The organism is Streptomyces dysideae (genome assembly GCF_001514305.1).
GTDB classification, from domain to species: Bacteria; Actinomycetota; Actinomycetes; order Streptomycetales; family Streptomycetaceae; genus Streptomyces; species Streptomyces dysideae.
The window spans coordinates 56,725-114,395 of sequence record NZ_KQ949078.1 but is presented as its reverse complement, the minus strand read 5'-3'; the positions used below and the strand labels follow the sequence as shown (position 1 = coordinate 114,395).

The 57,671-nt window shown below is 68.5% G+C and carries 48 protein-coding genes and 3 pseudogenes (2 of these 51 only partly in view); 26 read left to right on the top strand and 25 right to left on the bottom strand.

The annotated features are described in order from the left end of the window. The 3 genes from gnd to dnaA all read right to left on the bottom strand — a co-directional run. Positions 1–302: the 5' end (the start) of a phosphogluconate dehydrogenase (NAD(+)-dependent, decarboxylating) gene (gene gnd / locus AQJ91_RS08925; protein ID WP_067018239.1), read on the bottom strand. The gene continues 574 nt to the left of window position 1, outside the view; the window shows 302 of its 876 coding nt (coding positions 1–302); its start codon is at positions 300–302; its stop codon lies beyond the left edge, outside the window. Between the two features lie 136 nt (positions 303–438). Then, positions 439–1,569: a DNA polymerase III subunit beta gene (dnaN, locus tag AQJ91_RS08920; RefSeq protein ID WP_067018237.1), complete on the bottom strand. Its 1,131-nt coding sequence runs from the start codon at positions 1,567–1,569 to the stop codon at positions 439–441. 859 nt (positions 1,570–2,428) lie between these two features. Further along, on the bottom strand, positions 2,429–4,303 hold the full coding sequence (dnaA, locus tag AQJ91_RS08915; protein WP_079084784.1) for a chromosomal replication initiator protein DnaA: 1,875 nt from the start codon (positions 4,301–4,303) through the stop codon (positions 2,429–2,431). A gap of 375 nt (positions 4,304–4,678) precedes the next feature. On the opposite strand from dnaA, the gene rpmH reads away from it, so the two are divergent. The 9 genes from rpmH (at position 4,679) to AQJ91_RS08870 (ending at position 11,551) form a co-directional block, all read left to right on the top strand. Beyond that, positions 4,679–4,816 carry a 50S ribosomal protein L34 gene (gene rpmH, locus AQJ91_RS08910; protein ID WP_005482975.1) on the top strand — a complete coding sequence of 46 codons (138 nt, stop codon included), beginning with the start codon at positions 4,679–4,681 and terminating at the stop codon, positions 4,814–4,816. Between the two features lie 21 nt (positions 4,817–4,837). Further along, the gene (rnpA, locus tag AQJ91_RS48960; protein ID WP_079084783.1) at positions 4,838–5,209 is read left to right on the top strand and encodes a ribonuclease P protein component; all 372 of its coding nucleotides are present in this window, start codon (positions 4,838–4,840) and stop codon (positions 5,207–5,209) included. Further along, positions 5,206–5,559, top strand: coding sequence for a membrane protein insertion efficiency factor YidD (gene yidD, locus AQJ91_RS08900; RefSeq protein WP_067018232.1), 354 nt, complete (start codon positions 5,206–5,208; stop codon positions 5,557–5,559). Before rnpA ends, yidD begins: the two co-directional genes overlap by 4 nt. Before the next feature lie 3 nt (positions 5,560–5,562). Next, positions 5,563–6,825: a membrane protein insertase YidC gene (yidC, locus tag AQJ91_RS08895; protein ID WP_067018231.1), complete on the top strand. Its 1,263-nt coding sequence runs from the start codon at positions 5,563–5,565 to the stop codon at positions 6,823–6,825. 15 nt (positions 6,826–6,840) lie between these two features. Continuing rightward, positions 6,841–7,353, top strand: coding sequence for a Jag family protein (locus AQJ91_RS08890; RefSeq protein ID WP_067018228.1), 513 nt, complete (start codon positions 6,841–6,843; stop codon positions 7,351–7,353). Positions 7,354–7,478: 125 nt separating this feature from the next. Next, the gene (rsmG, locus tag AQJ91_RS08885) at positions 7,479–8,195 is read left to right on the top strand and encodes a 16S rRNA (guanine(527)-N(7))-methyltransferase RsmG (RefSeq protein ID WP_067018226.1); all 717 of its coding nucleotides are present in this window, start codon (positions 7,479–7,481) and stop codon (positions 8,193–8,195) included. Between the two features lie 265 nt (positions 8,196–8,460). Further along, a complete protein-coding gene (locus AQJ91_RS08880; protein ID WP_079084814.1) occupies positions 8,461–9,534 on the top strand; it encodes a ParA family protein in 1,074 nt (357 codons plus the stop codon). Next, positions 9,531–10,628 (top strand): ParB/RepB/Spo0J family partition protein, encoded by a 1,098-nt coding sequence (locus tag AQJ91_RS08875; RefSeq protein WP_067018223.1) that lies wholly within the window; start codon positions 9,531–9,533, stop codon positions 10,626–10,628. The genes AQJ91_RS08880 and AQJ91_RS08875 overlap by 4 nt, the downstream gene beginning before the upstream one ends. A 305-nt stretch (positions 10,629–10,933) precedes the next feature. Then, positions 10,934–11,551: a GNAT family N-acetyltransferase gene (locus AQJ91_RS08870; protein WP_067018220.1), complete on the top strand. Its 618-nt coding sequence runs from the start codon at positions 10,934–10,936 to the stop codon at positions 11,549–11,551. A gap of 84 nt (positions 11,552–11,635) precedes the next feature. Here AQJ91_RS08870 and trxA read toward each other — a convergent pair whose 3' ends face one another. The 7 genes from trxA to AQJ91_RS08835 all read right to left on the bottom strand — a co-directional run bounded on the left by trxA (position 11,636) and on the right by AQJ91_RS08835 (position 21,278). After that, entirely contained in the window at positions 11,636–11,968 is a 333-nt protein-coding gene (gene trxA / locus AQJ91_RS08865) for a thioredoxin (RefSeq protein WP_007492540.1), read from the bottom strand. Between the two features lie 41 nt (positions 11,969–12,009). Continuing rightward, positions 12,010–12,978, bottom strand: a complete 969-nt coding sequence (gene trxB, locus AQJ91_RS08860) for a thioredoxin-disulfide reductase (protein WP_067018218.1) — start codon at positions 12,976–12,978, stop codon at positions 12,010–12,012. 195 nt (positions 12,979–13,173) lie between these two features. After that, positions 13,174–14,085, bottom strand: coding sequence for an anti-sigma factor (locus AQJ91_RS08855; RefSeq protein WP_067018216.1), 912 nt, complete (start codon positions 14,083–14,085; stop codon positions 13,174–13,176). Then, on the bottom strand, positions 14,082–14,807 hold the full coding sequence (gene sigM, locus AQJ91_RS08850; RefSeq protein ID WP_067018214.1) for an RNA polymerase sigma factor SigM: 726 nt from the start codon (positions 14,805–14,807) through the stop codon (positions 14,082–14,084). The genes AQJ91_RS08855 and sigM overlap by 4 nt, the downstream gene beginning before the upstream one ends. Positions 14,808–14,826: 19 nt before the next feature. Next, complete coding sequence (locus AQJ91_RS08845) at positions 14,827–16,515, bottom strand: protein kinase family protein (protein ID WP_067018212.1); 1,689 nt, start codon at positions 16,513–16,515, stop codon at positions 14,827–14,829. A 119-nt stretch (positions 16,516–16,634) separates the two neighbouring features. Then, the gene (gene murJ / locus AQJ91_RS08840) at positions 16,635–18,869 is read right to left on the bottom strand and encodes a murein biosynthesis integral membrane protein MurJ (protein ID WP_067018210.1); all 2,235 of its coding nucleotides are present in this window, start codon (positions 18,867–18,869) and stop codon (positions 16,635–16,637) included. 45 nt (positions 18,870–18,914) lie between these two features. Then, positions 18,915–21,278 carry a DUF6049 family protein gene (locus tag AQJ91_RS08835; RefSeq protein WP_067018208.1) on the bottom strand — a complete coding sequence of 788 codons (2,364 nt, stop codon included), beginning with the start codon at positions 21,276–21,278 and terminating at the stop codon, positions 18,915–18,917. 256 nt (positions 21,279–21,534) lie between these two features. On the opposite strand from AQJ91_RS08835, the gene AQJ91_RS08830 reads away from it, so the two are divergent. Then, on the top strand, positions 21,535–23,007 hold the full coding sequence (locus AQJ91_RS08830) for a CCA tRNA nucleotidyltransferase (protein WP_067018206.1): 1,473 nt from the start codon (positions 21,535–21,537) through the stop codon (positions 23,005–23,007). Between the two features lie 123 nt (positions 23,008–23,130). Here the strand turns inward: AQJ91_RS08830 and AQJ91_RS08825 are convergent, their stop codons facing one another. From AQJ91_RS08825 to AQJ91_RS08810, 4 genes are all read right to left on the bottom strand, one after another. Next, a complete protein-coding gene (locus tag AQJ91_RS08825; RefSeq protein WP_067018204.1) occupies positions 23,131–23,643 on the bottom strand; it encodes an LppU/SCO3897 family protein in 513 nt (170 codons plus the stop codon). A gap of 110 nt (positions 23,644–23,753) precedes the next feature. Further along, positions 23,754–25,031: an MFS transporter gene (locus AQJ91_RS08820; RefSeq protein WP_067018202.1), complete on the bottom strand. Its 1,278-nt coding sequence runs from the start codon at positions 25,029–25,031 to the stop codon at positions 23,754–23,756. A gap of 111 nt (positions 25,032–25,142) precedes the next feature. Further along, positions 25,143–26,225 carry an inositol-3-phosphate synthase gene (locus tag AQJ91_RS08815; protein WP_067018200.1) on the bottom strand — a complete coding sequence of 361 codons (1,083 nt, stop codon included), beginning with the start codon at positions 26,223–26,225 and terminating at the stop codon, positions 25,143–25,145. A gap of 43 nt (positions 26,226–26,268) precedes the next feature. Then, the gene (locus AQJ91_RS08810; RefSeq protein ID WP_067018198.1) at positions 26,269–26,952 is read right to left on the bottom strand and encodes a PadR family transcriptional regulator; all 684 of its coding nucleotides are present in this window, start codon (positions 26,950–26,952) and stop codon (positions 26,269–26,271) included. Between the two features lie 353 nt (positions 26,953–27,305). On the opposite strand from AQJ91_RS08810, the gene AQJ91_RS08805 reads away from it, so the two are divergent. Together AQJ91_RS08805 and AQJ91_RS58720 are read left to right on the top strand one after the other, a co-directional pair. Beyond that, the gene (locus AQJ91_RS08805) at positions 27,306–29,933 is read left to right on the top strand and encodes a transglycosylase domain-containing protein (protein ID WP_199847880.1); all 2,628 of its coding nucleotides are present in this window, start codon (positions 27,306–27,308) and stop codon (positions 29,931–29,933) included. 111 nt (positions 29,934–30,044) lie between these two features. After that, positions 30,045–30,966 (top strand): annotated as a pseudogene (locus AQJ91_RS58720) (IS630 family transposase); the annotation flags it as partial. A 27-nt stretch (positions 30,967–30,993) separates the two neighbouring features. Here the strand turns inward: AQJ91_RS58720 and AQJ91_RS08790 are convergent. Next, positions 30,994–33,165 (bottom strand): recombinase family protein, encoded by a 2,172-nt coding sequence (locus AQJ91_RS08790; protein WP_199847879.1) that lies wholly within the window; start codon positions 33,163–33,165, stop codon positions 30,994–30,996. A gap of 295 nt (positions 33,166–33,460) precedes the next feature. On the opposite strand from AQJ91_RS08790, the pseudogene AQJ91_RS58715 reads away from it, so the two are divergent. After that, positions 33,461–33,664: pseudogene (locus tag AQJ91_RS58715) on the top strand (IS630 family transposase); the annotation flags it as partial. A gap of 146 nt (positions 33,665–33,810) precedes the next feature. Here the strand turns inward: AQJ91_RS58715 and AQJ91_RS08785 are convergent. Next, positions 33,811–34,215: a type II toxin-antitoxin system PemK/MazF family toxin gene (locus AQJ91_RS08785; RefSeq protein WP_067018196.1), complete on the bottom strand. Its 405-nt coding sequence runs from the start codon at positions 34,213–34,215 to the stop codon at positions 33,811–33,813. 168 nt (positions 34,216–34,383) lie between these two features. On the opposite strand from AQJ91_RS08785, the gene AQJ91_RS08780 reads away from it, so the two are divergent. The 3 genes from AQJ91_RS08780 (at position 34,384) to AQJ91_RS08770 (ending at position 39,650) form a co-directional block, all read left to right on the top strand. Then, a complete protein-coding gene (locus tag AQJ91_RS08780; protein ID WP_079084782.1) occupies positions 34,384–35,616 on the top strand; it encodes an IS701 family transposase in 1,233 nt (410 codons plus the stop codon). A 1,296-nt stretch (positions 35,617–36,912) separates the two neighbouring features. Continuing rightward, entirely contained in the window at positions 36,913–38,436 is a 1,524-nt protein-coding gene (locus AQJ91_RS08775; protein ID WP_079084781.1) for a glycosyltransferase family 87 protein, read from the top strand. Between the two features lie 65 nt (positions 38,437–38,501). Then, entirely contained in the window at positions 38,502–39,650 is a 1,149-nt protein-coding gene (locus AQJ91_RS08770) for a restriction endonuclease (RefSeq protein ID WP_234381936.1), read from the top strand. Positions 39,651–39,839: 189 nt separating this feature from the next. Here the strand turns inward: AQJ91_RS08770 and AQJ91_RS08765 are convergent, their stop codons facing one another. From AQJ91_RS08765 to AQJ91_RS08755, 3 genes are all read right to left on the bottom strand, one after another. Beyond that, positions 39,840–40,871, bottom strand: a complete 1,032-nt coding sequence (locus AQJ91_RS08765; RefSeq protein WP_067018191.1) for an alanine racemase — start codon at positions 40,869–40,871, stop codon at positions 39,840–39,842. An 83-nt stretch (positions 40,872–40,954) separates the two neighbouring features. After that, positions 40,955–42,076, bottom strand: coding sequence for a peptidoglycan bridge formation glycyltransferase FemX (gene femX, locus AQJ91_RS08760; RefSeq protein WP_067018190.1), 1,122 nt, complete (start codon positions 42,074–42,076; stop codon positions 40,955–40,957). Positions 42,077–42,268: 192 nt separating this feature from the next. Further along, a complete protein-coding gene (locus tag AQJ91_RS08755; RefSeq protein ID WP_067018188.1) occupies positions 42,269–42,583 on the bottom strand; it encodes a hypothetical protein in 315 nt (104 codons plus the stop codon). A gap of 263 nt (positions 42,584–42,846) precedes the next feature. On the opposite strand from AQJ91_RS08755, the gene rpsF reads away from it, so the two are divergent. From rpsF to rplI, 4 genes are all read left to right on the top strand, one after another. Further along, positions 42,847–43,137 carry a 30S ribosomal protein S6 gene (gene rpsF, locus AQJ91_RS08750; protein WP_005482942.1) on the top strand — a complete coding sequence of 97 codons (291 nt, stop codon included), beginning with the start codon at positions 42,847–42,849 and terminating at the stop codon, positions 43,135–43,137. A gap of 78 nt (positions 43,138–43,215) precedes the next feature. Continuing rightward, positions 43,216–43,821, top strand: a complete 606-nt coding sequence (locus AQJ91_RS08745; RefSeq protein ID WP_067018186.1) for a single-stranded DNA-binding protein — start codon at positions 43,216–43,218, stop codon at positions 43,819–43,821. A gap of 56 nt (positions 43,822–43,877) precedes the next feature. Then, the gene (rpsR, locus tag AQJ91_RS08740; protein WP_003949403.1) at positions 43,878–44,114 is read left to right on the top strand and encodes a 30S ribosomal protein S18; all 237 of its coding nucleotides are present in this window, start codon (positions 43,878–43,880) and stop codon (positions 44,112–44,114) included. 18 nt (positions 44,115–44,132) lie between these two features. Beyond that, on the top strand, positions 44,133–44,579 hold the full coding sequence (rplI, locus tag AQJ91_RS08735; RefSeq protein ID WP_067018185.1) for a 50S ribosomal protein L9: 447 nt from the start codon (positions 44,133–44,135) through the stop codon (positions 44,577–44,579). Positions 44,580–44,691: 112 nt separating this feature from the next. On the opposite strand, the gene AQJ91_RS08730 is transcribed toward rplI, so the two are convergent. Then, positions 44,692–46,029: an MATE family efflux transporter gene (locus tag AQJ91_RS08730; protein ID WP_067018184.1), complete on the bottom strand. Its 1,338-nt coding sequence runs from the start codon at positions 46,027–46,029 to the stop codon at positions 44,692–44,694. Positions 46,030–46,488: 459 nt separating this feature from the next. On the opposite strand from AQJ91_RS08730, the gene dnaB reads away from it, so the two are divergent. Further along, positions 46,489–47,967 carry a replicative DNA helicase gene (gene dnaB, locus AQJ91_RS08725; RefSeq protein WP_067018183.1) on the top strand — a complete coding sequence of 493 codons (1,479 nt, stop codon included), beginning with the start codon at positions 46,489–46,491 and terminating at the stop codon, positions 47,965–47,967. Between the two features lie 61 nt (positions 47,968–48,028). After that, a complete protein-coding gene (locus AQJ91_RS08720; protein WP_067018182.1) occupies positions 48,029–49,414 on the top strand; it encodes a serine hydrolase domain-containing protein in 1,386 nt (461 codons plus the stop codon). An 84-nt stretch (positions 49,415–49,498) separates the two neighbouring features. Here the strand turns inward: AQJ91_RS08720 and AQJ91_RS08715 are convergent, their stop codons facing one another. After that, positions 49,499–49,951: a GNAT family N-acetyltransferase gene (locus tag AQJ91_RS08715; RefSeq protein ID WP_067018180.1), complete on the bottom strand. Its 453-nt coding sequence runs from the start codon at positions 49,949–49,951 to the stop codon at positions 49,499–49,501. A gap of 155 nt (positions 49,952–50,106) precedes the next feature. On the opposite strand from AQJ91_RS08715, the gene AQJ91_RS08710 reads away from it, so the two are divergent. Together AQJ91_RS08710 and AQJ91_RS08705 are read left to right on the top strand one after the other, a co-directional pair. Next, positions 50,107–51,318 (top strand): MFS transporter, encoded by a 1,212-nt coding sequence (locus AQJ91_RS08710; RefSeq protein WP_067018178.1) that lies wholly within the window; start codon positions 50,107–50,109, stop codon positions 51,316–51,318. After that, positions 51,293–51,904: pseudogene (locus AQJ91_RS08705) on the top strand (heme-binding protein). The gene AQJ91_RS08710 and the pseudogene AQJ91_RS08705 overlap by 26 nt, the downstream one beginning before the upstream one ends. A 3-nt stretch (positions 51,905–51,907) precedes the next feature. On the opposite strand, the gene AQJ91_RS08700 reads toward AQJ91_RS08705, so the two are convergent. Next, positions 51,908–52,774 (bottom strand): GNAT family N-acetyltransferase, encoded by an 867-nt coding sequence (locus tag AQJ91_RS08700; protein WP_067018176.1) that lies wholly within the window; start codon positions 52,772–52,774, stop codon positions 51,908–51,910. Positions 52,775–52,972: 198 nt separating this feature from the next. Between AQJ91_RS08700 and AQJ91_RS08695 the strand changes: the two genes are divergently transcribed. Continuing rightward, positions 52,973–53,605 (top strand): HAD family hydrolase, encoded by a 633-nt coding sequence (locus AQJ91_RS08695; RefSeq protein WP_067018174.1) that lies wholly within the window; start codon positions 52,973–52,975, stop codon positions 53,603–53,605. A gap of 414 nt (positions 53,606–54,019) precedes the next feature. Then, on the top strand, positions 54,020–55,771 hold the full coding sequence (locus AQJ91_RS08690; RefSeq protein WP_067018719.1) for a globin domain-containing protein: 1,752 nt from the start codon (positions 54,020–54,022) through the stop codon (positions 55,769–55,771). Between the two features lie 4 nt (positions 55,772–55,775). On the opposite strand, the gene AQJ91_RS08685 is transcribed toward AQJ91_RS08690, so the two are convergent. The 3 genes from AQJ91_RS08685 to AQJ91_RS08675 all read right to left on the bottom strand — a co-directional run. Beyond that, complete coding sequence (locus AQJ91_RS08685) at positions 55,776–56,258, bottom strand: NUDIX domain-containing protein (RefSeq protein ID WP_067018172.1); 483 nt, start codon at positions 56,256–56,258, stop codon at positions 55,776–55,778. A gap of 88 nt (positions 56,259–56,346) precedes the next feature. Next, positions 56,347–57,252, bottom strand: a complete 906-nt coding sequence (locus tag AQJ91_RS08680; RefSeq protein ID WP_067018170.1) for a LysR family transcriptional regulator — start codon at positions 57,250–57,252, stop codon at positions 56,347–56,349. 230 nt (positions 57,253–57,482) lie between these two features. Then, on the bottom strand, positions 57,483–57,671 hold the 3' portion of the coding sequence (locus AQJ91_RS08675; RefSeq protein ID WP_067018169.1) for a cystathionine gamma-lyase. Its footprint extends 966 nt past the window's final position; the window shows 189 of its 1,155 coding nt (coding positions 967–1,155); its start codon lies beyond the right edge, outside the window; it ends in the stop codon at positions 57,483–57,485.

Sequence of the window (57,671 nt, the reverse complement as noted above, 5' to 3'; positions counted from 1 at the left end):
GCGGCCAGCTCCTCGGCGTGCTTCTCGTCGTCCGTCCAACGGGAGTTCCCGCCGTCCACGACAACGTCACCGGGCTCCAGGAGCTCGGCGAGCTCGTCGACGGTCGACTGGGTGGCGGCACCGGCCGGCACCATCACCCACACGACGCGCGGACCCCTGAGCTTGCCCACAAGCTCTTCCAGGCTGTGGACATCCGCGAGGTCCGGGTTGCGGTCGTATCCGACGACGGTGTGGCCCGCGCGGCGGATCCGCTCGCGCATGTTGCCGCCCATCTTGCCGAGGCCGACGAGACCGAGCTCCATCAGTTGTTCCTTAGGTTGCTGTGGCGTGAGTGGCACCTTCGTACCCACGTCCGAGCCTAAACCCGGACGCTCACGCACACCTGTGGGCATACGCGCTCAAACGTACGCCCCGACCTGCAGGTTCTCTGGAGCGCGGTCAGCCGCTCAGACGCACAGGCATGATCAGGTACTTGTAGGCCTCGTCCGCCTCGGCGTCCACCGCGGGCTTGCCGCTGAGCAGCGCCGGCTTCGTGGACGTCGTGAAGGACAGCTGGGCCACCGGGGAGTCGATGGCGCTCAAGCCGTCCAGCAGGAACGTCGGGTTGAAGGCGATCGAGATGTCGTCGCCCTCCAGCTGGGCGTCCACCCTTTCCACAGCCTGTGCGTCGTCGCTGGAGCCGGCCTCCAGGATCAGCACGCCCTGCTCGAAGCTGAGCCGCACCGGGGTGTTCCGCTCGGCGACCAGGGCCACACGCTTGACGGCCTCCACGAAGGGGGCGGTCTCGATCACCGCGACGCTGTTGAACTCCGTCGGGAACAGGGTGCGGTACTTCGGCAGGTCGCCCTCGAGGAGACGCGTGGTCGTACGCCGGCCCGCGCCCTCGAAACCGATCAGGCCCTCGCCGGAGCCCGAGCCGGACAGCGCCAGCGTGACGCTGTCGCCGCTCGTGAGGGCCTTGGCGGTGTCCAGGAGCGTCTTGGCGGGGACCAGGGCGACCGCGGACGCCTCGGGGTTCTCCGGCTTCCACAGGAACTCACGGACCGCGAAGCGGTAACGGTCGGTGGACGCCAGCGTGACCGTGTCGCCCTCGATCTCGATGCGCACACCGGTGAGGACCGGCAGCGTGTCGTCACGGCCGGCCGCGATGGCCACCTGGGCGGCGGCGGAGGCGAAGACCTCGCCGGGGACCGTGCCCGTGGCGTTCGGCATCTGCGGCAGCGCCGGGTACTCCTCCACAGGCAGTGTGTGGAGGGTGAACCGCGAGGAGCCGCAGACCACCGTCGCACGTACACCGTCTGTGGAAATCTCCACCGGCCGGTTGGGGAGCGCGCGGCAGATGTCGGCGAGCAGACGGCCCGAGACGAGGACCGTGCCCTCCTCGTCGACCTCGGTCTCCACCGACACGCGTGCGGAGACCTCGTAGTCGAAGCTGGACAGGCTCAGCTGGCCTTCCTCGGCCTTCAGCAGGAGGCCGGCGAGGACCGGCGCCGGCGGGCGGGCCGGGAGGCTGCGCGCCGCCCAGGCCACGGCCTCCGCGAGTACGTCGCGTTCCACCCGGATCTTCACTGTTGCCGCCTCCTGCTGTTGCCGGCGCTTCTCGGCCTGCCTGGCTTCGTCGTCTGTCTCGGTGTCGTCGGTCCCTGTGAGGGGAAGGGCACCGGGGACCAGTCTGACGCACGGCACTGACAGTAGGTGCCTCTCGGGGTCAAGTCGTGACGAGGGGCAGCCGGGAGCCGGACGGCGAGTTGTGCACAGGACCCCCTTCGAAACGGATTCCCAGCTCTCTCTAGTCGGGAGTAGTAGTAGGGCCTGTGGAAACCGTGGATAACCCTGTTTTCCCAGCTCAGAGTGGAAATTTTGTCCACCGGCCCTGTGGGCGGAAGCAGTGGACAACTCAGGGTCTCTGTGGAGAACGGAAAGTTCTGCACACCCCATGCACAGCCTGAGGCGAGTTCTCCCCAGCGCCGTCCCCAGCTTTACCCGCCTTTCCCACAGCCCAACCCGGCACCTTCATGTGACGCCTTTCACTCGACTCGGTGAGGAGGCGCGTCGCGTTGCCGAACAGTGGACAGCGATGTGGAGAAGCTGGTGATCGCTGGGGACAACCGGCCTCAGCCTGTGGGTTGCCGGTGGACAACTTTCTGCACAGCCTGTGGATGATCTCGCTGTCCACAGGCTGTGGAGATCGTTCGTCCACCAATCCACAGCCACCTGACCTGGCCCGATGGTCTCCCGGCAGAGGGCTCTGTGGACACAGTCTGGACAACTTCCCAGTCCCCAGGGTGTGGACGGGAAAAAGTGACCAAATCTGTGGAGAGTGGCCGTAACACGGCCGCCAATCGAACAGCGGGCGCCCGCGGCATGACGAAGGGCGCCCTCCGGATCTCCTCCGGAGGGCGCCCTGGACGCCGTACGGCCGGCTTCGTCAGCCGTTCTTGATGCGGTTCGTGAGCTCGGTGACCTGGTTGTAGATGGAGCGCCGCTCGGCCATCAGATTGCGGATCTTGCGGTCGGCGTGCATCACCGTGGTGTGGTCGCGGCCGCCGAACAGCGCGCCGATCTTCGGCAGCGACAGGTCGGTCAGCTCGCGGCACAGGTACATGGCGATCTGCCGTGCGGTCACCAGCGCGCGCCCGCGGGAGGTGCCGCACAGGTCCTCGACGGTGAGCCCGAAGTAGTCCGCCGTCGCGCTCATGATGGCTGTCGAGGTGATCTCGGGGGCGGAGTCCTCGCCGCCGGGGATGAGGTCCTTGAGGACGATCTCCGTGAGGCCCAGGTCGACCGGCTGCCGGTTGAGCGACGCGAACGCCGTCACCCGGATCAGCGCGCCCTCCAGCTCGCGGATGTTGCGCGAGATCCGGGAGGCGATGAACTCCAGTACCTCCGGCGGGGCGTTGAGCTGTTCCTGGACCGCCTTCTTGCGGAGGATCGCGATGCGCGTCTCCAGTTCGGGCGGCTGGACGTCGGTGGTCAGACCCCACTCGAAACGGTTCCGCAGCCGGTCTTCCAGCGTGACCAGCTGCCTCGGCGGCCGGTCGGAGGAGAGCACGATCTGCTTGTTGGCGTTGTGGAGTGTGTTGAAGGTGTGGAAGAACTCCTCCTGCGTCGACTCCTTGTCCGCCAGGAACTGGATGTCGTCGACGAGCAGGATGTCCATCTCGCGGTAGCGCTTGCGGAAGCTGTCGCCCTTGCCGTCGCGGATGGAGTTGATGAACTCGTTGGTGAACTCCTCGGAGCTCACGTACCGCACGCGGGTGCCGGGGTAGAGGCTGCGCGCGTAGTGCCCGATCGCGTGCAGCAGGTGTGTCTTGCCGAGTCCCGACTCCCCGTAGATGAACAGCGGGTTGTACGCCTTGGCGGGTGCCTCGGCGACGGCGACCGCGGCCGCGTGCGCGAAGCGGTTGGAGGCGCCGATGACGAACGTGTCGAAGAGGTACTTCGGGTTGAGGCGGGCGGTCGGCTCCCCGGGGCCGGTGGCCGGCGCGGGCTGTGCGGCGAGCGGGCCGGGGGCGCCGGTGGTGGGCAGGACGGAGCCGACGGGGCCGCCGCGGTGCACATGTCCGGAGCCGGAGGACGCCTCGGGCAGATCGCGGCGGGCGTCGCGCTGGTCGTAGTCGGAGCGCGGCTTGTCGTAGTCGGGCCGCTGCTGGTCGTAGTCGCCGCGTTGGGAGTCGTAGGAGGGTCGCTCCATGGACTGCGGGCGGTAGTCCTGCGGGGGGCCGTAGGGGTCGCGGCTGTACGAGTCCTCGGACGGGGAGGCGTACGGGTCGCGCTCGGGGAAGCCGAGGCGCTGCTGCTGCCAGCTGTAGTCGTCCTGCTGGGGGCGCGGCCAGCCGCCGGGTTCGGGGCGCTGGTACTCGCTCGGGTAGGTGGGGCGGGCGGTGGGCAACTGGTCGCCGGGGCCATGCTGCTGGCGGTCGTCGGCGCGGTGGCGGCCGTAGCTCTCGTACGAGGGGAGCTCGGGCTCCTCGTAGCGCTGCTGGCGCTGCTGGGTGGGGGGTGCCGGTGGGGCGGGGGGTTCGCCGGCGGAGTCGTCGACTGTGATCGCGATGCGGATCGGGCGGCCGCATTCGCGGCTCAGGGTGTCGCTGACGATGGGGGCGAGGCGGCCTTCGAGTACGCCCTTCGCAAACTCGTTCGGTACGGCGAGCAGCGCGGTGTCGGCGACCAGCGCGAGGGGCTGACAGCGCCGGATCCAGTGTTCGTCCTTGCCCTCGACCCCCTGCCCGCGGCCTTCACCGAGGAGTTGCTCCAGTACTCGTGGCCACACTGCGGCAAGATCGGCAGGTACGTCAGCCACAGGGCACGCTCTCTCATGGGTCCCACGAACGTGTGGTTCGGGACGGGGTCGGGATTCAAATGGGGTGGGGCAGGTTCAAGGGAACGAATCGGAGTTCAGCCACGGTAGTCAGGGCGGCGGGTACGGTTCAAGTTGTTGTCCCCAGCCTGTGGACAGTGTCTCCTAGTGGCCCTTCGTTTGACCGGATGGCGTAGCCCCGCGTACCGTAACCAGGTCGAGTTGTCGATGGCTGCTGCCGCCTGCCTCCGATGGGCACAGATCGCGTCAGGTGATCGGGAAGCGGTGCACTCGGGCGTTAACGCGAGCTACTCGTGGGCGCACGGTGACAGCTAGGACGGCACCCCGCCACTACCGATTGATTTCTGGAGCCCCCGAGTGAGCAAGCGCACCTTCCAGCCGAACAACCGTCGTCGTGCGAAGACCCACGGCTTCCGCCTGCGGATGCGTACCCGCGCCGGCCGCGCGATTCTCGCGAACCGCCGCAGCAAGGGCCGCGCCAGCCTGTCCGCCTGATCCCGATCAGGTCATGACGTCGTGCTGCCTACCGAGCATCGGCTGAGGCGGCGCGAGGACTTCGCGACTGCGGTACGCCGAGGAAGCCGGGCTGGACGCCCGCTTCTCGTCGTCCATCTACGTAGCGGTGCAACGAACCCGCACGCGCCTGGGGAGAGCGCTCCCCCGACGCGTGCGGGTTTCGTCGTCAGCAAGGCCGTGGGTGGTGCTGTCATACGCAACAAGGTGAAGCGCAGGCTTCGCCATCTGATGCGTGACCGAGTCGACCAGCTGCCCCCCGGTAGCCTGGTAGTCGTACGAGCGCTGCCCGGTGCGGGCGACGCCGACCATGCACAGCTGGCCCGAGACCTGGATGCCGCTCTGCAGCGGCTGCTGGGAGGGGGCGCGCGATGAAGTACCCACTGCTGGCTCTGATCAAGCTGTATCAGTGGACGATCAGTCCGCTGCTCGGGCCGGTGTGCAAGTACTACCCGTCGTGCTCCCACTACGGCTTTACGGCCATTGACCGGCACGGTGCGATCAAGGGCACGGCGCTCACCGCCTGGCGCATCCTGCGGTGCAATCCGTGGTCGCTCGGCGGTGTGGACCATGTCCCGCCGCGCAAGCGCCCGCGGTGGCACGAGATGCTGCGCAACGCGTGGCGCGCACGCAAGGGCGGGCCCTCCGCCGCCGAAACGGCCATCGGGGAGAATTCTTCTTCGAGCCCGGCCGCAGAGACCCCGTCCCATGCCCAAGGAGCATGATTAGTGGACACGATTGCCAGCCTCTTCAGCTTCATCACGACACCCGTCTCCTGGGTCATTGTCCAGTTTCACACGGTGTACGGCGCCCTCTTCGGCGCTGACACCGGGTGGGCCTGGGGCCTGTCGATCGTGTCCCTGGTGATCCTGATCCGCATCTGCCTGATCCCGCTCTTCGTGAAGCAGATCAAGGCGACCCGGGCCATGCAGACGCTGCAGCCCGAGATGAAGAAGATCCAGGAGCGCTACAAGAACGACAAGCAGCGTCAGTCCGAAGAGATGATGAAGCTGTACAAGGAGACGGGCACCAACCCGCTCTCCTCGTGCCTTCCCATCCTCGCTCAGTCGCCGTTCTTCTTCGCGCTGTACCACGTCCTCAACAGCATCGCGTCGAACGACACCGTCGGCTTCATCAACACGAGCCTGCTGGAGAGCGCGCAGAAGGCGCATATCTTCGGTGCCCCGCTCGCGGCGAAGTTCACCGACAGCTCGGACAAGGTCGCGGCGCTCGACGCCTCGCTGACCAGCGTCCGGATCGTCACCGCGATCATGATCATCCTGATGTCGGCGTCGCAGTTCTACACGCAGCGTCAGCTGATGACGAAGAACGTCGACACCACGGTGAAGACGCCGTTCATGCAGCAGCAGAAGATGCTGATGTACGTCTTCCCCATCATGTTCGCCGTCTTCGGTATCAACTTCCCGGTCGGTGTCCTCGTCTACTGGCTGACCACCAACGTGTGGACCATGGGCCAGCAGATGTACGTCATCCACAACAACCCGACCCCGGGTTCCAAGGCCCAGGCCGCTTACCTGGAGCGCTTGTTCAAGCACGTCACGCACCACGGCAAGACGCGTGGCCGTGGTGAGAAGGCCGTCGTCAAGGCCATCGTGGCCAAGGGACGCGACCGCAACGAGTTCGAGCGCAAGTTCATCAACGGTCTGAACAAGTCGGGCCTCGTGGCCCAGGCCGACGGCACCGTGGCGAAGGGCGAGGCCCAGGCCGTCGAGGCCGAGGACGGTACGACGACGGCGACCGGCGCTCCCAAGCGTCAGCAGCCCAAGCGGCAGAGCAAGTCGCAGCGCCAGTCCGGCGGTCCCAAGGGGGCCGGCGACGCCTCGTCGTCGACGCCCACGTCGCTGACCAAGTCCGACGAGCCCGAGGACGCCAAGCCCGCCGCCAAGAAGCAGGGCCCCGGCACCCGCAGCAAGGCCCAGTCCGGACAGCGCAAGGGCCCGCAGCGGCCCAAGTCCCCGTCCAAGAAGTAAGAAGGAGTCCATCCCGTGACGGAAGGCACCACCTCCGCCGCTGCCGAGGGTGCAGACACCCTGACCCGCCTGGAGCAGGAGGGCGAGATCGCGGCGGACTACCTCGAGGGTCTGCTCGACATCGCCGATCTCGACGGCGACATCGACATGGACGTCGAGGCCGATCGCGCCGCTGTCTCGATCATCAGTGACGCGGGCGGCCGAGATCTGCAGAAGCTGGTCGGGCGGGACGGCGAGGTGCTCGAGGCGCTCCAGGAGCTCACGCGCCTGGCCGTGCACCGGGAGACCGGGGACCGCAGCCGGCTGATGCTGGACATCGCGGGCTACCGCGCCAAGAAGCGCGCCGAGCTCTCCGAGCTGGGGGCCAAGGCCGCTGCCGAGGTGAAGAGCAGCGGTGAGCCGGTGAAGCTGAAGCCGATGACGCCGTTCGAGCGCAAGGTCGTGCACGACGCGGTCAAGTCCGCGGGTCTGCGCAGCGAGTCCGAGGGCGAGGAGCCGCAGCGCTTCGTCGTTGTGCTTCCGGCCTGATCGGTCCGTACGTTCCTCCGGCCCCGTCTGTTGCGCAGACGGGGCCGAACTTTGTCAGCCTGATAGTTCTGGTGGTTCTCGTGACCGGCGCCGGGTCGCCGGCGCGGTACGGAAGGACGGTCCCCGTGACGGAGGCAGCGGAGCTTCCCCCTGCGCCCGAGCAGGCACGCGAGGTGTTCGGCGATCGCTTCGCGGATGCGGTCCGCTATGCGGAGCTGCTCGCCGAGACGGGCGTGCAGCGTGGCCTGATCGGCCCGCGTGAGGTGCCCCGACTGTGGGAGCGGCATCTGCTGAACTGCGCGGTGCTCTCGGAGGTCGTGCCCGAGGGTGTGACCGTGTGCGATGTGGGCTCGGGTGCCGGCCTGCCCGGGATTCCCCTGGCACTGGTCCGGGAGGACCTGAAGATCACTCTTCTTGAGCCGCTGCTGCGGCGTACGAACTTTCTGACCGAGGTTGTGGAGCTGCTGGGCCTGGACCATGTGACGGTCGTGCGCGGCCGGGCCGAGGAGGTCATGGGGAAGCTGCCGCCGGTGCACGTCGTGACCGCGCGCGCCGTCGCTCCACTGGACCGGCTGGCCACCTGGGGCATCCCGCTGCTGCGCCCGTACGGCGAGATGCTCGCGCTCAAGGGGGACACCGCGGAGGAGGAGCTGAAGAGCGCGGCGACCGCGCTGAGCAAGCTCGGTGCGGTGGAGACGTCCATCCTTCATGTCGGTGAGGGCGTCGTGGACCCGTTGTCGACGGTCGTCCGGGTCGAGGTCGGGGAGAGCCCGGGCGGTGTGCGCTTCGCGGCGAAGCGGGCGAAGGCGGCTCGGACGGGTCGGACGCGCAGGCGGCGCTGATCCGTCCTGGCGGCGAGACGTACTCCACACAAGCTGCCAAACCAATGCATGCCGGAGTGTCGCGACAGTTCGGCCGCAGTAGCTGTGCATCGTGTTTCACGTGAAACGTCGCTCACTGCTGCACGGCATCATCAGCCGGGGCCGGGCCGCGGCCGAACCCCGCGACCGAAAGCCTCTCGGGTCACTCGGAGAGGTAACGGAGTTGTCCACAGAGGTGGATTTCTCCACAGAACACCAGGCCTCACTGGTTCACGACCCCGAAGGCATGGGAGGCTCTGTTCATTGCGAGCCTGAAGTCGAGGAGAGTGAATCCTTGCGGTCCGACGCCAACATCGCGGGACCGATGACCGATCCGGTCCCCGGTCCCCGTACCGAGTCGATGGGGGAGGATGTTTCACGTGAAACACCGCCCCCGATGGACGACACTCCCATCGGTCGTGCTGCCCAACTGGCGGTGGAAGCTCTGGGGCGCGCCGGCGAGGGGCTGCCACGGCCCGAGCAGACGCGCGTCATGGTGGTCGCCAACCAGAAGGGCGGCGTGGGCAAGACCACGACGACGGTCAACCTCGCCGCTTCGCTGGCTCTGCACGGCGGCCGTGTCCTGGTGATCGACCTCGACCCGCAGGGCAATGCGTCCACTGCCCTGGGCATCGACCACCACGCCGAAGTCCCATCGATCTACGACGTACTGATCGACAGCAAGCCGCTGGCGGAAGTCGTCCAGCCGGTCCCGGATGTCGAAGGGCTCTTCTGTGCGCCCGCCACGATCGATCTCGCCGGTGCGGAGATCGAGCTGGTGTCCCTGGTGGCGCGTGAGAGCCGGTTGCAGCGGGCGATCCAGGCGTACGAGCACCCGCTGGACTACATCCTCATCGACTGCCCGCCCTCGCTCGGCCTGCTGACGGTCAACGCGCTGGTGGCCGGGCAGGAGGTCCTCATCCCGATCCAGTGCGAGTACTACGCGCTGGAGGGCTTGGGCCAGCTGCTGCGCAACGTCGACCTGGTGCGGGGGCACCTCAACCCCGCCCTGCATGTGTCGACGATCCTGCTCACCATGTACGACGGCCGGACGCGTCTTGCGTCCCAGGTCGCGGAAGAGGTGCGCACCCACTTCGGCGACGAGGTGTTGCGGACGAGCATTCCCCGCTCGGTTCGTATCTCCGAGGCGCCGAGCTATGGCCAGACGGTGCTGACCTACGATCCAGGATCGAGCGGTGCCCTGTCCTATCTTGAGGCGGCACGAGAAATTGCGCTGAAGGGGGTTGGCGTCAGCTACGACGCGACCCAGGCGCACATCGGCGCACAGAGTGACCCGAGCATGGTGGAGGGGATGCAGTGAGCGAGCGACGGAGGGGTTTGGGCCGTGGTCTCGGCGCACTGATCCCCGCAGCTTCGACCGAGAGGACTGTGGCTCCGGCCGCGGTGGGGGGCGCTGCTTCCGCGTCCTCGCCCGGCGTGCCGGTGCTGACCGAGCGCGGGGTGGCCGCGGCGAAGGTGGCCACGCTGCCGCCTGTTTCACATGAAACCGAGGAGCCATCGGTGAACGGCGCCGGGGAGACCCCTGCGTCTCCCGTCGGCGCCCACTTCGCCGAGCTTCCCCTCGACTCCATCAAGCCGAACCCTCGCCAGCCGCGTGAGGTCTTCGACGAGGACGCCCTGCAGGAGCTCGTCACCTCCATCAAGGAGGTCGGTCTGCTCCAGCCGGTCGTCGTTCGGCAGCTGGGCCCCGGGCACTACGAGCTCATCATGGGCGAGCGGCGCTGGCGGGCCTGCCGTGAGGCCGGGCTGGAGGCGATCCCGGCGATCGTGCGGGCGACGGACGACGAGAAGCTCCTCCTGGACGCCCTCCTGGAGAACCTCCACCGCGCTCAGCTGAACCCGCTGGAAGAGGCCGCCGCCTACGACCAGTTGCTGAAGGACTTCAACTGCACGCACGACCAGCTGGCGGACCGCATCGGCCGGTCCCGTCCGCAGGTCTCCAACACACTGCGGCTGCTGAAGCTCTCCCCGTCGGTGCAACGCCGGGTGGCCGCCGGAGTGCTCTCCGCCGGGCACGCCCGGGCATTGCTCTCCGTCGATGACTCGGAGGAGCAGGACCGGCTGGCCCACCGCATCGTGGCCGAGGGGCTCTCGGTGCGGGCCGTCGAGGAGATCGTGACCCTGATGGGCTCCCGCCCGCAGACGAGCCAGCGTGCCAAGGGACCGCGGGCCGGCACCCGGGTCTCCCCGGCGCTGACCGACCTCGCGACCCGTCTCTCGGACCGCTTCGAGACGCGGGTGAAGGTCGAGCTGGGCCAGAAGAAGGGCAAGATCACGGTCGAGTTCGCCTCCCCGGAGGACCTCGAGCGGATCCTCAACTCACTCGCCCCGGGCGAGAAGCTGGCCCTCCAGAAGAGCCTTCTGGACGACGACGCGGAGGAGACCGAGGCCTGAGCCTCCGGTCGGCCGGGCGGGGCGGGCCGTATCCCGTGTGTACCGGGACACGGCCCGCTCTTTGCTTTCTGGCGGTATCGAGGGAATCGCATCGTGGATACGATGCGTTCGGGTATGGCGCATCCACCTGGCAGAACCTCTTAAGGGGAGGCGGGGGTCATGCGAACGGTGAGCCGGACCGGACTGGTGAGCGCGGGCCTCGGCCTGGGCGCGGTCGGCGGGTTCGTCGGCAGCCTGCTCAGGGAACGGAGTGCCCTGACAGCCGCCCGCGACGCCGCGGGCGAAGGAAGCGAGGAACAGCCTTCATGGGGCGCCGGCTCGTACCGCTCACGCTGGACAACCTTCAGGACCTTCCCAAGCGCTGTCGCACATGTGTCTTCTGGGAGTTGGACCCAGTCAGTGGCGAAGCCGCGGTAAAGGCGGGCACGCCCGCGCTGGAGAAGGAGGCCTGGATCTCTGCCGTCCTGCTGGACTGGGGATCCTGCGGCCGGGTCGTCTACGTCGACGACGTGCCCGTGGGCTTCGTGCTGTACGCGCCTCCCGCCTATGTGCCGCGCTCCACGGCGTTCCCCACGAGCCCCGTTCCCCCGGACGCGGTACAGCTGATGACGAGCTTCATCATGCCGGGATACCAGGGCCAGGGGCTGGGCCGGGTGATGGTCCAGACGGTCGCCAAGGATCTGCTCCGGCGGGGCTTCAAGGCCATTGAGGCCTTCGGCGACGCCCGCTGGAAGGAGCCCGCCTGTGTACTGCCGGCCGACCATCTGCTGGCGGTCGGCTTCAAGACGGTGCGGCCTCACCCCAGGTACCCGCGACTGCGGCTGGAGCTGCGGACGACGCTCTCCTGGAAGGAAGACGTGGAGATGGCGCTCGACCGGCTGCTGGGGGCCGTACAGAAGGAACCGGCGCTGCGGCCGCTGTGACGGACATGCGAGTGGGCCGGCCTTTCGGGTCGGCCCACTCGTGTTTCACGTGAAACAAGTGCCGCCGGTTCGGCGGCGATGCCGTTACTCGGCGATGAAGTCCTCGAGGTCGCGGACGATCGCGGCCTTCGGCTTCGCACCAACGATGGTCTTGGCGACCTCGCCGTTCTGGTAGACGTTCAGCGTCGGGATGGACATGACGCCGTACTTGGCGGCCGTACCCGGGTTCTCGTCGATGTTCAGCTTGACGATCTCGATCTTGTCGCCGTACTCGGCGGCGATCGCCTCGAGGGACGGCGCGATCTGGCGGCACGGACCGCACCAGGCGGCCCAGAAGTCCACCAGGACGGGCTTGTCGCTCTTGAGGACGTCCTGCTCGAAGGAGTCGTCGGTCACATTCTTCAGGGTGCCGGCCACGGCGGGCTCCTTAACTCTTGGTGCGTGGGGCGGATGGGGGGTCAGACAGAGGTCTTCTCGGGCTCGGCCTTCTCCTCGTCCGCGAGGGCGGCGAGGAAACGCTCTGCGTCGAGAGCGGCGGAGCAGCCGGTGCCGGCCGCGGTGATCGCCTGCCGGTAGGTGTGGTCGACCACGTCACCGGCACCGAAGACACCGGTCAGGTTGGTGCGGGTGGAGGGGGCGTCGACCTTGAGGTAGCCCTCCTCGTCCAGCTCCAGCTGGCCCTTGAACAGCTCGGTGCGCGGGTCGTGGCCAATCGCGATGAACAGGCCGGTGACCGCCAGGTCGGCGAGCTCGCCGGTCTTGACGTTGCGCAGCTTCAGGCCCGAGAGCTTCTGGTCGCCCTGCACCTCGGCGACCTCGCTGTCCCAGACGAACTTGATCTTCGGGTCGGCGAACGCGCGGTCCTGCATCGCCTTGGAGGCGCGCAGGGTGTCACGGCGGTGGACGATCGTCACGGACTTGGCGAAGCGGGAGAGGAAGGTGGCCTCCTCCATCGCGGTGTCGCCGCCACCGATGACGGCGATGTCCTGGTCCTTGAAGAAGAAGCCGTCGCAGGTGGCGCACCAGGAGACGCCGCGGCCGGAGAGCGCGTCCTCGTTCGGCAGGCCGAGCTTGCGGTGCTGCGAGCCGGTCGCGACGATGACGGCCTTCGCCCGGTGGACTGTGCCCGCGGTGTCGGTGACGGTCTTGATCTCACCGGTCAGATCGGCGTTGACGATATCGTCCGGAATGAGTTCGGCTCCGAAGCGCTCGGACTGGGCGCGCATGTTGTCCATGAGCTCGGGGCCCATGATGCCGTCCTGGAAGCCGGGGAAGTTCTCCACCTCGGTGGTGTTCATCAGCGCGCCGCCGGCGGTGACGGCGCCCTCGAACACCAGCGGCTTCAGCGACGCGCGCGCGGTGTAGAGCGCCGCCGTGTAGCCGGCGGGCCCGGAGCCGATGATGATCACGTTTCGGACGTCGCTCACGGCTTGTTTCCTCGTCTCTGGACTGCGTCGTTCGACCGGTGGGAGCCCCTTTCAGAACTCTCACCCCACCCAACGGATCCTAAGGGGCGCGCATTCCCACTGTGTCCGGGCACACGGAGCCCTCACCGAGTCCGATGGCAGGGGTGTGCGAGACCGTACGGGACACCGTGCGGGACGGAGACGAAGCGTCCGAGCTCAGGAGCGGTTGTAGGTGTGAGTCAGCAGCACCTTGGCCGTCGTAGACGACTCTTCCTTGGTGCAGGCCGCGTCCACGATGTAGGCGGTGACCCGGGAATCGTCGGAGACGGCGGGCAGCACCACGAGCAGGGCGTCGGTCTCCTTGTAGGTGCCCTCCTTGGTAGCGAGTGCCGTCTTGGCGTCGTTGCGGCCGATGCCCTTCTGGACGCACTCAGGAACCGTGGGCACATTGAAGACGCGGTTCTCGGAGTTCGGGACCGACTCGACGCCGATGCCGCTGCGCGGCGGACGGGAACCGTCGGCGGCGCCGTCGCTCCCGGCAAGGAGGTCGGCGACCTGCTTCTCCAGGTTGCCCTCGGAGAAGGTGTCCGCGGCTGAGGGATGGGACGGGGTGCCGTCATTGAGCGAGGACATCAGTACGGAGCCGAGCCCGATGGCGGCGGCCGTGAAAACGGCGCCCAGAACGGCGACCCTGCGGCGCCCGCCCCTCTTGCGGTCCTTGCGGCCGGGGCCGGTGGTCGAGGTGCGGGCGTGGCCGACGGGACGGTCCGCCGCTGTCGATGTTTCACGTGAAACATGACCGTCGTCGTCCGCGTCGGTCCCCGACCGGGATGCGCTGACGAGTGCGGGTGCGTCCGCCTCGTCGGGTGCCGTGGCGTTCAGGAGGGCCTCGGCGGCGAGGGCGGCGTCGATCCGCCCTACGACATCGGCGGGCATGCGGGGCGGTCCCGGGAGGGTGCCGAGTAGTCCCCGGATCTCCTCCAGCGAGGAGTGGACGTCCGCGCACAGCTCGCACTCGTCCAGATGCCGCCGTACGTCCGTGGTCCGGGACGGGGAGAGCAGGCCCTCGGTGAGATCGGAGATCTCCGCGACGTCCGGGTGCCCGGCCGTGTCCGTCGTGGATGTCACGCTCGCCCACCTCCGCCCTTCACAGCAGCTGAATCGCTTGGCCCGGTATCGCGTGTGCCCGCGTCGTGCGGTCCCGCTGCCGGTGGGACGGATGTCCCCTGCGTCCGGTTCCGCCCTGCGCCCGGTTCTCTGCCGTCGCCGGTGTTTTCCGGCCGCAGATGCGTCAGGAGCGGCACGAGTCTGGCCCTGCCGCGTGCACAGCGGCTCTTCACCGTCCCGGTCGGAACGTCGAGGATGCGGGCCGCTTCGGCGACCGGGTATCCCTGCATATCCACCAGCACGAGGGCGGCCCGCTGGTCCGGCGGCAGCGTGCCGAGTGCCTCCAGCAGCTGGCGGTGCAGATCATTGCGCTCTGCCGGCGCCGACGCCGACTCGTGTGGCTCCAGTAGCTGTTCCAGACGCTCGGTGTCGTCGACGGGGGAGGTCTTCCGGGAAGCCGCCTTGCGGGCGCGGTCCAGACAGGCGTTCACCGTGATCCGGTGCAGCCACGTCGTGACGGCCGACTGGCCGCGGAAGGTGTGGGCGGCACGGTAGGCGGAGACAAGGGCGTCCTGGACGGCGTCAGCGGCCTCCTCGCGGTCGCCGAGGGTCCGAAGGGCCACCGCCCAGAGCCGGTCCCGGTGCCGCCGTACGAGCTCAGCGAAGGCGTCGGGATCACCCTCCACATGGCGAGCTAGGAGGTCCCGATCGCTCGTGTCGCCGTAAGCGGTGTCATCTGCCATCGGGCCCCCTCCCTCGTCCTTAGCTGGTCACCTTGATGTCCGCCACCCGGCCCCGCCACTCACCGTCGATCTGCGGCAGTTTGGTCAGCCAGACCAGAAGGTAGCGGGACTTGAGGGACTCGTCGGGGCTGAGAGTCACGCTCGTGCCGGAGCCCTCGGTGACCTTGGTGTAGGCGTCGAAGGACGTGGGCTGCGAACTCGCGTCACCGGAAGCGGCGAGGAGCTCGACGGACGTGTCCCCCACGAAGGAAACGGTCACCTTCCCGACCTCATGGACCTTGCCGAGATCGAGGATGACACCGACGCCGGACTTCAGCCGGCCGAAGTCGGCACTCAGGTAGTAGTCCGTCTGCCAGTACGTGCTGGGCGAGTTGTCGTAGACCTTGTCTATGTCGCCCGGCTTCTCTTCGCCGTCGCCGCCCGGGTCGAAGTCGTGAGCACTGCTGATGGCGATCGGAGTGCTGGCCGGCGGCGTCGGCTTCTTGTCGTCGCCGTCCGGCGTCTGGGTCTGGTTCGTGTCGTCGGACTTGTTGCCCTGGTCCATGAGGGCGTCCGCGAGCTGCCAGCTGCCCAGGCCCAGCGCGGCGATCAGGAGGGCGGAGACAGCCCACTTGAGCGCCTTGCCGGTACGGCTCTGCAGCGGGGGCGGCGGGGCCGGCACCGAGTGCGTGGCACCCGGATGCGGCGCGGGGCGGCCGTACGTGCCCTGCTGGTACGTCGTGCGCTGGTACTCCGGCGGGGCGGTGAACGCGGGCTCCGGCGGGCGGATGCGGGGCATCTCGCCGATCGCCCTCACCAGCTCCTCCGGCGTCGTGCACGCGGACTCGTGCCGGGACGCGGTCGCGCCGTCGTTGACGAGGGCGCGCATGGCGAGCTCGGACAGACCGCGGTGGACGCCCGCGCGCACCTGGTCGGGGGCGATCAGACCGACGTCCTTGGGCAGCCCGGACAGGCCGTAGGCGTCACTCTCGTACGGCCACCGCTGGGTCAGCGCGGCGTACAGCAGGGCGCCGACGGCCTCCGTGTCGGTGCGCTGGGGGGTGTCCGAGCTGATGCCGCGCAGCGCGGCGTTCACGGCGAGGCCGCGGATGCGCCACTGACCGCTGGAGGTACGCAGCACCGCGTTGGGGTTCAGACGTAGATGGGCCAGGCCTTCGCGATGGGCGGCGGCCATGGCGGCGGAGATCTGGCTGACCATCTGGTAGGCGTCGTGCGGCTCCAGCGGCCCGGGGGCGAGCAGCGCGGTCAGCTCGACGGCGTCGGGCAGCCACTCGTGGACGACATAGACGAGGTCGTTCTCCTCGACGGCGTCCAGGACCTGCACGAAGCGGGGATCGCCGAGCAGGGCGGAGGAACGCGCCGCGGCCAGCACGGAACGGGCCCGCGCGTGGTCGGCCGGCAGGACATGGACGCCCACGGCACGACGAAGCTTCTCGTCGACCGCACGCCAACTGCTGAAACCGTCCAGACGGGTGACGCACTCCTCGAGGCGATAGCGTCTGGCGAGCTTGTGGCCGCTGTGCAGTTCAGGCGGTGAGGCCTTCCCGGGACCTTCGGTCCCGCCACTCCCCTGTGCCTCGTCGATGTCCGTGTCCCGCTCCCGGTTCTGGGCCACCCCGTCGGCCGTGGACTGGTCCGCCTCTGCGGTCAGCGGCTCGTCGCCGCTGTTGTCTGCCACGTCGACGGCAGCCGTGCTCCGTTCCGCCACCGTCGTTCCCTGCCTCCCCATTCGTTGCACGCTCTCCGACGCCGAAACCAATTGTGCCCACAGTCCGCCGCTATGCACGACACACGATGGCGGACGATGGTTGTGCGCGTACCCCCGCTTCAGCGCCCCAGACGCCCGCGGACCATGCCGACCAGCGAGTTGAGTTCCTCGATGCGCATCTTGCGGGCGGCGACGAAGAAGATCCCGAGCAGCACGGCTCCGCCGACGAGCAGCGCCGCGAAGGACCCGGCCACACCCTGGCCGAGCGTGCGGCCGATGCCGTAGCAGACCACGCCACTGAGGAACGCCGCCGGCACCGAGGCGATGCACAGCCTGGCGTACGTCCGCATCACGCGGGCACCGTCCAAGTCGCCGCCGAGACGTTTGCGCAGCCGACGCCAGGCGATACCGACGCCGATGGCGTAGGCCAGGCCGTACGAGGCCGCCATGCCGACCACCGCCCAGCGGGCCGGCAGGACGAAGTAGCAGACGGCCGAGGCGGCCGCGTTGCCGGACGCCACGATGACCGTGTTGTAGAAGGGCGTGCGGGTGTCCTCGTAGGCGTAGAAGGCACGCAGGACGACGTACTGCACGGAATACGGGATGAGGCCGAGGCCGAAGGCCATCAGCATGAAGCCCATGTTCGTGGCCTGGTCGGCGCCCGAGGAACCGAAGATCAGGGTGCACATCGGGATGCCGAGGGCGACGAACCCGAACGCGATCGGCACGATCGCGACGGCCGTCGTGCGCAGGCCCTGGGAGATGTCGTCACGGACGGCGCCGCCGTCGTCCTCCGCGGCCGAGCGGGAGATGCGCGGCAGCAGAGCGGCCATGAGGGAGACGGTGATGATGGCCTGCGGCAGGCCCCAGATCAGCTGGGCGTTGGCGTAGGCGGCGAAACCGGTGCCGTCGACGCCGGAGTCGACGCCGGACGCGGTGGACAGCTGAGTGACCACCAGCGCACCCGCCTGGTTGGCCAGGACGAACAGGATCGTCCACTTGGCGAGCATCGCGGCCTTGCCGAGGCCGTGGCCCTTCCAGTCGAAGCGCGGCCGCACCCGGAAACCGGCCTCCCGCAGATACGGGATCATCGCCAGCGCCTGCACGACCATGCCGAGCAGGATGCCGACGCCGAGGAGCTGCAGGCCCTCCGGCGGGATGTTGGTGACCTGCATGCCGGAGTGCTCCGCGGTGCCGTACACCCAGAGGAACATGCCGAGTGTCACGATGATGACGATGTTGTTCAGGACCGGCGTCCACATCATCGCGCCGAAACTGCCGCGGGCGTTGAGGATCTGCCCCATCACCACGTGCACGCCCATGAAGAAGATCGAGGGCAGGAAGTAGCGGGTGAAGGTGACGGCGACCTCGTTGGCCTGGGGGTCGCTGGCGACGGGGTTGGCCAGCATGCGCACCAGGAGCGGCGCGGCGAACATCGCGAGCGCGGTGAGCGCGGCGAGCGCCACCATGACGAGCGTCAGCAGCCGGTTGGCGTACGCCGCACCGCCGTCCTCGTCGTCCTTCATCGCGCGCACGAGCTGCGGCACGAAGACGGAGTTGAGACCACCACCCACGGTCAGGATGTAGATCATCGTCGGCAGCTGGTAGGCGACCTGGAAGGAGTCGCCCAGGAGGGCGAGCCCCAGCGCCGAGACGATCATCGCGGAGCGGATGAACCCGGTGAGCCGGGACACCATCGTGCCCGCCGCCATCACGGCGCTCGACTTCAGCAGGCCCGAGGCCCGGCCGCCCTTCTTGGCGGCGGGGGCAGGAGCCGGTGCTGCGGGCTCGGGTGCGGGCGGGGGCGGCACTGGCGCCTGGTACTGACCTGCGGGCGGTGCCGGGGAGGACGGGGCCGGGACCGACGGGGACTCGTACGGCGGGCGGGTGCCCTGCTGCTGGTCGCGGAAGAGGTGCGCGAAGGCGTCGGGCTCGTGGCGCTCGTCGGCGGAGTGGGTGACCAGGTCATCGACGCCCACGTACTGGGTCGTGCGCGGGTCGTCTCCGTACGGCAGGTACTGGGTCGGGCCCTCCGGCTCGGGCGCCGGGGTCTGCGCCCACACCTGCGGGTCGGGGGCGTACGGCGGCTGCTGCGGCTGAGCGTAGAGCGGCTGCTGCGGCTGGTAGGTGCCCGGGGGCGGCGGCGGGTGCGCGGCACGGTCGTAGAGCGCCTCGGCGACCGGGTCCTGGGCGGAGATGTCCTGGGCCCGGTAGGGGTCCTGGTCGTAGGCGTCCTGGAGATACATGTCCGCGGGAGGCTGCGGCGGCACCTGACCGTGCCCGGGCGGCGGGCCCTCGGGGTGGCCCGAGCTGCCCGCGGCCCGGCCGCGGTCACCGTCGTACGGCGCGTTCATGGTTACCCCACCTCATCGTCCCGGGCCCACCGGCCACGACATCGCTCAACGGTCCACTCTCTCACCCGTGCCGGACGGGTCGGCGCTTTCCGCTGCGGTGTCCGGCGTCGGATCACTCGGCTGCTCCGGGGCGTCTGCCCGGGAGCCGGTACCGGACTCTTCCTCGAGACGCTCCTCGGGGCCCCGCGGGTTCTCCGGGCCGTCGGCCGACTCGTCCGTCCCGTCAGGACTGTCCTCCGCTGCCTTCCTGGCCGCCGCGCGCCTGCGCTGCGTGTACATACGGAAGCCGGCCAGGACGAGCAGGAGGAAACCGCCGCCGATGACCAGCATCACGGTGGCCGTGACATCGGTGACCCGCACATCGAAGGTGACGGCGGTGCCGTACTTCTGGCCGTCCTCCGTGTACAGCTGGGCGACCACCGTCTCCTTGCCGTTGGCGATGGCCGTCGTGGTGAACTTCACCGTCTGGCTGTGCCCGCCGGAGACCTCGACCTGCTGCTCGTCGTACTCCTTGCCGCCGATCTCGAGGCGCTTCGGGCTGAGCGAGGTCAGCCGCAGCACCAGGTGGTCGACTCCCTGCACCAGGTTGTTCTGCACGGTGACGGGGATCGTGGCGCTGCGGCCGGAGAGCTTGGTCTCGGACTTCTGGATCAGTCCGACCCGGCCGGTCAGGGAGTTGAGGTGCGACTCCACGCCGTCGCGGTAGTCAGTCGCCTCGGTGCCGCGGCCGCGCCACGAGGCGGACATCTCGCGGTTCATGGCCCGCCCGAAGGGGGTCACCACGCGGGACCCGTCGCTGAGGATCACCTCGAAGTGGTCGAGCTTGCCCTGCGTGGCCGCGATCTGCTGGAAGGCCGGCTTCGACAGCTCCTGCTTACGGAGCGAGGAGGGGTACGCCGACGCCGACGGGACCTTAGTGGTGGCGCCCGCGTCCGGCTTGGCCGCGGCGGTGGCCGTGAGCTCCTGGGACTGGGACCAGGTGCCGCCCTGCAGGGCCGTCACGGCCTCGGCCAGTGCCTGGGCCTGGCTGACCGTCGGCATGCGCTGCGGGGCGACCACGATGCTGCGCTGCTTGCCCGTCTGGAGGTTGAGGGACAGGCTCTGGGCCAGGAACCGCTGGACGGCGAGGGTCGTGGAGGACGCCTTCGTCAGGTTGCCCTGGAACACCGTCGACATCCGCGAGTCCGCCACCACCGCCGTCGTGCCGCCGCCGATGGGGCGCGCCGCGGAGGGCGTGTACGGCAGGCCGCCGGTCTCCTGCAGGCTGTCGCTGCGGGCGATCACCTTGTCCGCGCCGGCGGAGGTGGCGACCTTGACGATCGACGGGTCGACGGCGCCGTTCACCGGCCAGGCGAAGTCGGTGACCGGCTTCACGTGCAGGATCGGCCCGACGGTGTTGTCGACGACATCGGTGGCTTCCTTGAAGTGGCTCAGCGAGCCGGTGACCCCCGTGCCGTTGTGGGCGAGGGAGGCCAGGTCGGGGTCGGAGAACGGGAGGGCGACGACCTCCTTGTCCTGCACCGCCTCCTGCAGGTCGGCGAGCCATCGTTTGGCGATCGCCTGATGGGTGCCCGCTGTGGTGGCGGTGCCCTCGCCCTGCACCTGGTAGCTGCGCGTCATCGCGTCGGCGGAGGCCAGCAGGTCCGGGTCGACCACCCAGGTGACGTCGAGTCCCCGGCCCAGCGACACGAGCTGCTCCAGGCGGCCGCCCGGGGCGATCTCCTTGGCGAGGTCGTCGTCGCGAAAGACCGGCGTCTGCGACTCGTCGGACCCGGTCTGCGCCGTCATGTGGACCGTGGAGATCAGCGGCCACAGGACCGTCGTCCGCGTCCTGGTGTCGGCCTCGTCGGGCTGCCACGGCAGGAAGGTGCGCTGGATGCCGAGGACCTGTTCCCACGGCTGCGCGGACGTCTCGCCGGACAGTGAGACGGCGAACTGGTAGACGCCGTCCGCGCCGAGGTCCAGCTCGTCGACCGGTATCGCGATGCTGAAGCGCTCGGAGACGCCTGGGGTGAGTTTGGCGAACTCCTCGACGTACTTCCCACCGACCGGTGCCCCGTTGGCGCCCTGCTGGGAGCCGGTGAGTTTGGCGGCGCTGTCGATGGCCGAGCGGGTGGTGAGCGGGAGCCCCACCCGGAGGTCCACGTGGGCGTCGGTGACGGTCTGCTTGCCGTTGTTGGTCACCGTGCCGGACACGGTCAGCGTGTCGCCGTCCGTGGGGACACTGGGAGTGAGCGAGTCGACGGCGACGGACACCGTGCTCGAGCCGGAGGCGGCCGCTGCGGGCGTGGCGGGCAGCTGGCACAGGCCGGCCAGCAGGGGCGCCCCGGCAAGCAGTGCCCCGGTGCGCCGCAGCCACCGGCGGGCAGGTGAGGGACTCATCCCCTGGAAGTCTGCCGCCTCGGCCACGCGCTCGCCCGTCCCTCGTCGTCGTCAGTGGTCGTCGGAATGTGCGTCCACGCATGGTAACGATGCGCGCTGAGCGGAAGTGCCGCGGACTGCTCCACAAGATCGGCCGACGGTGACGGGCTGCCCGGAATGTGCCCCTATAAAGGGGAGTGCTTCCGCACGTCTCCGGAATGGTCCTTGTGTACGTACTGGCAGAGCTGTCTGCACGTTTAATGGAGGCGCTTACGGCCGCCCGGGCCACGTACCCTCTTCTGTTGTGCCGAACGTCAATGAAGAGACCTCCAGTGCCCTGAGCCAGGTGCAGCACCGCGCGGTGAGTGAACTGCTGCGGGTCGCCCCTGTCGCCGACGACCTCGCCCGCCGCTTCCAGGAGGCCGGGTTCTCACTCGCCCTGGTCGGCGGGTCGGTCCGGGACGCGCTGCTCGGCCGACTCGGCAATGACCTGGACTTCACGACGGACGCCCGCCCCGAGGACGTACTGAAGATCGTCCGCCCATGGGCCGACGCCGTGTGGGAGGTCGGGATCGCCTTCGGCACGGTCGGTGTCCAGAAGGACGCCCGCGTCGGAGATGTTGATCGACGCTTTCAGATCGAGGTGACGACCTACCGGTCGGAGGCGTACGACCGGACCTCGCGCAAGCCCGAGGTGTCGTACGGCGACTCCATCGAGGAAGATCTCGTCCGGCGCGACTTCACCGTGAACGCGATGGCCGTCGCGCTTCCGGAGAAGGAGTTCATCGATCCGCACGGCGGGCTCGAGGACCTCGCGGCGCGGGTACTGCGCACGCCGGGCACCCCCGAGGAGTCCTTCTCGGACGACCCGCTGCGGATGATGCGGGCCGCGCGTTTCGCCGCCCAGCTCGACTTCGAGGTCGCTTCCGAGGTCGTCACCGCCATGACGGAGATGGCCGCGCGCATCGAGATCGTCTCGGCCGAGCGGGTGCGGGACGAACTGAACAAGCTCATCCTGTCCGCCCAGCCACGCAAGGGCCTGACGCTGCTGGTCGACACCGGGGTCGCCGACCACGTGCTGCCCGAGCTGCCGGCCCTGCGCCTGGAGAGCGACGAGCACCACCGGCACAAGGACGTCTACGAGCACTCGCTGATCGTTCTGGAGCAGGCCATCGCGCTGGAGGAGAACGGTCCCGACCTGACTCTCCGGCTGGCCGCGCTGCTGCACGACATCGGCAAGCCGCGCACGCGCCGCTTCGAGAAGGACGGCCGGGTCTCGTTCCACCACCACGAGGTGGTCGGCGCGAAAATGACCAAGAAGCGGATGACAGCCCTGAAGTACTCCAACGAGCTGGTGAAGGACGTCTCACGTCTGGTCGAACTCCACCTGCGCTTCCACGGCTACGGCACGGGCGACTGGACGGACTCGGCGGTCCGCCGCTACGTCCGTGACGCGGGACCGCTGCTCGACCGTCTGCACAAGCTGACCCGCTCGGACTGCACGACGCGGAACAAGCGCAAGGCGGCCGCGCTGTCGCGGGCGTACGACGGCCTGGAGGACCGGATCACTGAGCTCCAGGAGCAGGAGGAGCTGGACGCCATCCGTCCCGACCTCGACGGCAACCAGATCATGGAGATCCTCGGCGTCGGACCCGGGCCGGTCATCGGCCGTGCCTACAAGCACCTGCTGGAGTTGCGGCTGGAGTACGGGCCGATGGAGCACGACGCTGCGGTGACGGCACTCAAGGAGTGGTTCGCGCAGGAGTCGGGGGCCTGAGCCGGAGACCCCGCATGAGAGAGGGGGCGTCATGTTTCACGTGAAACATGACGCCCCCTCCTCGATGTTTCACGTGAAACATCGGTTCGTGAAAACAGAGACCGGCGAACCAGTCCGAGTCGATCAGACGTCGGCCAGGCACAGCAGGAAGTCGGATTTGCCACCCGTCTCGGCGTAGTAGCTGGTGGCTCCATCGACCTTGCTGCACGCGGTCTCGGCGGTGAGCTCCGTGTAGCGACCCTTGATCTTCTCGAGCACCTTGACCTCGGCCTGGGACGAGGAGCACTCCACGATCTCCAGGGTGTCGTCCGAAGCCGACGACGACGGGGCCTTCAGGCAGTCGCCCACCGCGGCGTTCTTGGCATCGTCCTGGCTGACTATGTAGCCGACGATGAGTACGGTGCCGACACCCACGACGAGCAGGATGTTCTTGATCGTCTTGAAGCTGAACCGGCGCCGGGGCTGCTCCGGCGGAACCGGCGCGTACGGAGCCGCGCCCTGCTGGGGGAACCCGGGCTGACCCGGCTGCTGCGGGTAGCCGCCCTGGGGCGGGTACGGGGCCTGGCCCTGGGGCTGGCCGTAGGGCTGCTGGCCCTGAGCGAACGGGTTCTGGCCCTGAGGCGGCGGAGTTGTCACTTGGGGGTCCCCCTAGAACGTGGGTGCGTGGCGCGAACCGAGCGCATAAATAAGACCCACGTAAACTACCGGCCCCCTCTGACAGCCCTGTAGTCAGGAGTGGCTCTGTGTCATTGATGTGACACTTGCCGTCGCTCAAAGCGGGCCATAGCCACAGCAACTGCCGCGTAGACAACGGCGACTGTGACCACCAGCGGCACCGACCGGCCGTCCGGCGGCAGCATCAGGGCGGCCACACCCGCGGCGCCGACGAAGGCGACGTTGAACAGCACGTCGTAGACGGAGAAGATCCGGCCACGGAAGCCGTCGTCGACCGAGGACTGCACGATGGTGTCCGTCGCGATCTTCGCGCCCTGGGTGGTCAGACCCAGCACGAACGCCGCGGTCAGCATGGGAGTTGTGGCGAACGGAAGGCCGAGCGCCGGTTCCAGGATCGCCGCGGCCGCCGCGCACACCATGATCCAGCGGCCGGAGCCGAGCCACCCCGCCGCCCATGGCGTCAGCACGGCCGCCGCGAAGAAGCCGGCGCCGGAGATCCCCAACGCCAGCCCCAGCAGGGCGAGTCCGTCGTCGGCGGTCGTGGAGAAGGAGTACCGGCACAGCATCAGCAGCATCACCAGCAGGGCGCCGTAGCAGAAGCGCATCAGCGTCATGCTGAAGAGCGCCCACGCGGCCTCCCGGCGTGCCGGTGCGGCGAGATGGCGTACGCCTGCCACCAGGTCGCGCGCGGTGCCGGAGAGCGCGGCCCCCAGGCCTGGCTGCACCAACGCGCGGTCCGGTCCCAGCAGTTCCCGTGACATACGCAGTGACGCCAGCCCCGAGCACAGGTACAGGGCGGCCCCCAGCAGCACCACGGCGGCGTCGGAGTCCGAGACCACCAGCCGTACGACGAAGGCGAGGCCGCCACCCGCGGTCGCGGCGAGTGTTCCGGCGGTGGGAGACAGGGAGTTGGCGATGACCAGGCGCTCGTCGTCGACCACCCGCGGCAGCGCGGCGGACAGGCCCGACAGCACGAAGCGGTTGACCGCGGTGACGCACAGGGCGGAGACGTAGAAGAGCCAGTCCGGGACGGCCGCGATCATCAGGATGGCCGTCACCGACGCCAGCACGGCGCGCAGCAGACCGCCGTACAGGAGAACCTGGCGGCGCCGCCAGCGGTCCAGCAGGACGCCGGAGAAGGGGCCCACCAGGGAGTAGGGGAGCAGCAGGACCGCCATCGCGGAGGCGATCGCGGCGGCCGAGGTCTGCTTCTCGGGGGAGAAGACGACGTACGTGGCGAGCGCGACCTGGTAGACGCCGTCGGCGCCCTGGGAGAGCAGGCGTACGGCCAGCAGACGCCGGAAGTTCCTGAAGCGCAGCAGGACCCGCAGGTCACGCACGACGGACATGGGGCACAGCCTCACATACGGGGAGGGTCCCCGGGCGCTACAACCCGGGGACCCTCAACAGCTCTGGCAGGAGCGTTTTGAATGAGCTCTGGCGCGCAGCGATTTGTCTCGCTAGCGCTCTACTTCACCCTTGATGAACTTCTCGACGTTCTCGCGGGCCTCGTCGTCGAAGTACTGGACCGGCGGGGACTTCATGAAGTAGCTCGACGCCGAGAGGATCGGGCCGCCGATGCCGCGGTCCTTGGCGATCTTCGCGGCGCGCAGGGCGTCGATGATGACGCCGGCGGAGTTCGGGGAGTCCCAGACCTCGAGCTTGTACTCCAGGTTCAGCGGGACGTCACCGAAGGCGCGGCCCTCGAGGCGGACGTAGGCCCACTTGCGGTCGTCGAGCCAGGCCACGTAGTCCGACGGGCCGATGTGGACGTTGTCCGCGCCCATGTCGCGGTCGCGGATCTGGGAGGTGACGGCCTGCGTCTTGGAGATCTTCTTGGACTCCAGGCGGTCACGCTCGAGCATGTTCTTGAAGTCCATGTTGCCGCCGACGTTCAGCTGCATCGTGCGGTCCAGGACGACGCCGCGGTCCTCGAACAGCTTCGCCATGACGCGGTGCGTGATGGTGGCGCCGACCTGGGACTTGATGTCGTCGCCGACGATCGGGACGCCCGCCTCGGTGAACTTGTCCGCCCACTCCTTCGTACCGGCGATGAAGACCGGAAGGGCGTTGACGAAGGCGACCTTGGCGTCGATGGCGCACTGGGCGTAGAACTTCGCCGCGTCCTCGGAGCCCACCGGCAGGTAGCAGACGAGGACATCGACCTGCTTGTCCTTGAGGACCTGGACGATGTCGGCCGGGGCCTCGGCGGACTCCTCGATGGTCTCGCGGTAGTACTTGCCGAGACCGTCAAGGGTGTGGCCGCGCTGGACGGTCACACCGGAGCGCGGCACGTCGCAGATCTTGATGGTGTTGTTCTCGCTGGCGCCGATGGCGTCCGCGAGGTCGAGGCCGACCTTCTTCGCGTCGACGTCGAAGGCGGCGACGAACTCGACGTCACGGACGTGGTACTCGCCGAACTGGACGTGCATCAGGCCGGGGACCCTGGACGCCGGGTCGGCGTCCTTGTAGTACTCGACTCCCTGCACCAGCGACGCGGCGCAGTTGCCCACGCCGACGATGGCTACGCGAACCGAACCCATTCCGGTTGCTCCCTGTGTGTACGAGTGAGGCCCTCAGTGGACCTCACGTGGCGGTGTCGTCGGACGGATCCGTCCCGGGGTCGTCCCCGGGACGGGGCAGACCGTCCGTCGCTCCAGATGTGGTGTCCTGCCGAGCGGGCTCCCCGGAGGCGGACCCCTTGAGGTCGCGCCCGGCCCGCTCGCTCTCGATGAGCTCGTTCAGCCAGCGCACTTCGCGCTCCACGGACTCCATCCCGTGGCGCTGGAGCTCAAGCGTGTAGTCGTCGAGGCGCTCCCGGGTGCGGGCCAGGGAGGCGCGCATCTTCTCCAGGCGCTCCTCCAGCCGACTGCGGCGGCCTTCGAGGACTCGCATCCGAACGTCACGTGACGTCTGCCCGAAGAACGCGAACCGGGCGGCGAAGTGCTCGTCCTCGTACGCGTCGGGCCCGGTCTGCGAGAGCAGTTCCTCGAAGTGCTCCTTACCTTCCGCCGTCAACCGATAGACGATCTTGGCGCGCCGCCCTGTGAGGGGGGCGGCGAGTGCGTCCTCGGCGGTGTTCCCCGGCTCCTCGATCAACCAGCCGTTGGCGACCAGCGTCTTGAGGCAGGGATAGAGCGTGCCGTAGCTGAACGCACGGAACACACCCAGTGATGTATTGAGTCGTTTGCGCAGCTCATAGCCGTGCATCGGCGACTCGCGGAGCAGGCCGAGTACGGCGAACTCGAGGATCCCGGAACGCCGGCTCATCGTCGCCTCCTCTCGATCTTATCTCGCGCCGATGTATCGACTCGATACATCATGACGATAGAACGGCCTTCCGGATGCGACAAGTGGGAGATCGGTGAACGGGATCACATCAAGGATTCATCGGGAGTGAGTTGCCCGATTTGGGGTGAACTTCGGGGCTAGGCGGGGTTTGACGGTGCGTAGTCTGTGCGCCATGCACACCACCGGGAACCAAGTGGCGCACGGGGACGTCATCGTCCTTGGTGCAGTACGGGTGAATGCGGAACCGACCACATCCGTACTTCGGGGGGACCGGAAAACAGCCGCCGTTGACAGGCGCCCACGGGTGCGCCTGCCCGAGGAGTAGTCGTTCGATGAGCGAGCACCGTCGCAAACCGTCGCAGCCGCAGGGAGGCGGACGTGCCGCGGCCCGACGCGGCCAGTCCGGCTCGTCCTCCGGTCGCCGCGCGGCACCGCGAGGCGCCACCGGGTCGCTTTCTGACTCGTACGGGTCGGGTTCCTACGGTTCCGGAGGCGAGGAGCGCCAGTACGGCAGCCGCGCCGAGGCCAGGCGCGCGGCCCAGAGAAGCAGTGGAGGCAGCCGCCGCAGGGCGGCCGATCCGGGTCCGGGCGGCCGGCGTGCCGCCCCGGGCAGAGGGCGTGCGACCGCGCCCGGCAAGAAGCGGATCATCGACTACCCGCGCTTCGACAAGTACGGCTGGCGCCGCTGGGTGCCGTCCTGGAAGCTCGTCGCCGGCCTGTGCGTCGGCTTCTTCGGCGGCATGGTGGCCGTCGCGGGCGTCGGCTTCGCGATGGTCGGCATCCCCAGCGAGCAGGCAGCCGCCAGGTCGGAGAACAACGTCTACTACTGGGAAGACGGCACCCAGATGGTCGCCACGGGCAATGGCGCCAACCGGCAGAACGTCACCATCGACAAGATCCCCAAGTCCATGCAGTGGGCGGTGATCTCGGCCGAGAACAAGACGTTCTACGAGGACTCGGGCGTCGACCCCATGGGCATCGCGCGGGCGCTGGCCAACATGGCCAGGGGCGGCGACACCCAGGGTGGCTCGACGATCACCCAGCAGTTCGTCAAGAACACCTTCCTGAGCCAGGAGCAGACACTCACCCGGAAGTTCCGGGAGATGTTCATCTCCATCAAGGTCGGTAGCAAGATGGACAAGGACGACATCCTCCAGGGGTACCTGAACACCTCGTACTACGGCCGTGGCGCCTACGGCATCCAGGCCGCCGCCCAGACGTACTACGGCAAGGACGCGGTCGAGCTCACCGACAGCGAGTGCGCCTTCCTCGCGGCCCTGCTCAAGGGCCCGACGTACTTCGACCCGATGGGCAACGAGAGCATCGACACGTCGGCGACCGAAACGGCGAACCTCAAGCGCTCCAAGTACCGCTGGAACTGGATCCTCGGCGAGATGCACAAGGACGGCCACCTCTCGGACGCCAAGTACCAGGAAGCCATCAAGAAGTACCCCATGCCCCAGGGCCTCAAGGCGACCAAGGGCATGACCGGCCAGATCAGCTACCTGGTCGACACGGCCAAGAAGTACGTCCTGGCCCACTCCGACATCTCGCAGACCCAGTTCGACAAGGGCGGCTACCAGATCTACACGACCTTCGAGAAGAGCAAGGTCGACGCCCTCGCCAAGGCCGTCAAGAAGATCGAGAAGGACCGCCTCAAGCCGGACGAGCGTGAGCTGGACAAGTACGTCCAGTTCGGTGCGGCGTCGGTGAAGCCCAACGACGGCGCGATCGTCGCGCTCTACGGCGGCGCGGGCTACGAGAACGACCACTTCACGAACAACGCGGACACCCAGGGTGTGCCGGTTGGTTCGACGTGGAAGCCGTTCGTGCTCGCCGCGGCCATGCAGTACGGGACGTACAAGAGTGACGGCGAGGGTTTGTCGCCGATGAGCAAGTACAACGGCGACGATCATCTGAAGGTCAGGGAGCAGGATGGCACCTACTACCTGAACGATGACAAATCGGTCTTCCATCAGGAGAACGAGAGCGACTACCCCTGGGGTTACATCACACTGCGCAAGGCGATGGAGCAGTCCATCAACACGCCGTTCGTGCAACTCGGCTGGGATGTGGGCATGAGGAAGGTGAGGGATGTAGCTGAGCGGTCCGGCATCCTCGACGCGAGCTTCGCTACCCTCAACCCATCCTTCGCACTCGGTACGTCGACGCCCAGTGCGATCCGCATGGCCGACGCCTACGCGACGTTCGCTGCGTCCGGCAAGCGCGCCGACCCGTACTCGGTGGTCGCCGTCAAGCACAACGGGAAGGAGGAGCCTGGCTTCACCAGGCCGAAGGTTACGCAGGCGATGCCCGCGCCCATTGCGAACAACGTTACGGACGTTCTCGAGAACGTGATCGAGAACGGCACCGCCCAGAAGGCCAAGGCCCTGGGCCGTACGGCGGCCGGCAAGACCGGTACTACCGACGAGAACAAGTCCGCTTGGTTCGTCGGTTACACCCAGCAGCTGTCGACCTCGATCGCGATGTTCCGGGAGAATCCGAAGGACCACAAGTTGCTGTCCATGAATGGCACGGCCGGCGAGGACTCCATCCACGGTGGTGACGTCCCCACGGAGGTGTGGACCGAGTACATGAAGGCCGCGCTGAAGGGCGAGACGGACCCCGGCTTCCCCGAGGCCACCGAGATCGGTGAGGTCCAGGACCAGGTGGGCGCTCCGTCGCCGACCCCGTCCTTCACCCCGGAGCCGAGCGAGTCGGCGACCTCGACGCCGAGCCCGACGCCCACCAAGGGGCAGGGCAAGCCCACGCCGACGGCGAGCGAGACTTGCAGCGTCTTCGAGTGCAACGACGTCGGCGGGAACGGCAGCAGTGGCGGTTCGGACACCGCCGGCACGGACGGGGGTGTGACCTCGTCGCCAACGCCGACACCGACGGAAGGCGGCGGCTCCAATGGCAACGGCAACGGAGGAGGCTTCTTCGGAGGCTCGACAGGCTGATCGTCACGCCGGATATCGTGGCGCTGAGGTCTGTTTCGCACTTTGCTCAGGTTGAACTTGTGGTGTCCGTCCGCCCGTGACGGTTCTTGATTGCTGCGGTACGACGTCCTCATGCGGTACGCGCATGGGGGCGTGCTGACGCCCAAGGAGCAGGAGAAACGGGAGCAGGTGCGGCTGGCGGCGGCCGAGCGGTTCGCGCGGGATGAGAAGACCGAGGCCATCGCGCGGGAGTTGCGGGTGAGGGCGCGGTCGGTGCGGCGCTGGCGGCGGGCGTGGGAGAAGGGGGCGCGGACGCGCTGCGCTCGAAGGGCCCGGTGTCGGTGGAGCGGCTGAGCGCCAGACAGTGGGAGTGGCTGGAGCGGGAGCTGGGACGCGGTCCGCTCGCTCACGGCTGGGACGATGAGTTCCAGGGGTGGACGCTGAAGCGGGTGAAGTTGCTGATCGGGCGGATGTTCCACGTCGGCTGCACGGTCCAGGGCGTGTGGAAGCTGCTGCGCCGGCACGGCTGGTCCGCGCAGGTCCCGGTGCGGCGCGCCATCGAGCGTGACGAGGAGGCGATCGAGGTGTGGAAGACGGAGGTATGGCCCGAAGTAAAAGGAGCACGGCGGACCTGGGCGCCCACATCTGCTTCGAGGACGAGGCAGGACAGGGGCTGAGGCAGCCGAAGGGCCACACCTGGGTGCCGCGTGGACAGTGCCCCGTCGTGCGGGTGCGCGGCCGCAACCAGGGATGGGCCAACATCGCCGGGGTTGCCTGCTACCACGCCGGCCACCGCTCACGTTTCTTCTTCACCCTGCACATCTCGTACGGCCGCCGCAGTTAGCCGAAGGCGTTCTCCTGGCGCCAGTACCGCGACCTGATCACCATGACCCACCTGCAGCTCGGCACCCCGATGGTGTGGTGCTGGGACAATCTGAACGTGCACCTGGTCAGGGAGCTGGCCGACTTCGCCGAGGGGCACAAGGGCTAACTGCGGACCTTTCAGATGCCGTCCTACTCACCGGAGTTGAACCCGGCTGAGATGTTGTTGTCTCAGTGCGAGTGTCGTAGGGCTGCTCTTTCACGATGAGGCTCCTTCGTCATCGGAACTCTCGGTTGGGAGGGTGGCATCGAGCCAGTGGCGCCGGTTGTGGTGGCCAGCCGGCAGCTGGCGCAGTGCCCGTAGGCGTTCGACCTCGGCCCGGTCAGCGGTGATGATCCACCGGTAGGGCGGGCGGGTGTCCCGGCGGCCGGTGATCCAGCCGCGTTTGAGCCAGGTGAACACTGTGGCTGTCGGCATCCCGATCTCGCGGGCGAGGGTGGCCAGCCACCACTGGTCGCGGCCGAGGCGGCCCTGGTCGGTGCGCCGGTCGGCGTCCTGCCCGGGGCGGATGCCCAGACGACGGATCAGGTGCTGGATCTCGCCGGGGTGGAAGCGTTCGCCCTGGTGAGGCGGGCGGAGCCCGTCGGCCGCCAGGCGGTTGACCATCTGAGCGGTGGTCAGGCTCTGCCCGGCCAGCGTCTTGATCCGCTCGGCCAGCTGCGGGAAGTAGGACAGCTGGTCGACGCGGGCGACCGGGCGGACCAGGGCCGCCTCGGTGCGGGCGCCGCCCGCCCAGATCACGGTGGCGTGGACGCACTCACTCGCCCCGTCAGCGGTGACCTGAACGCAATCGATGACGGCCCGCAGCAATTTCTTGCGGTCGGCGGTGGTGGTCGTCGGCGCGGCCCACAGCGCCGGGATGTCCTCGGCCAGGGCACGGATCGCGGCCAGTTCGGCGGCCGACAGCCGAGCCGGGCGGCGGCGCCGATACCGCTCGTACTCCTCGGTCAGGTGCGCCCGTTCGGCCAGCGCGGTCTCCCATTCGCGCTCGAGCTGGCGGACCACCAGGCGGTTCTCCGGCTCGGCCAGCTGGTACTGGCGCCGGGCACGCTCGCAGGAGTAATCCGCGCGTTCCAGGCGTTGCTGCCAGATCCGCTCGACCTCCGCCCGGCGCGCCTCGACCTGCTGCGCGGCCGTCAGCGACAGCTCCAGCGCGGCCGGAGCCAGCGCGGAGAGGACCTGGGCGCCGACATGGTCGTCGAGGAACCGGCCTGCCATCTGCTGACAGCGTGGCTCACCGTAGGTGTGGTGGCGGCGCTGGCAGGAGTACCGCCCGATCAGTCCCTGGCGGTTGCTCTCGTAGCCCACCTGCATGCGCTGGCCGCAGCGCCCGCAGACCACCAGCCCTCCCAGCAGCGCCGGACCCTCCCGGGGTGCCCCGACGGCCGCGGCGTGCGCCCGGTTCGCGGCCATCCGCGCAAGGTTGCGCTCGTACTGCTCGATGCCGATGTAGGCCGGCAGCGCCCCCTCGATGCGCACCAGCCACTGATCGGCGTCCAGGCGGCGCACCCGCCCCGAGTGCTCACGGCCGGGGAGCCTGCGGGCCGAGTCCGTGCGGCTGCGTCCGTAGGCGTAGATCCCGGCATACGCCGGATTGCGCAGCAGGTTGATCAGACCCTGCTGGTGCGGAGGGCGCCAGACGAGTTCGCCCTTGCCGGGCCCCGACCGCTCCCGCATCCCGATCTGGACCTGGTGCTCGACCAGGAACCGCAGCACCGCATGCACCGTTCCCAGCTGCTCGAACAGGTGGAACACCAGCCGGATCACCGACTGGACCTGCTCGTCGGGGTCCAGGGCCACCTCGCCGGAGGACGTGCGGACATACCCGGCCGGCAACGGGAGGGCGAGTTCCCCGCGGCCGGCCTTGGCCAGCCGACCCGAGGCCATCCGCTGCTTGATCAGATGCAGTTCGACCTCCGTCATCGTGCCCTTCAGGCCGAGCAGGAGACGGTCGTTGTACCGGTTCGGATCGTAGACCCCGTCCGCGTCGGCCAGCAGCGCCCCGGCCAACGTGCACAACTCGACGAGCTGATGCCAGTCTTGGCCCGCGCGGGCCAGCCGGGACATCTCCAGGCCCAGGACCAGCCCCACATGCCCCATGGTGATCTCCGTGACCAGGCGGGCGAACCCGGGACCCTCGGCCGCCCTCGCCGCCGACCGGCCCAGATCTTCGTCGATCACCATCACCCGCGAAGCGGGCCAGCCCAACGCGACCGCCCGCTCGAACAGCCCGTACTGCAGCCGCGTCGACTCGCCGTGGTCAAGGACCTGTTGGCGCGAGGACTGCCGGACGTAGACGATCGCCAGGCCCTCGCGATGCCTGCCCTGGATCTTTCCGTCACCGCGTTCACGCAGCAGCACCCGGCTCACCCCCGATCCCGTCCCCCGGTACGTCCGGGACCGCCGAGCGTTCCAGGAGCATGCTCAACAGCCTCAGCACGTCGCACCGATTCGGTTCCGGGAACGACGTCCATAACGTCGCCGTGCTCGTCAGTCCCGCCATCTGGGGAGGACGTCCCCGTCCGCGCCATCCACGACGCCCCACCTTCCGACAGCCCACATGCCCGCAGCCGCCCGGCCAGCTCAACCAGCCGAAGCAGGCCCTCACTTCCGATAATCGGCGCGTCAGTCCCCGCCTGTCCATCGATCCCTGCACTGAGGCAAACCGACTGAAGGCATCTGGTCGCTACTCAAACGGCGCCTGGCCGACTTCGCCGCTGCCGATCTCGCGCACCTGACCCGCGCCGTCAAACGCAAGCTGAAGAAGATCCAGTACCGGCCCCACCTCATCGACGGGTGCCTCCCGCCTACCGGCCTGCTCATGGATCACGACGTGATCAGACCACCGGACACCGCGGGTTCAACCTGAGTCCTGCAGGGCGAGGATGAGTGAAGCTAGTACTCCAGCCGTAGTTCGTGATCTCGATCGTGAGGGGCGCCGAGGAGGCAGCTGGCAGCGTCGATCATCTGGACGAGACCGACCACGCCGTCGCAGGCGTCCGTTTCCTTCTCTGCCTACCCGAGTCCACCGAGACGGAGGGCGTTCCTTATCTCGCTGAGCTTCGCGGTCGTCGCCGGGGTCCACTCCTTCGCCTGCTCACCGAGACGGAGGGCGTTCTCGATCTCGCTGAGTTTCGCGGAGGACAGAACGCCCGCTCGCTCGATCAGGTCGTCCCGGGACACGGTGGTCAGCCACGTGCAAGGGGTAAAGCCCGGACGCGGGAACGCGAACCGCAGCACGCCTTCAAAGGGCAGTCCTTCCACGGCGCCTACTGCCACTTCGACGCCCAGACCGGTGATGTCGACACCCGCCCGAGCGACGACCTGCATCACCCGGATCCCGGACGCGTCGTCTCCCGACAGCAGCACGACCGGCCGCCGCTCGTCGAACTCCACCCACCAGACTTCGCCACGTTGCACATGTCCTCCTGACACAGGAACGGCGGGCGGACGCTGCGCGACCCCGACGCGCTGTGGAGACGGGTGCGGCCACCCGTTGATCATCGGTGTGTGAAGACAAACGATCACGCGGTGGCCGCAGGTCACAGCGTAGACCCTGCCCGCTGGCAGGAGGCGTTCGAGGGCCTGATGAGCCGGATAGCGGGACGGTTCACGGTCGAACCCCGGTTCCGGGTCCGGAAGTTGGTGCTCGGACTGCTGTCGGACCTGCCGCGCAAGAACTGCTGGACCATCGCCGAATGGGCCGGGGAGAGGACCCCGGACGGCATGCAGCATCTGCTGGGGCGGGCCAAGTGGGACGCCGACCGGGTCCGCGACGATGTGTGTGACTACGTGGTGGACCACCTGCACGACGACCAGGCGGTACTGGTGGTCGACGAGACCGGGGACGTGAAGAAGGGCACCGGCACGGTCGGCGTCCACCAGCGCCAGTACACCGGTACCGCGGGCAGGATCGAAAATGCCCAGGTCGCCGTCTACCTGGTCTACGCCGGCCGGCGCGGGCACGCGGCAGTGGACCGGGAACTGTACGTCCCGCGTTCATGGACCTCCGACCCTGACCGCTGCCAGGATGCCGGACTCGACCAGGACACCGCCTTCGCCACCAAGCCGGAACTGGCCACTCGTATGGTTGCCCGGTTCCTGGACGCCGGCCACCAGGCCGCATGGGTCGCCGGCGACGAGGTCTACGGCGGCAACCCCAGGCTGCAAACCGCACTGGAGGAACGCGGCACCGGCTACGTCCTCGCGGTGGCCTGCTCGCACGAAGTCACCACCGGGGCGGGGAGGTTCCGTGCGGACACCCTGGCCAAGAAGGTGCCCAAGCGGGCCTGGCAGAAGCTCTCCGCAGGGGCCGGGGCCAAGGGCCACCGTTTCTACGACTGGGCAGTCATCGACCTCGCCGACCCCCGACCCGGGAGTCGTCAGCTGCTGATCCGCCGTAACCGCAGCACCGGTGAACTCGCCTACTACCGCTGCTACTCGCCCGCACCCGTGCCGCTGACCGTGCTGGTCAGAGTCGCTGGATCAAGATGGCGGGTGGAGGAGTTCTTCCAGTCGGGCAAGGGCCTGGCCGCAATCGACGAGCACCAGGTCCGCCGCTATGCCTCCTGGTCCCGCTGGGTCACCCTCGCCATGCTCGCGCACGCCTTCCTCGCCGTCGTACGCGCAGACGAGCACACCCGCCCCGCACCCGATGCCCTCATTCCGCTCACCTGCAACGAGATCCAGCGCCTGTTCATCACACTCGTTGTCCGACCCGTCCACGATGCCGCCCACCGGCTCGGTTGGTCCGACTGGCGGCGCCGCCACCAGGCCCGATCCCAGGCCAGCCACTCCTGTCGACAAGCCACTCAGGCATGAAGATCACGATCTACGGCTGGAGTACTAGGGCAAATGCTGACATGTTGTGTACGTCTTGAGAAATCGAAGAGTTATTTAGTCGGGGAACCGTCGCATGCAGTTGATCGGCACCCGCTGCCACTTGCTGTCTTCCATCAGGGTGTGGGGGCAACCGTCAGGTGTGGAGCAAACCCCGGATCAAGTCGAATCAGCAACCCCACTTCCTCAATGCAAACAGGCGTGTACCGTCTTTGAGGCAAATCTCCTCCGGATGAAAGGGTGCGGCGTGCTGGCCCGCCTCGGAAGAACGTATGGAGTAATCCTGCCTGGAGTGACGACCCTGAGTTGGGCGCCTGGAGTAACTCTTAAAAGAAGGATCACGTCAATAGAAGACGCAAATCAGCCCTCCTTGTGACGGTTTCCTGGCGTTGAGTTCCCGGAAGTCCCCCCGTTGAGACGCTGCGGCCTTTTCGAGACTGGAAAATGTCCCATTTGGTGACGTAAGGCCGGCATTTGGGCTGGCTCATTTTAGATCTTGCATAGAGGGGCTGAGCGGAGATAGTTTAATTTTTGACCGCACTTTATTGTGCTGAAATAATCTAGTTTGGGGGAAGTGTGAAGAGGTCGAAATCTAGCCTGATCGTTGCGGGGGCATTGCTGTTCATTGGTGTGTCGGCGAGTCCGGCACAGGCGCTCAACTATGGCGCAACGTGCTCGACTACCGGCGCCAAGGGGCAGGTTACTTTCAGTTCGTCGAAGCTACCGACGAATGGTGGTCTGTCGGGAATCAATCTCAAGGTGACGGATACGCGTGCCGACGGGCATCATGTGCGGGTGCGGCTCGTTGTAGTGCATGCCGATCAGACGTCATACTACCCATGGCGCGCCAACTATGACGGAAATGGTACCACTAAGCAGTGGAATACTTCTTTGTCGGGCCCGGCGACAATTTTTGATGCCGGGGTGCAGGTAGCTCGGTACGAAGGAAGTGATCAGCTGAATTACTGCACGGAAATGGCCCTCGGGTAGTCGTTTGTTATCCGGTGTATGTGCTGGGTATAAGTTGTCGTGGCGATTACTTCGCGCGTACTCTGTATGGAACCCCCAGGGGCGCAACAAAGTGGGCCTCCCTACATTGCTGGGGAGGCCCACAGTGCCGAGTCCCCCTCCCCGTCCGCCGGGCCTCGCCGAGATCGTGCGGACTACGGAATCCGCAACTGGATCGAGCAGGGCTACAAACAGGTTAAGGACGAGCTGGGCTGGGGCCGACTTCCAGGTCCTCTCCGCCGCCGCAGCCACCCGGGTGCGTACGGCAGGATGTGCCCCATGCCCAGTGCAGAGACGACGCCGACGAGCGCATACGAGCCGGACCTGGTGGCGCCGACCAAGAACGACGAGGTCGCTGCGAGCGGGAGCGAACTGATCGGTGGTCCCCTCGGACGGCGTGCCCTGGTCGGGACGTCCTGGTGGACGCCCGTCCGGATCATCGCGCTCGTGGCGATCGGCGTGTTCGCCCTCGGGCTGGTCCAGAAGGCGCCCTGCTACAACGGCGCCTGGTTCTTCGGTGCCAGCTCGCAGTACACGCACGCGTGCTACTCGGACATCCCGCACCTCTACCAGGGGCGCGGCTTCGCCGACGGGCTGGTGCCGTACTTCGACAAGCTCCCCGGCGACATGCAGTACCTCGAATACCCGGTGCTGACCGGCGTGTTCATGGAGGTGGCCTCCTGGCTGACGCCGGGCAGCGGCACCATCCAGGACCAGGAGCAGTGGTACTGGATGGTCAACGCCGGGATGCTGATGGTGTGCGCGGCCGTCATCGCCGTCTGCGTGACCCGGACGCACGCCCGGCGCCCCTGGGACGGCCTGCTGGTCGCCCTGGCGCCCGCTTTCGCGCTGACGGCCACCATCAACTGGGACCTGCTGGCCGTCGCCCTGACGGCCGCCGCGATGCTGATGTGGTCGCGGGGCCGCTCGCTGGCCTTCGGTGTCCTGCTGGGGCTCGCCACGGCCGCCAAGCTCTATCCCTTCCTGCTCCTCGGCCCACTGCTCCTGCTGTGCTGGCGTGCGGGCAGGTGGCGGGAGTTCGGGACGGCGCTGGGGGGTGCGATCGTCTCCTGGGCGGTCGTGAACCTTCCGGTGATGCTGCTCGCCTTCGAGGGCTGGTCGAAGTTCTACACGTTCAGCCAGGAGCGGGGCGTCGACTTCGGGTCGTTCTGGCTGATCATGGCCCAGAACTCGAGCGACCCGCTCAGCACCGAGACCGTCAACACGCTCGCCACCCTGCTGATGCTGCTGTGCTGCGCCGGCGTCGCGGCGCTCACGCTGACCGCGCCGCGCCGCCCGCGCTTCGCCCAGCTGGCCTTCCTGATCGTTGCGGCGTTCATCGTCACCAACAAGGTCTACTCGCCGCAGTACGTCCTGTGGCTGGTGCCGCTGGCCGCGCTGGCCCGGCCCAAGTGGCGGGACTTCCTGATCTGGCAGGCGTGCGAGGTGGCGTACTTCCTGGGCATCTGGCTGTACCTCGCGTACACGACCAGTGGGGACGCCCACAAGGGCCTGCCGCCGGACGGCTACCACTGGGCCATCGCCGTGCACCTGCTGGGGACGCTGTACCTGTGCGCCGTCGTCGTACGGGACATCCTCATGCCGGAGCGGGACCCGGTGCGCCGGGCCGGCGACGACGACCCTTCGGGCGGGGTGCTCGACGGCGCGGAGGACGTCTTCGTGTTCGGCCCGGCGGCCCATCCGCCGCGGCACGCGGCCCACATGACAGACGGTGCGTACGTCCAATGGGGCACAAATGCCAGCGGAACGGCCCAGTCCACCACTAATGAGTGAAGTGGCGTAAAACTCGCACAGATGAGCCTCCGTCGATCTTACGTTCTGCTACGGAGGTGATCGCCGTGAGCGAACAACACTGGTCGTCCACCCGGACGACCGAGGAAGACCACACGGGCCGAACGAACGACACCCACCCCAAGGTGTTCGCCCAGTGGAAAGACAGCAAGGAGGCCATCGAAGGCGCACTCCTCGAATCCCCAACGCTGCGGAGCCGGATGGCGCAGCGGACGGAGGTCCTGGAGCGAGTGGGGGAACTACGCTTGTTGCCGGACGGGGTGCATGTGACCAGCGCGATGGTCGCCGAGTACTGCGGAGTGGATGAGACGGCCATCCGGCAGATGGTCGTCGAACACCGCGATGAGCTCGAAACCAACGGCTACCACACAGTGACAGGTATGCGACTGAGTGAGATTAAGTCACTCAGTGGAATTCAGTCCCGCGCTCGCTCCCTCGCCCTGTTCACACGCCGCACCATCCTCAACACTGGGATGCTGCTCCGGGACAGCTACGTCGCACGTCAGGTGCGGTACGAGCTCCTCAACGACGCCCAGGACATCCGCCCACAGCCTGTGGAAAACCTGCCCGCCACGCCGAGCAGGGAGGGGAGCCTGGACGCCCGCATCGTCCGCATCACCGAGCGCACCGTCTCCTCGATCCTGTCCCGGACCGTCGTCCCGATGCAGAACGCGATGATCGAGACCTGCTCGGAACTGCACCGCGACGTGAACCGGCTCCGAGAAGACGTCGACGCCATCAAAGCCACCCTGTACGAGGCCGCGCCCGGCACGTCACGGCCTGAACTGACGAGCCTGATGCCCGCTGTCGACGTGATGAGCTGGAAGCAGTTCGAGCAGCACGTCGCCGAGCTGTGCCGCCGGGACGGCTGCACGGACATCGACGTCACCGGCGGAAAGGGCGACCTGAGCGCGGACGTCATCGCCCTGCTACCGGACGGAAGGCGGCTGGTGATCCAGTGCAAGCGGCAGGCCGCCCACCGAGCCGTCACCACCGCCGACATGCAGCAGTTCATCGGAGCCGCACGGCCGGAACACCGTGCCGACATCGCGCTCTACGCGGTGACCTGCCGGTTCACCAAGAGCGCACTGGCCCTCGCGGCCCGGCACGGCATCACCGTCATGCCGCGTGAACTCTTCGCAGCTTGGAACGCGGGCGCCCGCCTGGACACGCTCCTGCTCAACGCAGCCGCCTGAACACGAGCGCAAGAAAAGGCAGCCGCCTGAACACGAGCGCAAGAAAAGAAGGAGGGGCTTGCCGCAACCCAAATTTGCGGCAAGCCCCTCCGGCTTGGTGAGACCTCGTTGTGCGCACCGACGGACAACAGAGTTACTCAATCTCACTCTGTCCTCGCCGACAGACTCGCTCGAAGCGAGTCTGTCGGCCTACCGATCCACAAGCCGGTCAAACTGCGTCGTCGTATGCCGCAGATGGGCCACCAGCTCCTCGCCGACCTTCGGCTCCGCGGCCTCCGCCGGCACGAACAGGATGGACACCTGCATGTGCGGCGGCTCGGCGAACCAGCGCTGCTTGCCGTCCCAGACGAACGGCGAAAGGTTCCGGTTCACCGTGGCCAGGCCGGCCCGCGCGACGCCCTTGGCGCGCGGCATGACGCCGTGCAGGGCCTTGGGGGCCTCCAGGCCCACCCCGTGCGAGGTTCCGCCCGCCACGACCACCAGGAAGCCGTCGGAGGCCGTCTTCTGCTGCCGGTAGCCGAACCGGTCGCCCTTGGCCACGCGGGTGACGTCCAGGACCGCCCCGCGGTACTCCGTGGCCTCGTGGTCCCCCAGCCACAGCCGGGTGCCGATGCGGGCGCGGAAGCGGGTCTGCGGGAACTGCTGCTGGAGGCGGGCGAGATCCTCGGCCTTGAGGTGGCTGACGAACATCGTGTGCAGGGGCAGCCGGGCCGCGCGCAGGCGGTCCATCCAGCCGATGACCTCCTCGACGGCGTCCGAGCCGTCGGTGCGGTCCAGCGGCAGGTGGATGGCGAAGCCTTCGAGACGGACGTTCTCTATGGCGGCGTGCAGCTGCGGCAGGTCCTGCTCGCTGATGCCGTGCCGCTTCATCGAGGACATCACCTCAATGACGACACGGGCACCCACGAGGCCGTAGACCCCGTCGATCGACGACACCGAGCGGATGACCCGGTCCGGCAGCGGCACGGGCTCCTCGCCGCGCCGGTACGGCGTCAGGACCAGCAGGTCACCGCTGAACCAGTCCTTGATGCGTGCGGCCTCGTACGTGGTGCCGACGGCGAGGACGTCCGAGCCCAGCCGGGTGGCCTCCTCCGCCAGCCGCTCGTGCCCGAACCCGTAGCCGTTGCCCTTGCAGACCGGGACGAGTCCCGGGAACTGCTCCTGCACGTGCTTGTGGTGCGCCCGCCAGCGCGCGGTGTCGACGTAGAGGGTGAGCGCCATGGCCGGACCTGGAACCTTTCTCGTGGCTGCGGTGTATCAGAGGTATGGAAGCTGTCGGAGCTATCGAAGCAAACAGCCGGGGTTCAGCGGCGCGACATGTAGATGTCGAGCGCCTTGTGGAGCAGCTTGTTCAACGGGAAGTCCCACTCGCCGAGGTATTCGGCAGCCTGCCCGCCCGTGCCCACCTTGAACTGGATCAGGCCGAAGAGGTGGTCGGTCTCGTCCAACGAGTCGGAGATGCCGCGCAGGTCGTAGACGGTCGCGCCGAGCGCGTAGGCGTCGCGCAGCATCCGCCACTGCATCGCGTTCGAGGGCCGGACCTCACGGCCGATGTTGTCGGAGGCGCCGTAGGAGTACCAGACGTGCCCGCCGACGATCAGCATGGTCGCCGCCGACAGGTTCACGCCGTTGTGTCGGGCGAAGTACAGCCGCATGCGGTTGGGGTCCTCGGTGTTGAGGGCCGTCCACATGCGCTGGAAGTACGACAGCGGGCGGGGCCGGAAGTGATCGCGCACCGCCGTGATCTCGTACAGCCGCTGCCATTCCTCGAGGTCCTGGTAACCGCCCTGGACGACCTCGACGCCGGCCTTCTCGGCCTTCTTGATATTGCGGCGCCACAGCTGGTTGAAGTTCTTGTGGACCTCTTCCAGGGACCGGTTCGCCAGCGGCACCTGGTAGACGTAGCGGGGCTGTACGTCGCCGAAGCCGGCGCCGCCGTCCTCGCCCTGCTGCCAGCCCATACGGCGCAGCTTGTCGGCGACCTCGAAGGCGCGCGGTTCGATGAAGTCGGCCTCGATGTCGCGCAGGCGCTTCACATCCGGGTTCTGGATGCCAGCCTTGATGGAGGTGGCCTCCCAGCGCCGGATGATCACCGGCGGGCCCATCTTCACCGAGAAGGCGCCCTGGTGCTTCAGGTGCGCGAGCATCGGTTCCAGCCAGTCGGTGAGGTTCGGCGCGAACCAGTTGATGACCGGGCCCTCGGGCAGATAGGCCAGGTAGCGCTTGATCTTGGGCAACTGCCGGTAGAGGACCAGGCCCGCGCCGACGAGCTCGCCGGTCTTCCCGTCGAACCAGCCGAGGCTCTCGGAGCGCCATTCCGCCTTGACGTCTGCCCAGGCCGGAACCTGCATGTGGCTCGCCGCCGGCAGGCTCTGGATGTATGCCAGATGCTGCTCGCGACTGATCGTCCTCAGGGTCAGGCTCATTCGGGGCGCTCCTCGGGCTGGTGTGTCCCCATGGGTACAGGGGCTCCGGCTCTCGCGCCGAAGCCTACTGCGCCTTGCGAGCGCCCCGTCTGGGCATACGGCCCCCTCGCCCCGGCCTGTTGGCCGCCGGGGCGTTCCGAGGTGTTCTACGCGGCGTTCTATTCGGTGGTGTGGCGGGCGGTGTCCGAGGCGTCAGCCGACGACTCCGCCGAAGAGGCCGCCGTGCGCCATGCCGAGGAAGAAGCCGACCGCCGCAGCTCCGAGGCCGAGGATCAGGCCGAAGCGTTCGCGGGTCGTCTCCGACACCCACTGGCCGTAGGCGCCGGTGCCGATGCCCACCAGGCCGGTCCAGGAGCTGAGCAGGTGCAGGTCGTGGAACATCGCCGTGACGAAAGACGTGATGCCCAGCACCAGGGTCACCGCGAGCAGGGTGTCCTGGAGTGGGTGGGGCCTTCCGTCCGTGGCGAAAAGGCCTCCGACGGTGTTGGGTCGCATTGCCTGTGCCATAGGGCACCTCCTGCGGAAGCGGCGCATCGTAGCGCCATACACACCCGATGTGTACAGATTGTGGGCCCTGGCGGCCGGATTTCAACCGGAAGCACGTGTGCGGGTACTGTGTACCGTCTGCACCGGTGTCTGCCCGGGCCAGGTCGGGGAAACCGCGAGGTCACCCCCGATTGTCAGTGGCGGCCGATACCGTTGCGAACGCATCACAACCCTCCTGCCACGGAACGACCGTGGCCGCTGAGTCCAAAGGAGGTGGGTTCCACATGCGTCACTACGAGGTGATGGTCATCCTCGACCCCGATCTGGAGGAGCGCGCTGTCGCCCCCCTGATCGAGAACTTCCTCTCCGTCGTCCGTGAGGGCAACGGCAAGGTCGAGAAGGTCGACACCTGGGGCCGTCGTCGTCTCTCGTACGAGATCAAGAAGAAGCCCGAGGGCATCTACTCGGTCATCGACCTGCAGGCCGAGCCTGCGGTCGTCAAGGAGCTCGACCGCCAGATGAACCTGAACGAGTCGGTCCTCCGGACCAAGGTCCTCCGCCCCGAGACCCACTGAGCTCTTTCGCTCAGCTGATCTCGGGATTCGAGTAGCAGCACCAAGCAGCCAGCAGCAAACCCGCCGAGAGGTTCCCCCATGGCAGGCGAGACCGTCATCACGGTCGTCGGCAATCTTGTCGATGACCCCGAGCTGCGCTTCACCCCTTCCGGTGCGGCGGTCGCGAAGTTCCGTGTCGCGTCCACTCCCCGCACCTTCGACCGTCAGACGAACGAGTGGAAGGACGGCGAGAGCCTGTTCCTGACCTGCTCGGTCTGGCGGCAGGCGGCTGAGAACGTCGCCGAATCGCTCCAGCGAGGCATGCGCGTCATCGTGCAGGGCCGGCTGAAGCAGCGGTCCTACGAGGACCGTGAGGGCGTCAAGCGCACGGTCTACGAGCTGGACGTCGAGGAAGTCGGCGCCAGCCTGCGCAATGCCACGGCCAAGGTCACCAAGACCGCCGGCCGCGGTGGCCAGGGCGGTTACAGCGGCGGCGGCGCTGGCGGCGGCCAGGGTGGCGGCGGCTGGGGCGGTGGCCCCGGCGGCGGTCAGCAGGGCGGCGGCGGTGCTCCCGCCGACGACCCGTGGGCGACCGGCGCTCCCGCCGGTGGCAACCAGGGCGGCGGCGGTGGCGGCGGCTGGGGTGGAAACTCCGGCGGCAGCGGCGGCGGTGGCGGCGGCTACTCGGACGAGCCCCCCTTCTAGGCCTCAGGGCCGAGGTGGGGCGTACCCACACTTCTTGATCACACAGGAGATACACCATGGCGAAGCCGCCTGTGCGCAAGCCGAAGAAGAAGGTCTGCGCTTTCTGCAAGGACAAGGTCACGTACGTGGACTACAAGGACACGAACATGCTGCGGAAGTTCATTTCCGACCGCGGCAAGATCCGTGCCCGCCGCGTGACCGGCAACTGCACGCAGCACCAGCGTGACGTCGCCACGGCCGTCAAGAACAGCCGTGAGATGGCGCTGCTGCCCTACACCTCCACCGCGCGATAAGGGAAGGGTGACCGAAACATGAAGATCATCCTCACCCACGAGGTCTCCGGCCTCGGTGCCGCGGGCGACGTCGTCGACGTCAAGGACGGTTACGCTCGCAACTACCTGATCCCGCGGAACTTTGCGATCCGCTGGACCAAGGGTGGCGAGAAGGACGTCGAGCAGATTCGTCGTGCTCGCAAGATCCACGAGATCCAGACCATCGAGCAGGCCAACGCCGTGAAGGCCCGGCTCGAGGGCGTCAAGGTCCGTCTGGCCGTCCGCTCCGGCGACGCCGGCCGTCTCTTCGGTTCCGTCACCCCGGCTGACATCGCTTCCGCGATCAAGGCTTCCGGTGGCCCCGAGGTCGACAAGCGCCGCATCGAGCTCGGCGCGCCGATCAAGACGCTGGGCGCCCACGAGACGTCCGTGCGTCTGCACCCCGAGGTTGCCGCCAAGGTCAACATCGAGGTCGTCGCGGCCTGAGTGCTGCGCTCGCTTGAGCAGTGAAGGGGCCGCACCTTCGGGTGCGGCCCCTTTCGCTGTCCGCGGAGGGCAGAGCTGTTTCACGTGAAACAGCGTGTTTCACGTGAAACGGTCAGCGCGTCGCGCCCGTGACGATCCAGCGGCCCGAGCGGGTGCGCAGCCAGAGCGTCAGCATCCGGACCGTCATCATCAGCGTCATCGCTCCCCAGAGCGCGGTGAGACCACCGCCGAATAGGGGGACGAGCAGCGCCACCGGAGCGAAGACCGCCAGGGTGAGCACCATGGCCCAGGCGAGATACGGCCCGTCGCCCGCTCCCATGAGGACTCCGTCCAGGATGAAGACCACGCCGCAGATCGGCTGGGAGAGCGCCACCACGAGAAGGGCGGGCAGGGCGGCATCCTTGACGACCGAGTCGCTGGTGAACAGCGGCAGGAAGACCGGCCGGGCGATCACCACGAGCAGAGCGAGGACGACGCCGGCCGCGATGCCCCACTCCACCATCCGGCGGCAGACGGCACGCGCGCCCTGGGCATCACCGGCACCGAGATAGCGCCCGATGATGGCCTGCCCGGCGATGGCGAGGGCATCGAGGGCGAAGGACAGCAGGTTCCACAGGGACAGGGCGATCTGGTGCGCCGCGATGTCGGCGTCCCCGAGACTGGCGGCGACAGCGGTGGCGATCATCAGGATCGCTCGCAGCGACAGCGTCCGTACCAGCAGGGGCACACCGGCTTGTGCGGAGGCCCTGACGCCTGCCGCGTCGGGGCGCAGGGAGGCGTGGTGCTTGCGGGCGCCGCGGACGACCACGACCAGATAGACCGTGGCCATCCCGCACTGGGCGATGACGGTGCCCCAGGCGGAGCCAGCGATGCCGAGGCCGGCGCCGTAGACAAGGCCAACGTTGAGGGCGGCGTTGGCGACGAAGCCCGCGACGGCGACATAGAGCGGTGTCCTGGTGTCCTGCAGTCCGCGCAGCACACCGGTCGCAGCGAGCACGACGAGCATGGCCGGGATGCCGAGGACCGAGATCCGCAGATAGGTGGTCGCGTACGGGGCCGCGGTGTCCGAAGCGCCGAAGAGTTCCACGAGGAACGGCGCCGTGGGCAGGGTGATCGCGACGACGGCGGCGCCGAGGAGGAGCGCGAGCCAGATGCCGTCCACGCCCTGGCGGATGGCGGCCCGGAGATCGCCGGCGCCGACGCGTCGGGCGACGGCCGCCGTGGTGGCGTAGGCGAGGAAGACGAAGATGCTCACGGCGGTCATGAGGAGGGCCGAGGCGATTCCGAGTCCGGCGAGTTGCGCTGTGCCGAGATGGCCGACGATCGCGCTGTCGGCCATGACGAAGAGGGGCTCGGCGACGAGTGCGCCGAAGGCCGGGACGGCCAGCGAGATGATCTCTCGATCGTGCTGACGCCGGGCGGCCCTGGGGGTCGCGGGAGCCTGTGTCATGTGCACTAATCTAATCGTCCACAGGTAAGAGATGCAATGCGTTACTGACCCTTACTTGGCGTCTGGTGGCGTGTGGTCTCGTGTACCGTTCGAAGCGATCTTGGCCTGACTGGGAAAGTTTTTCTCCTGCACAGCCGGTGGACGGGAAAGGTGCAGCTCAGGATGGTTCTCTCGGGAGGGATGGGGGCTTGTTCACAGGCCTGTCCACCGGGTCGTGCACAGGTTTTGCGGAGTTCTCCACAGCATCCGGGCCGTCGTCCACATGGCCTGTGGATAACCAGATTGGCTGACGGTGCCGACGGGCCTACCGTGGTCCGGCGCCCGCTCCGTCCGTCGGCTGGGAAACCAGCACAAAACCGGCGAGCCAGAACCGGAGTTGGGCGTCTCAGTTGTCAGTGGCGTGCCGTAGAAATGAGGGGCACGGCGAGGTCCGCTCTGCGGACGGGAGGAGGTGGCTCGGTGAGCATTTCCGAGCCCTTGGACGATCCCTGGGCCGACAGTGGTCCCAGTGACCGTCTGCCCGCCTCCCGCGGCCGCGGCAACGGAGGCCGGGGCCGCGACGAACAGCATGACCGAGGCCGGGACACCGGCGAGTGGGACGGCGGGGGCACGGCCTTCGAGCGGGTACCACCGCAGGACCTCGACGCCGAGCAGTCGGTCCTCGGCGGCATGCTCCTGTCGAAGGACGCCATCGCCGACGTCGTCGAGGTCCTCAAGGGCCACGACTTCTACAAGCCGGCGCACGAGACGATCTACCAGGCGATCCTCGACGTCTACGCCAAGGGCGAGCCGGCCGACCCCATCACGATCGCCGCCGAGCTCACCAAGCGCGGCGAGATCAACAAGGTCGGCGGCGCATCCTATCTGCACACGCTCGTGCAGACGGTGCCCACGGCGGCGAACGCCGAGTACTACGCGGAGATCGTCCATGAGCGGGCGGTCCTGCGCCGGCTGGTCGAGGCCGGCACCCGCATCACGCAGATGGGATACGCGGCCGACGACGACGTCGACGAGATCGTCAACCGCGCCCAGGCGGAGATCTACGCGGTCACCGAGCAGCGCACCAGCGAGGACTATCTGCCGCTCGGCGACATCATGGAGGGCGCCCTCGACGAGATCGAGGCGATCGGCTCCCGCAGCGGCGAGATGACCGGCGTGCCCACCGGCTTCACGGACCTCGACTCGCTCACCAACGGCCTGCACCCGGGCCAGATGATCGTCATCGCGGCCCGCCCCGCCATGGGTAAGTCCACGCTCGCGCTGGACTTCGCGCGCGCGGCATCGATCAAGCACAACCTGGCCAGCGTCATCTTCTCCCTCGAAATGGGCCGCAACGAGATCGCGATGCGTCTGCTGTCCGCCGAGGCCCGCGTGGCCCTGCACCACATGCGTTCCGGCACGATGACGGACGAGGACTGGACGCGGCTGGCACGCCGAATGCCCGAGGTCTCGGCCGCGCCGCTCTACATCGACGACTCCCCGAACCTGTCGATGATGGAGATCCGCGCGAAGTGCCGCCGGCTGAAGCAGCGCAACGACATCAAGCTCGTGATCATCGACTATCTGCAGCTGATGCAGGCCGGTGGTTCGAAGCGTTCCGAGAGCCGTCAGCAGGAGGTCTCGGACATGTCCCGTAACCTCAAGCTGCTGGCCAAGGAGCTGGAGGTGCCGGTGATCGCGCTCTCGCAGCTCAACCGTGGTCCCGAGCAGCGCACCGACAAGAAGCCGATGGTGTCCGACCTGCGTGAGTCCGGCTCCATCGAGCAGGACGCCGACATGGTGATCCTGCTGCACCGTGAGGACGCCTACGAGAAGGAGTCGCCGCGCGCGGGCGAGGCGGACATCATCGTGGGCAAGCACCGTAACGGCCCGACGGCCACGATCACGGTCGCCTTCCAGGGCCACTACTCGCGGTTCGTGGACATGGCGCAGACCTGACGCACCGCACCCAGGGGATATGCGCTCGACTCCCGTGCACCCGGCGGGGTGGACTGGGGGCATGACGACATCTCAGGAAGAGCTGCTTCCCGGTACGCGCCGGGCGTTGCTGCACCGGATCGCCGTGGCCCAGGCCGAAGGACGTGCACCGTCGCTGGTCGCGGCGGTCGTACGGGACGGCCATACCGTGTGGCACGGCTCGCGGACCTCGGTGGACGGGCACGGGCCGGACGAGAACGTGCAGTACCGGATCGGCTCGATCACCAAGACCTTCACCGCCGTTCTGGTGCTGCGGCTGCGCGACGAGGGGCTGCTCGACCTGGGCGACCCGCTGGAGAAGCACCTGCCGGGCACCGGCGCGGGGGAGGCCACTGTCGCCGAACTCCTGGCCCACACCGGTGGGTTGGCCGCCGAGTCGCCGGGACCCTGGTGGGAGCGGACGCCGGGGTCGCTGCGGCCCGAGCTCTCCGACGTACTGGGTGAGCAGCCCCTCCTGCATCCGGTCGGCCGCCGCTTCCACTACTCCAACCCCGGCTACACCCTGCTGGGCGCCCTGGTGGAGAAGCTGCGCGGGGCTCCGTGGGAGGACGTACTGCGGCGTGAAGTGCTCGAACCCCTGGGCCTCGACCACACGAGCGCACGACCGTGGGCGCCGCACGCGGGTGGCTGGGCGGTGCACCCCTGGGCCGATGTGATGCTGCCCGAACCTGTCGAGGACCTCGGGCGGATGGCCCCGGCCGGTCAACTCTGGTCCACGACCGCCGACTTGGCGCGGTTCGCGGTGTTCCTGGCCAAGGGGGACGACCGGGTGCTGAGCGAGGAGACCGTACGGGAGATGAGGACGCCCGCCGCACCGGCCGAGGCGGCGGATGTCGCGGACGGCGCCGCGTACGGTTTCGGGCTGCAGATCCAGCAGCGGCATGGGCGGCTGCTCGCCGGGCACTCGGGTTCGCTGCCGGGCTTCGTGGCGGGCCTCACGTTCAGCGTGGCGGACGACGTCGCGGCGGTGGTGCTGGCCAACTGCACGTCCGGTCCGGCGGCGTTCACGATCGCCGCCGATCTCGTGCGCATTGTCGCCGACGCCGAGCCGCGGATTCCCGAGCCGTGGCGGCCGATGCCCGAAGTCGATCCGGCCGTACTGGAGTTGGTGGGGCAGTGGTACTGGGGTACGCACGCCTTCGCCCTGCGGCTGACCGCCGACGGTCTGGCCTCGCTGGGTCCGCTGTCCGGGAGCGGCCGCCGCTCACGGTTCCGCGCCAACGGTGACGGCACCTGGACGGGCCTGGAGGGCTATTACGCCGGAGAGCTCCTGAAGGTCGTACGGCGACCGGACGGGTCCGTCGACCACCTGAACCTCGGGTCGTTCGTGTTCACGCGTCAGCCGTACGACGAGGGCGCTTCCGTGCCGGGTGGAGTGGGTTCGGACGGGTGGCGAGGGATCGGTTAGCGGTCGTTGCCCAGGTGAGCCGCCGCGCGCCCGTCCGCGTGAATGAGGCGCCGTGTTTCACGTGAAACACGGCGCCTCACCGCGTTACAGGGAGAGCTTGAAGCCCACGTGTGAGGCCGTGAAGCCGAGCCGCTCGTAGAAGCGGTGGGCGTCCGTGCGGGTGTTGTCGGACGTCAGCTGGACCAACTGGCAGTCCTGGCGCCGGGATTCGTCGATCGCCCACTCGATGAGCCGTGTCCCCAGCCCGCTGCCCCGCTCGTCGGTGTGGACGCGGACGCCTTCGACGATCGAGCGGACCGCGCCCTTGCGGGACAGGCCGGGAATGATCGCGAGCTGCAGGGTTCCGACCACGCGCCCCTCCCGGACGGCCACGACCAGGTGCTGGTTCGGGTCGCGACTCAGGCGCCTCAGCGCCGCAAGGTAGGGGGTCAGGTCGTCGGGGGACTCGCGCTGGGCGCCCAGCGGGTCGTCGGCGAGCATCGCGACGATCGCGGAGACGTCCTCCGTGGTGGCGGGCCGTATTTCAAGATCTCCCATGGTCGCAGCCTATGCGGGCGTGGGCCGAGGGGGGTGCGTGGAGCGACGTCATAGGTCCCGCTGCAATAGCGGTCGGTTGAAACTATAGAGCGTCTGCAAGTATTGTCATCGCATCTAAAGAGCTCTTGCAATCGTTTGGGAAGGTGTACCCCCTCATGCCTCTCGCGCTTCTGGCCCTCGCGATCGGGGCCTTCGGAATCGGCACGACCGAGTTCGTGATCATGGGCTTGCTGCCCGAGGTCGCGAGCGACTACGGGGTCTCCATCCCCACCGCCGGCCTGCTGGTGACCGGCTACGCGCTCGGCGTGGTGATCGGCGCTCCGCTGATGACCGTGCTCGGCACCCGGATCTCCCGCAAGCGGATGCTGATGCTGCTGATGGGGCTGTTCATCGCCGGCAACCTGCTGTCCGCCGTCGCGCCCGTCTTCGCCGTCATGCTGATCGGCCGCGTGGTCGCCTCGCTCGCTCACGGCGCCTTCTTCGGCATCGGTTCGGTCGTCGCGGCCGACCTGGTCGCCCCGGACAGAAAGGCCGGAGCCATCGCGATGATGTTCACCGGCCTGACCGTCGCCAACGTCGTCGGTGTTCCGCTGGGCACGCTCGTCGGGCAGTCCGTCGGCTGGCGTGTCACCTTCGGCATCGTCGCCGCCCTCGGCGTCGTCGGCCTGGCCGGCATCGCCAGGCTCGTCCCCGACATGCCCAGGGCCGAGGGCGTCCGCCTGCGCCACGAGCTGGCCGCCTTCAGGAACGTCCAGGTGCTGCTCGCGATGGCGATGACGGTCCTCGGTTTCGGCGGCGTCTTCGCGGCCATCACCTACATCGCGCCGATGATGACCCAGGTCGCCGGCTTCGCCGACGGCTCTGTCACCTGGCTGCTGGTCCTCTTCGGCCTCGGCATGGTCGGCGGCAACCTGATCGGCGGCAGGTTCGCCGACCGCGCGCTGATGCCCATGCTCTACGTCTCCCTGGGCGCCCTCGCTGTCGTGCTCGCGCTCTTCACGCTCACCGCGCACCACAAGGTCCTCGCGGCCGTCACCATCGCGCTCATCGGAGCCCTGGGCTTCGCCACCGTCCCGCCGCTGCAGAAGCGCGTCCTGGACCAGGCGCACGGCGCCCCGACACTGGCCTCGGCCGTGAACATCGGCGCCTTCAACCTGGGCAACGCCCTCTCCGCCTGGCTCGGCGGCCTCGTCATCGCGGCCGGTCTCGGCTACACCGCGCCCAACTGGGTCGGCGCCGCCCTCGCCGCGGCCGCCCTGCTGCTCGCCCTCCTCTCGGCCGCCCTGGAGCGCCGGGACAGCCCACCCAGCGCCGTCGTGGCGGGGGCCCTACCCGCCGAGCATGCGACGACCGCCGCCCACCACTGAACCGCCCTGGGCGCGGGGCCAGGGCCGTCCCCGCGCTTCCGGACCAGTGGCACACCGCCCCGGCACCACCCACAAGGAGACACCCCTCATGAGCGCCATCACCACCGCCGTCGTCACTCTGGCCATCCAGGACGCCGAGGTCCTCGTCGCCGCCGCCCGCCACGCAGCCGAGGCCGCCGGGGTCACGGTCAGCGTCACCGTCCTGGACGCCGGTGGCCATCTGCTCGCCTCCGGCGTGACGACCGGGCCGTGCTGATCTCGGGAGAGACCAGCACCCGCAAGGCGTACACGGCGCCTCAGCTGAGCACGCCCACCGCCGACCTCGTCGACGCCGTGCAGCCCCGGCGGCCTCTTCCACACGCTGCCGACCACGCTCGACCGGCCGCTGCTCTTCATCGCCGGCGGCGTGCCGATCCACCGTGACGGCCGGCTGATCGGCGCGATCGGAGTCGGCGGAGGCGCACCGGGGCAGGACCACGGCTTCGCCACGGCCGCCGTGGGGGGCATTCGCCTGACGGAGTGTGCCCTTCGGCCAGAACGCCGGTTCCCGACAACCTCGGGAACCGGCGTCGCCGTCTGCCGATGAGCCTCAGCCCGCCGCCACCGTCACCGGCGCGAACCGCCGGGTCCAGTCGCCGGGCAGTTCCGAGATCCCGTACGTCATCACCGAGTTGAAGGCGACGCAGGCCAGGCCGTGCTCCTTCGCCCAGGCCAGCAGCTCCTCGTGCCGTACGTCGATGTCGGTGCGCAGCGGGCGGTCGGTGTGGGCGGCGAGAGAGGCGATGAGCGCCTTGGCCGTCTCCGTGTCGCGGGCGATCAGCGGGCCCACGACATGTGTGTCCATGTTGGGCCAGGCGGCCGCGTAGCCGACGATCCGGCCGTTCTCCTCGGCGACGCGCAGCCGGTCGGCGAAGGCGGGCAGCCGCGTGATGATGTGCGTGCGATCGGTGCCGAACACCTCCTCGTCCAGCCGGAGGATCGCGGTGAGGTCCTCGGCGGTGGCCGCACGCGTGGCGACCCCGGGCTGCGGACCGAGGGGCGTGAAGTGCCCGCGCAGCATCTCGGCCCGCCCGGTGACCTTGAAGCCGAGCTCCTCGTAGAGAGGGCGGCCGTACGGCGTCGCGTGCAGCGTCAGCGGGGTAGGGCCCATTGCCGAGACGACGTGTCGCATCAGGCGGCGTCCGATGCCCTGGCGGGCATGCCGCTCGGCGACCAGCACCATGCCGATGGCGCCCAGATCGGGGTGGTCCCGCGGTCCGTACTCGGTGATGACGCAGGCGCTGACCAGGCCGCCGTCAGGGTCGTCGATGCCGTAGCCCTTCCCGGCCGTGAGGAGGAAACCCCACTTGTGCTCTTCACGGGGCCAGCCCCGGTCCTCGGACAGGTCGGCGCAGGCGTGGAGATCGCGGAGCGTCAGACGGCGGATGGGCAGAGAGGCGTGGGAAGGAGTCGGCACGCAGGTCAGGCTGTCTGACAACAGCCCTGGCCGTCCAGCCTTTTCGGGGGAGACGTACGAGCTTTTGGCCATGTCATGGCCAACCGCACGGCGAGGAGACGGATGCCGGGTGTTTCACGTGAAACATGGGCGAACGGCGAGCGTCCCTCAGTCTCCGCGCAGGGGGAGCCAACGTACGCCCCACTAGCCTCAGGGCTCATGGCGAGACTTCACCTCCTCGACCTCGACGGCAGATTGCTGCTCGGCACGTCCGCGCCCGTGGAGATCTCACGGCAGCTCGGACTGGAGGCCGAGACGGTGGCACTCGACCGGGAGATCTCGGCGGGGCTGATCGGGCCGCCGGAGTATGCGACGCGGGTGCACGCGCTGTGGGCGGAGCTGACCGAGGCGCATGTGGCAGCCGCATTCGAGGGCGCTCCGTGGCTGGCCCGTATCCACAAGGTCTGGGCGGAGATCAGGGACCGGGGCGACTACTGCGCCGTCGTGTCGCTCTCGCCGTCCTTCTTCGTCGAACGGCTCACCGGCTGGGACGCACATGCGGCGTACGGGTCACGCTTCCCCGCCGTGCCGTTCACGCAGCCCGTCGACCCGGCCGGGGTCCTCAGCGCCGCGGCCAAGGTCCGGATCGCCGATCAGCTGTGCGCGGGGTTCGGGGTGCCCCGGGCCGACTGCGTTGCCTACGGCGACTCGTCGTCGGACACGGACCTGTTCGGGGCGGTGCCGGTTTCCGTCGCGGTCAACGCGGACCGTTATCTGTCCGGTCTCGCGACGCATTCCTACATGGGTGGAGATCTGTGGGAAGCCTATGTATTGGTGCGCCACGCCCGGTAATCGAGGGAATTCACGGTTCGCCCCTTGCTCAATTCGTGAGGGCGCATGGGGGGACTTGTGATCGGGCCGACGGCCGGTATGGTCGACTCCGGTTCGTATCCACTCTGTGATGCAGAGACCTGGTACGGACCGAGAGCAAGGCAATGAAGCCTAACGGGACGGAGAGATCGAAGACCCGCATTTCCGGTTATGCGGCCAGGGCGTCCCAACGCGATGGGATGCTGCGGTGAGAGTACTGCGGCCAATGTCACACTCTCGCCTTACTTGTCCGTACCGAGCACGAATACGGGTTGAATGTGGCCGCATTGGTCGCAGCACCGAACGGGGACAGCAAGCCGTCTGCGGGGGAAGCAGGCACCTTCCGACCGAGGAAGTGCGCAGACCGACCGAAAGATGTTCGAGGCGAGGCACACCATGGACGCTCCGACCACCACGTCGGCCGACAACGGCACTTCCGGCGGCGGGGGCGGCTGGTTCACGCCGCGCAAGCAGCCGGCGACCAACCCGGGCGGCGAGCAGGAGCCGGCCGAGGGCTACCGCCTGGCCGCCATGCGCCCGGTGGGCAGGACCACGACGGGCGAGGCCACGCCCCCGTCGGCCCGGCACAGCGCACCACCCACACCGGGCCCGCCCACCGGCGACACCTCGCACCCCGCGGACGACGACGCGACGGCCCGGGAGCGACAGACCCCGCCCGGGACATCGACGCCGGGCCCCTCTCCGGCCGACGGGCTGCCCCCGATATCGCCCCCCGCGCCTCCCACCTCGGCTGAAGCGCGGCCCCCGATACCGACGCCCCAGCCCGTTCCGGCCGGAGGCCCGCCCGCCGAGTTCGCCCCTACCCAGGCGCGGCACCCGACACCGGCATCTGCCCCGGCCCACGCCCAGCCCCCGACAGCTCCGCCCGTCGAGACGCGGCCCCACACACCGCCCCCCGCGCCCACCCGCACCGAGGCCCCGCCCACGCTGTCGCCCCACGCACCCGCACCCACCGCAGGACCCCCCACCCCGCAGCGCGTCCCCGCCCAGCGCCCCGTCCCGGCCCGCGAAGCCTCCCCGGACGCCGTCCTCATCCGGCGGACGATGACCGAGATCGGCCCCGTCGCCGACAAGGTCACCTCGTACTTCTACGCGCTGCTCTTCGTCCGCCACCCCGATCTGCGCTCCCTGTTCCCGGCCGCGATGGACACCCAGCGGGACCGGCTGCTCAAGGCGCTGCTCACCGCGGCCGAGCACATCGACAACACCCCCGTCCTCGTCGAGTACCTGCAGAACCTCGGCCGCGGCCACCGCAAGTACGGCACCCGAGCCGAGCACTACCCGGCCGTCGGCGAGTGCCTGATCGGCGCGCTGAGCAAGTACGCCGCCGGTATCTGGAACCCGGAGCTGGAGGCGGCCTGGGTCCGGGCGTACACGACGATCTCGCAGGTGATGATCGACGCGGCGGCCGCGGACGAACTGCGCGCCCCCGCCTGGTGGTACGCGGAGGTCGTCTCGCACGACCTCAGAACCTCGGACGTCGCGGTTGTCACCGTCCGTCCCGACCAGCCCTACCCCTTCCTCGCCGGGCAGTACACGAGCCTGGAGACGCCCTGGTGGCCGCGGATCTGGCGGCACTACTCCTTCGCCTCGGCACCCCGCCCCGACGGTCTGCTGACGTTCCATGTGAAGGCCGTGCCCGCCGGCTGGGTCTCGAACGCCCTGGTGCACCGCGCCCGCCCCGGCGACATCATCCGGCTCGGTCCGCCCGGCGGTTCGATGACCGTGGACCACACCACCGACAGCGGACTGCTCTGTCTGGGTGGCGGCACCGGCATAGCGCCCATCAAGGCACTGGTCGAGGATGTCGCCGAGCACGGCCAGCGGCGGCCGGTCGAGGTGTTCTACGGTGCCCGCACCAACCAGGACCTGTACGACATCGACACGATGCTCAGGCTCCAGCAGCTCCACCCCTGGCTGGAGGTCCGCCCGGTGGTGGACCGGCACGGGCTGCTCCAGCTCCCCGACGCCATCCGCGAGTACGGGCCCTGGAACGAGTACGACGCCTATGTCTCGGGCCCGCCCGGCATGATCCGCAGCGGTGTGGACGCCCTGAGGAACAGCGGCATCCCCGCGGAGCGCATACGCCACGACTCGGTGGAGGAGCTCGTCGTCATCGGCGACTGAGGTGTCAGCCCAGGTCGGGGGCGTGCATGGCGCGTACGCCCTCGATGTTGCCGTCGAGGTAGTGCCGCAGCGACAGCGGTACGAGGTGGACGGAGGCGATCCCGACCCGGGTGAACGGCACCCGGACGATCTCGTACTCGCCGATGGGGTCGTCCACTTCGGGGCCGTGCCGCAGGGAGGTGTCCATGGACTCCAGGTGGCAGACGAAGAAGTGCTGCACCTTCACGCCGGTCGCGCCGCCGTCCTCGCCGATGTGCTCGACGGTGTCGACGAAGCAGGGCACCACGTCGGTGATCTTGGCGCCGAGCTCCTCGTACACCTCACGGTGCAGGGCGTCGACGACGGTCGTGTCGGTCGGCTCGACCCCGCCACCGGGGGTGAGCCAGTAGGGATCCATGCCGGGCTTGGTGCGCTTGATCAGGATCAGGTCGTCACCGTCCAGCAGAACGGCGCGGGCGGTGCGCTTGACCACGGGTCGGACGGTCATGGGAGAAATGTGGCCCTCCTTGTTCCACGTGAAACATAGCGAATCGTCACCCGCTGGGACCACCGCGTGACGAGCCGGAATTCCGGGTTCAACACCAGTCGAAGGCCGCCCGCAACAGCCACTCATGGGCCCGCGCGATGTGGGGCATCGCCAGCGTTCCGGTGCGGACCACCAGGAAATACGTCCGCAGCGGTGGCACCGGCGGATCGTGCAGGGCTGCCACGTCGCCGCGCTCCAGGGCGGCCGCGCACAGATAGCGGGGCAGCACCGCCAGCCCCGCCCCCGCGACCGCGCAGGCGAGTACCGCGCGCAGGTCGGGAACGATGACGGTGCCCGGGACGGCCGGCCGGGCGTCGAAGACGGACGCCCAGTAGCGGGAGACGAACGGCAGCGACTCGTGCACCTCGATGACCGGGACGTCGTCCGGGCCGGGCGCGCCCTTGCGGTCTGGTTCCGCCGGGCCGATCCGCTCGGCCCAGTCCGGGGCGGCGACCAGGACGTGCTCCTCGTCGCAGAGTGGAGTCGCCGTGAGTAGTGCACCGCGCGGACGGGCCGTACTGATGGCCAGATCGTGATGCCCGGCGGCCAGCCCTTCCAGGGTTTCCTCGGCGTTCCCGAAGGAGGCGCGCAGCGCGAAGCCCTGGCCGTCCTCGCCGGTCAGCTCGGTGAGCGCGGGCAGCGCGCGCTCGGCGGTGAACTCGGGAGGCCCGGCGAGATGCAGGGTGCGTAAGGAGGACTCGTCGTCGAGACCCGTCTCGGCGATCTCCACCAGGGCATCCAGATGCGGCGCGGCCTTGTGGGCGAGCTCATCGCCGATGGTCGTCGGGGTCACCCCGCGGGCCTGCCGGAGGAACAGGGGGCGGCCCAGCTGCCGTTCCAGGGTGCGGATCTGCGAGGTCACGGCAGGCTGGGAGAGGCCGAGCAGCGCGGCGGCCCGGGTGAAGGAGCCGGCCCGGTGCACCGTCACAAAGGTGCGCAGCAAGGCCAGATCCATGGCGCGGACTCCCCTTCCCTGCCCTTCTCCCCGCCCCCGAGGCAGGGTCTTACTATAAATAAGTCGATAGGTCTCTGTCGCTACGGTGATTGGACACTGACAGAGAGTCAACTAGCCTTGTTCGCGCGGTTCTTCGCGCGCAGAACCGAGGACGGTCCGAGCCACGAGGGGGGAGGCTCGGACCGTCCGTTGTACGTAGCGGGACACCGCCCGGCGCCTGCGCGGACCGGTCAGTCCGCCGATTCGTCCAGCGCCCGCAGCACATCCGCCGCCAGGTCCTCGGGGTCCTCGGCACCGACCGAGAACCGGATGAAGCCCTCCGGCACCGCGTCCCCGCCCCAGCGCCCGCGCCGTTCGGCCGTGGACCGCACCCCGCCGAAGCTGGTCGCGGCGTCCACGAGCCGCAGCGCGTCCAGGAA

Excerpts from the sequence above, each read along its gene's own strand:
- murJ (WP_067018210.1), bottom strand. The coding sequence starts at position 18,869 with ATGAACGCGCCGTACGACGGTGACCGCGGCCGGGCCGCGGGCAGCTCG.
- AQJ91_RS08715 (WP_067018180.1), bottom strand. The coding sequence starts at position 49,951 with ATGGGAGATCTTGAAATACGGCCCGCCACCACGGAGGACGTCTCCGCG.
- femX (WP_067018190.1), bottom strand. The coding sequence starts at position 42,076 with ATGAGCCTGACCCTGAGGACGATCAGTCGCGAGCAGCATCTGGCATAC.
- AQJ91_RS08755 (WP_067018188.1), bottom strand. The coding sequence starts at position 42,583 with ATGGCACAGGCAATGCGACCCAACACCGTCGGAGGCCTTTTCGCCACG.
- AQJ91_RS08710 (WP_067018178.1), top strand. The coding sequence starts at position 50,107 with ATGCCTCTCGCGCTTCTGGCCCTCGCGATCGGGGCCTTCGGAATCGGC.
- rpsF (WP_005482942.1), top strand. The coding sequence starts at position 42,847 with ATGCGTCACTACGAGGTGATGGTCATCCTCGACCCCGATCTGGAGGAG.
- AQJ91_RS08775 (WP_079084781.1), top strand. The coding sequence starts at position 36,913 with ATGTGCCCCATGCCCAGTGCAGAGACGACGCCGACGAGCGCATACGAG.
- AQJ91_RS08765 (WP_067018191.1), bottom strand. The coding sequence starts at position 40,871 with ATGGCGCTCACCCTCTACGTCGACACCGCGCGCTGGCGGGCGCACCAC.
- AQJ91_RS08685 (WP_067018172.1), bottom strand. The coding sequence starts at position 56,258 with ATGACCGTCCGACCCGTGGTCAAGCGCACCGCCCGCGCCGTTCTGCTG.
- AQJ91_RS08730 (WP_067018184.1), bottom strand. The coding sequence starts at position 46,029 with ATGACACAGGCTCCCGCGACCCCCAGGGCCGCCCGGCGTCAGCACGAT.
- AQJ91_RS08805 (WP_199847880.1), top strand. The coding sequence starts at position 27,306 with ATGAGCGAGCACCGTCGCAAACCGTCGCAGCCGCAGGGAGGCGGACGT.
- AQJ91_RS08815 (WP_067018200.1), bottom strand. The coding sequence starts at position 26,225 with ATGGGTTCGGTTCGCGTAGCCATCGTCGGCGTGGGCAACTGCGCCGCG.
- rplI (WP_067018185.1), top strand. The coding sequence starts at position 44,133 with ATGAAGATCATCCTCACCCACGAGGTCTCCGGCCTCGGTGCCGCGGGC.
- AQJ91_RS08880 (WP_079084814.1), top strand. The coding sequence starts at position 8,461 with ATGGGAGGCTCTGTTCATTGCGAGCCTGAAGTCGAGGAGAGTGAATCC.
- rpsR (WP_003949403.1), top strand. The coding sequence starts at position 43,878 with ATGGCGAAGCCGCCTGTGCGCAAGCCGAAGAAGAAGGTCTGCGCTTTC.
- AQJ91_RS08820 (WP_067018202.1), bottom strand. The coding sequence starts at position 25,031 with ATGTCCGTCGTGCGTGACCTGCGGGTCCTGCTGCGCTTCAGGAACTTC.
- AQJ91_RS08690 (WP_067018719.1), top strand. The coding sequence starts at position 54,020 with ATGGACGCTCCGACCACCACGTCGGCCGACAACGGCACTTCCGGCGGC.
- AQJ91_RS08720 (WP_067018182.1), top strand. The coding sequence starts at position 48,029 with ATGACGACATCTCAGGAAGAGCTGCTTCCCGGTACGCGCCGGGCGTTG.
- AQJ91_RS08695 (WP_067018174.1), top strand. The coding sequence starts at position 52,973 with ATGGCGAGACTTCACCTCCTCGACCTCGACGGCAGATTGCTGCTCGGC.
- AQJ91_RS08680 (WP_067018170.1), bottom strand. The coding sequence starts at position 57,252 with ATGGATCTGGCCTTGCTGCGCACCTTTGTGACGGTGCACCGGGCCGGC.
- AQJ91_RS08810 (WP_067018198.1), bottom strand. The coding sequence starts at position 26,952 with ATGAGCCGGCGTTCCGGGATCCTCGAGTTCGCCGTACTCGGCCTGCTC.
- AQJ91_RS08745 (WP_067018186.1), top strand. The coding sequence starts at position 43,216 with ATGGCAGGCGAGACCGTCATCACGGTCGTCGGCAATCTTGTCGATGAC.
- yidD (WP_067018232.1), top strand. The coding sequence starts at position 5,206 with ATGAAGTACCCACTGCTGGCTCTGATCAAGCTGTATCAGTGGACGATC.
- sigM (WP_067018214.1), bottom strand. The coding sequence starts at position 14,807 with ATGGCAGATGACACCGCTTACGGCGACACGAGCGATCGGGACCTCCTA.
- AQJ91_RS08870 (WP_067018220.1), top strand. The coding sequence starts at position 10,934 with ATGGGGCGCCGGCTCGTACCGCTCACGCTGGACAACCTTCAGGACCTT.
- AQJ91_RS08780 (WP_079084782.1), top strand. The coding sequence starts at position 34,384 with ATGAGCCGGATAGCGGGACGGTTCACGGTCGAACCCCGGTTCCGGGTC.